Source organism: Ollibium composti (assembly GCF_004801285.1).
Taxonomy (GTDB): Bacteria; Pseudomonadota; Alphaproteobacteria; order Rhizobiales; family Rhizobiaceae; genus Mesorhizobium; species Mesorhizobium composti.
This window is the reverse complement of the sequence record NZ_SSNY01000011.1, coordinates 1-57,671: the sequence shown is the minus strand read 5'-3', so window position 1 is coordinate 57,671 and position 57,671 is coordinate 1. Positions and strand designations below refer to the sequence as shown.

The following is a 57,671-nucleotide window of genomic DNA, read 5'->3' as shown; positions in this document are numbered from 1 at the left end:
TGACGATCGACCCGAGCTCCTTCTCACGCACCACGCTCAGCACCGCGAGCATGGACGGGATCATCAGGAGCAGCATCGGGATGACGGCCGGCGCCATGGCGTCCAGACTGCGGACATTCGGATTGTAGCGGTAGCGCACCTCAAGCTGGAAATCGCCCTGCGCGGCGGCGTCGCCATGGAGCTCGCGGGCTTTCTGCGCGAGCCAGCCCGCATGCATACCCTCGACATAGCCACGTACCGTTTCGGCCCGCGCCGGCATCGCGCCGTCGATCCAGGCGCCGACGGAAATCTCGCGACCACGCGCCAGATCACGCGCAAAGCCCGGCGGGATCTCCAGTGCCAGCGCGATCTCACCGCTTGCCATCCGCCTGTCCATATCGGCGTATCCGGCGAGCGGAGGCTTCTCGGTGAAGAAGCGGGAGCCGGACAGTTGCAAGGCGTAGTCCCGGCTGATGGCCGTGTCGTCATGGTCGAGGATGGCAAAGGTGAGGTTCTCGACATCCATGTTGATGCCGTAGCCGATCACGAACATGAGGATGAGGCTGCCCACGGTGGCGAGCGTCGCGCGGATCGGATCGCGCAGCAGTTCGAGCGTCTCTCTTCGCGTATAGGCATACATGCGGCGCAAATCGAAAAGGTGGCGTGTGCCGCCTCTGGAGGCGCCGGGAGGTTGCTCGAGGGATTCGGCGGCCATGTCGGGGGGCTGCCCGCCGGTTGCCGCATCCTCCAGATAGTCGACGAAGGCCGCCTCCAGCGTCGGCGTGCCGCGGCTGGCCATGATGGCGACCGGCGTGTCGCAGACGAGGACCTTGCCTGCGTGCATCAGGGCGATCCGATCGCAGCGTTCCGCCTCGTTCATGAAGTGGGTGGAGACGAAGACGGTCACGTTCAGGCGTCGCGACAGATCGACGAGGATTCTCCAGAACCCGTCCCGGGCTAAGGGATCGACGCCGGACGTCGGCTCGTCGAGGATGAGGACATCCGGCGCATGGATCATGGCAACCGCCAGCGACAGGCGCTGGCGGTTGCCAAGCGGCAGCGCCTCCGGCCATGCATCCAGAATTCCCGTCAGTTCGAATTGTCGCGCGACCTCGTCGATCCTCGCGCCGATGCTGTCGGCCGGCAGGCCGAACAGACGGGCATGGAGCTCGAGGTTCTGGCGGACTGTCAGTTCCGAGTAGAGCGAGAATCCCTGCGACATGTAACCGACGCGCCGCCTGACCTCGACGTGCCGCGGATCGACTTCGCGACCCAAAAGCATCGCCCGGCCATCGCTTGCGTCCAGAAGACCGGTAAGCATCTTCATGGTGGTCGTCTTGCCGCAACCGTTCGATCCGATGAAGCCGAAAATCTCGCCGCGGCCTATGCGGAAGCTGGCGTCGTCGACGGCCGTGAAGTCGCCGAAGCGCTTGGTCAGGTGCTCGGCCTCGATCGCCGCCTCGCCGTCGGCGTCCGCCGGCCGCGGCGGAATGACGACCTTCCGGTATCCTTCACGTTTTGCGGCTGGCAGCAGGGCAATGAAGGCTGCGTCGAGTTCGACAGTCCCGGTACGTTCCAGCAGTTCGGCCGGAGTGCCGGAAGCGAGCACCCGCCCGCCGTCCATGGCCACGAGCCAGTCGAAGCGGGCGGCCTCCTCCATATAGGCCGTGGCCACGACAACGCTCATGCCTTCGCGGCTGCTCCTTATCCGCTCGATCAATTGCCAGAACTGCCGACGAGAGAGTGGATCGATGCCGGTGGTCGGCTCGTCGAGGATCAGGAGGTCAGGGTCATGGATGAGCGCGCAGCAAAGACCGAGTTTCTGCTTCATGCCCCCTGAAAGGTTGGCAACCGGCCGGCTGGCGAACGGGGCGAGCCCGGTGCTTTCCAGAAGCTCCCGGATGCGGCGCTCGCGTTCACCTGTTTGATGCCCGAAGAGGCGGCCAAAGAAGTCGACATTGTCGAACACGGAAAGCGTCGGATAGAGGTTGCGCCCCAGCCCCTGGGGCATATAGGCGATGCGCGGATAGGCACCCCGCCGATGCGCGGCATTGGCCATGTCGCCGCTAAGGACTTCGACGTGGCCGGCCTGGATCGTCCGGGCGCCTGCGATCAGCGAAAGCAGGCTGGACTTGCCGACGCCGTCCGGGCCGATCAGACCGACCATGCAGCCGGACGGGATGTCGAGGGTGATCGCATCGAGAGCGCGGGTCTTTCCATAGGAAAGGCTGACGCCTTCCAGTCGCGCCACCTGGGCCGCTGCCGCTGCACCATGGTTCATTGCAGCAGCGTTCCCTGCAGGGCGGCAGGCCATTCGGCACCAGGATCGATCCGGACATAGGCGACGCCGGGCAGGCCGGTCTTCACCTGCTGGATGTATTTTCGCAGCAGCTCGGGCGAAATCTGCGCCTTGATGCGGAACATCAGCTTCTGGCGTTCCTCCTCGGTCTCGACCGTCTTCGGCGTGAACTGCGCGACATCGGCGACGAACGTCGCTTTCGCAGGGATGACGTATTGGGGCGCGGCGTCGAGGACGAGCCGGACTTCGGCGCCGATCGCCACGCGTCCGGCCTGCCCGGTCGGCAGGAAGAACCTCATGTAGACATCACCCAGATCGACGAGGTTCAGCACCCTGCCACCGCTGCCCAACACTTCGCCCGGCTCGGCCACCCGGTATTGCACGCGTCCGTCACGTGGCGAGCGGAGTGTCGCGTCGTCTATCTCGGCGTCGATGCTTTCGATTGCTGCTTGCGCCGAATCTACCGCCGCCTGCGCATCCACCACTTCGGCTTTGGCGGCGTTGATGGCCGCTTCGGTGGCAGCCAGTTGCGCTTCGGCCGCTGCGACCGCCGCTGCCGCGCTGCGTTCGGTCGCCCGATCGTTGTCGAGCACCTGTTGAGAGATCGTGTTGCTGGCCGCTAGCTGCTCGGAGCGCTTGAGCGTGCGCTCAGCGGCGTCGAGTTCGGCCTCGCGTTGCGCGACCACGGCCGCAGCGGCAGTCCTTTCCGCTTCCCGCTGGACGATCAGCGTTTTGGCGGTATCGCCGCCGATGCCGGCGCGCCGAAGCTGGGCCTCTGCCTGTCGACGCTGGGCTTCGAGCTGTGTCGTTTCCATGCGGGCAAGCACGTCCCCCGTCTTCACGAAGTCACCTTCGCCGACAAGAATTTCCTTGATTCGCCCCGGCGACTTCGCTGAGACGTCGATCTCGACCGCCTCGATGCGGCCGTTGCCGCTCGCCAGTCCTTCCGGCAACGCGCCGTTGTGGGATTTCTGCCAGGCATAGTATCCGCCGGCGGCGAGCACTGCCAATACGCCGACCGTGAGCCAGATACGCCGACCTGTCGTCATTTCCACGCTCCGTTGTGGCCGCGTGGCGACTGGTCAGATTGCCTGATGACGGGAAGGGCGCCATCGGCGCTGCCGAGACGAAGCGGAAGGTCGATCTCGTGATCAAACCAACCACGCACGTCGAAGGGATTGATCTGTCGAGGGCCCATGGCGACACCGCCCATCGCGCAACTCCGCTGCCTGCAATGTGTCGCCATCAAAACCGGAGCCGTGCGCGGCGACCTTGATCAGCGTCAATCGGCAGCAGCATGCGACGAATATGCGTCGACGACGCGCGCCGGGAAGGATCAAGGGCGTTCTCGGCTGTTCACTTCATTTTTGTTGAACAGAACCACATGCAACGAAAAGCGCATGACGGGCACGCTTTGATCCGCGTCAATGAGGGACCTGACGAGATATCGTTTGCTGAAATCCTTGCTGGATCGAGTTGGACCAGCCAAAGCGAGGCAAACGCGGCGTTTGCAAGCGCCATCGACCAAGCGCCGGCTGGATCGACAAGGACATCTCGCAAGCGGATCCGCCGCCCTTGGACTCTGGCGCCTCCAGGGAGACCCCGAAGGTGAAAGAGTAGAGAGGCGGCGGTATCCGTCCGAATCCGCTCACTCGAAAGGAGACCCCAATGGCCGAGATAGCCACGAAACTACCCGTCAAGAAATCCGCCGCGCCCACGAAATCCGAAGATTGGGCGCCATTCGAGAGTCTGCGCCGCGAGGTGGATCGGCTGTTCGACGATTTCCGTCCGTTCGACTGGCGTCTGCCTTCGAAGGTTCTGGGTTTCGAGGTCCCGCGCATTTCCCGCGCCGAATGGCAGGTCACGCCGGCAATGGATCTCGTCGAAAAGGATGACGTCTATGAAATCACGGCGGAGTTGCCGGGCCTGAGCGAGAAGAACGTCGAAATCAAGCTTTCCAACCATACCCTGACGATCAAAGGTGAGAAGAGCGAGGAAAAGGAAGACAAGCGGAAGGACTACTACCTGTCCGAGCGTCGCTACGGGTCCTTCCAGCGCAGCTTTCAGTTGCCCGAGGGCGTCGACGCCGACAAGATCGATGCACATTTCGCCCACGGCGTGCTGAGCGTGAAACTGCCCAAGACCGCCGAGGCGAAGAAGGGCGAGAAGACAATTGCGGTCAAGGCGGCTTGACCGTTCATGCGATCACCGGCGTGCCGATGACAGCACGCCGGTGATATCGTGTCAGCCATTCCGCGGGTCCTTGCGCTCGCTCAAAGAGCGCACCAACCCGATATGGAACAAAGGCGCCAAGTCGCGCCACCACCGGAAAGGCAGGACAGGAGCAGGCGAAAGATCGAAGAAGCGATATCAAACCTGTGCCTGCCGGACGTCGGTTCCTTCATGAAACATATGGTAGTTTCCTTCCTTTCTCTCCCACGCGCGCGCATGTATCTTTGGTCGAATTCACACGTCTCGGCGGCGGCTCTGCCACGACAAATCTCGACCTTGTGACAACCTTCTTTCGAGGCGATGTGGCGAGGAGCGTTCCGGTGCCTGCCAGAGATATTCCAGGGCTGCAAGGCCGTTTCCTGCAAGCGGTCTTCTCTTCCCGTTTTGAGGGTAATGTCGGCTATTTTCTTGCCGCGAGCGCCGTGGCTGCAATGTTTGTTGTCCGATTGGCTCTGCAAGGCGTCCTGGGCAGTGCCGTGACCTTCATTTTCTTCGTTCCTGCAATCCTTTTGGCAGCGATCGCAGGTGGTATCGGTCCGGGGCTTTTTGCTCTCGTCCTCTCCCTTCTTGGTGCGCTTTACCTTGCGGGTGCCGATGCCTCGTCCTGGGTGCAAAGTTCGGTCTTTGCCGTGGTCGGGCTTGCCATCGCCTGGATGGGGGAAATGCTCCATCATGCGCGGCGCGCCCTCGACAAGACGGAAGAAACGCTCAGGGCTCAACAGGATCATTTGCGCTCGATCTTGGATACGGTGCCCGACGCAACCGTGGTGATAGACGAACAAGGGCTTATCACTTCCTTCAGCGCGGCCGCCGTCCGACAATTCGACTACACGGAAGCCGAGGTGCTCGGCCGCAACGTGAACATCCTGATGCCCGAACCTTATGGCAGCGAGCATGACGGCTATATTCAGCGATATATCGCTACCGGCGAAAAGCGGATCATTGGAATCGACCGCGTCGTGGTTGGCCGTAGGAAGGACGGGTCCACCTTTCCCATGAAACTGGCCGTCGGCGAGATGAGATCGGCTACCGGCCGGTTCTTCACCGGGTTCATCAGGGATCTCACCGAGCGCGAGGAATCCGCGGCACGCCTACAGGAGGTCCAGAACGAACTCGCCAGGCTCGCCCGTCTCAACGAGCTTGGCGAAATGGCTTCGACATTGGCGCACGAATTGAACCAGCCGCTGGCAGCAATCGCAAATTACGCGCAGGGCTGCGTCCGCTTCCTCAATACTCTGGATGACGCCGCCGCCAACCGCATCCGCGACGCTCTTGAGGAGACTGCAAAACAATCGTTGCGGGCGGGCGGCATAATCCGGCACCTGAGGGAATTCGTCACGCGCGGCGAGGCGGACGTTACGCGCGAAACGATGCGCAAGCTGATCGAAGAAGCCGGCGCTCTTGCCCTCGTCGGATCGCGCGAGCAGGGGATCCGCTCGGTATTCGACTTTGCGCCGAAGGGCGCGGATGTCCTGGTCGACCGCGTCCAGATCCAGCAGGTGCTGATCAATCTCATGCGCAATGCGATGGAGGCCATGCGCGAAAGCGAGAACCGCGAACTGGTCGTGCAGACGACCATCGAAGACGGCTATGTCGTGGTCGAGGTGGCGGATACAGGCCCAGGTATCTCCGAGGAGGTGGCGACGCGCCTGTTCCAGCCTTTCGTCACGAGCAAAGCAAGCGGCATGGGGATCGGGCTTTCCATATCCAGACGGATTATCGAAGCGCATGGCGGCGATATCTCGGCCAGTCGAAACGACAGCGGCGGGGCGACGTTCAGGTTCACGCTCCCTCTGGCGGGAAAGGAAGTGTCGGATGCAAATTGACAACTACGTTGTTCACATCGTCGACGACGAGGAGCCTGTCCGTAAATCGCTGGCCTTTCTTCTGACGATGGCGGGCTTTACGGTCCGGGTGCACGATTCCGCAAGCAGCTTCCTTGCGTCGGCAAAGACCGTCGGCAAGGCTTGCCTCATCACCGATCTGAGAATGCCGGATATGAGCGGTGTGGAACTGCTGGAGAAACTGAAGGAGACTGGAACCTCGATTCCCGCCGTCGTCATCACAGGCCATGGGGATGTTCCGATGGCGGTTGCGGCAATGAAGGCGGGTGCCGTCGATTTCATCGAGAAGCCTTTCGAGGACGAAACGCTGGTCGAGGCGATCAAGCGAGCCGCAAGCCAGTTGGAAGAAAGTCCGGCAGCCATGGTGGATACGGCAACGCTGGGTGTAAGGCTCGACAGCCTTTCGGAACGCGAGCGCCAAGTGTTGTCCGCCGTCGTGGCGGGCCTGCCCAACAAGACCATCGGCTTCGATCTCGGCATCAGCCCTCGCACGGTCGAGGTCCATCGCGCCAATATCATGTCGAAGATGCAGGCAAGGAACCTGCCTGAGCTGGTTCGCATGAGCATAGCGATGGGCCTGTCTTCATAAACTCGCTGTCGAAAGCCTGGGTAACGTCCGTTTGATCCACAGCAATGCGCCGATCTGAGGCGACGTGGTCCAGTACGCACGATCTGCGCTGGATCAACTCGGTGGGTGCGGAAGGATGGCTCAAGTGATCGTCGTGACCCCGGACGTGGCTTTCAGGCACTCGCTCACTTTCGTGCTTGAAAGCAGCGGCGTCGCGGTATTGTCTTACGACGCCCTTGGTCCAGCGTTCGGATCACCACAAGCTCAACATGTCGGTTGCGCGGTTGTCGACGATGACGCCATTCATGATTGGCAATACGCGCAGGGCCTGTTCGCGAGCTTCAGGCATCCCGTCATTCTGCTGATTGACCAATACCGCTCGCCGCAGGAAGTGCCCTATGCGAGATGCCTGGCAAAACCGTTTCTCGGCGAACCGCTCCTGCAGGCTGTTCAAGACGCGATCGTCGGCAAGTCCTGACCCCGATACGTAGAAACCCGTACGGATACAACCGAATTTCGATCCTTCGGATTTGGGTGGATTGTTTCGTCATCGGTATCGAGGGACGATCCATGACGAACTTTGAGCAATCGCGCTATTCCCATCAGCTCGGCAGCATCCTGCTCGAGCGCAACGAATCCAACACGCCGTTGGGAAGCGGTCATCCCGCCACATTCTTCCCGGCAGGCTCGGAAATTTACGCCCAGGGCGAGACGTCCGGAAACCTCTACCAGGTGGAGTTCGGCGCCGTCCGCATCTACCGTCTTTTGTCGGATGGCCGACGTCAGATATCGGCATTTCACCTGGCCGGCGAGATGTTCGGTTTCGAAGTCGACAAGAGCCATCACTTCTTCGCCGAGGCAATCTGCGGCACCGGCATTCGCGTCCTCAGCCCTTCGGCTGCCCACGTCGTAGCCGAACTCCTGCCCATGGCGCTTCAAAGCCTCGTGCGTGCGCAGGAGCAACTTCTGGTGCTGGGTCGCCAGAATGCCGTGGAACGCGTCGCGGCTTTCTTCCTTGAGATGTCCGAACGTCAAGGCGGTCTGCGTCAGGTCGAGCTTCCGATGTCACGATTGGATATCGCCGACTATCTCGGTCTGACGATCGAAACCGTGTCGCGGGTCTTTTCGAAGCTGAAAAGCAAGGGAGTCATCCGGTTGCCAAGCCTGCGGAGCGTGGAGATCGTCAAGTTGCAGACGCTCCAGGATATGGCTGCATGAGCAGCTGTCATCAGCAGGCGCGGACAGGCTCTACCGGACTTCCGGAAATCTTCGGGAAAATACATGTGGTACCCGATAGCGACCGCACCCTTTAATCGCGATCTCGAATTGGCGGTTCAAGACCGGGACGGCACTCATGCGCTAGTGTTTCCCTGCCAGCGTATCCTGACCGGATGGATCGCGTCAAAGACCCATGAAAGGCTTGACGTATCACCGACGCATTGGCGGGCATGGAAGTGTACCGGCTCGAAGAAAGAGCTGAGCTAGCAGCGGCTGCGGATCGATTGAGCCACGGACAAGGATCTATCATGAGCCGACATGAGAGAATTCGAGCCTTTGATCCGGGTCAACGCGGTGCTCAGAGAGTTGACCTTCGTTATTCACCTGCCGCTACCTTGGTCGAAACGACCGGACGTGCGGCAAATCGAGCCCAAGGAGGAGCCGCAGCCGTGACCAAAACCACGATCTCGAACTTTTCGCAGGCAGCACAACAGGCGCAACATTGGGCCAATGAAGTCGCCGGCGAGTTGGACTGGGATGTCCCGCGCGCCTATCGGCTGCTGAAGGCGGTCTTGCACGCGCTCCGTGATTGGTTGCCGCCGGAAGAAATGAGCGATCTGGCGGCGCAATTGCCTACCCTGATCCGCGGCGTATTTTTCGAAGGCTGGCGTCCTCTCAACGGCCTTGGCCACGAACGTCGCAAGGACGATTTCATCATAGCCGTGAGACGGGAATTCGGCTTCGAAGCGGAGGTTGATTTCGATCGTGCCATCGGGGCTGTTTTTCATCTTCTCGATCGCCATATCTCGGCCGGAGAGATCGATCAGGTTCGCAACTCGATGAGAAGAGCGCTCCGGCAGCTTTGGCCGGTGGACTGAGTCATGTTTCGCGATCGCCAGGAAGCAGGACGGATGCTCGCGAACGAACTCGCCGGGCTATCGCTTCACGCACCCGTCGTCCTTGCTCTGCCGCGTGGCGGCGTGCCCGTGGCCGCCGAGGTCGCGGCCGTGCTGAATGCGCCTCTCGACCTGGTCATCGTCCGCAAGGTGGGCGCTCCAGGCAATCCTGAACTTGCGGTGGCGGCGATTGTCGACGGCGATCCGCCGGACGTCGTCCTCAACCGAGAAATCGTGGAAGCCTACAATCTCGACGACGCGGCTCTGGCGACGCTGGTGAAACGCGAGCGGCCAGAGCTCCAACGCCGACGAACCCTCTATCGAGGCAGCCGGTCGCCGCTTTCGATTGCCGGAAAAACCGCGGTTCTCGTGGACGATGGCGCGGCAACCGGCACCTCGATGAAGGTGGCCATACGCGCACTCAAACGGCGATCGCCGACAGCAATCGTCGTGGCGCTGCCGATTGCCCCGCCGGAGACCGTGGCAGAACTCAGCCAGGAGGCGGATCGTATCGTGTGCCTGGCGCAGCCGCCGCATTTTCGGGCGCTTGGCTACTACTATCGCAATTTCGAACAGCTCGAGGACGAGGACGTGCTCGCCGCCTTGGGTCGCGGCCGAGAGGGCAGGGACGCCGCGACCAGCAAACGAGGCAAAGCGGCTGTGGAAAATCCCCACACAGCCGACGCGAAAAAGAAGCGATAGAAAGGAGGCGGGCATGTTGATCAGAACCATGACGACGCTAGAATGCACGAAACTGTTGGATAGCAACCGGCTGTGCAGAATCGCCTGCGCCAAAGACAATCAGCCCTACGTCGTGCCTGCCTATTTCGTTCATGCCGAGAACCACCTCTTCATGTTCTCGATGCTTGGCAAGAAGATCGAATTCATGCGGGCGAATCCACGCGTGTCGGTGGTTGTCGAGGAGCACAGCGAACACCGGCAGTGGAAGAGCGTCGTTGTCGACGGCAGGTACGAAGAGCTGCCCGACGAGATAGGTCACAAGCGCGACAGGGACCATGCCTGGTCGATATTGAGCAAATACAACGACTGGTGGGAGCCGGGCGCGCTGAAGCCGCTTCTGCCGCCCGTCTCGAACGAAATGTCGCACGTGTTCTTCCGCGTCTCGATCGACCAGATCTCGGGGCGCGATGCGAAGGAATAACCGTGCCGCGCAAGAGGATTTGACGCCCGTCAAGGAAAGGTTCGGTTTTCGAGCCATGCTGCCTTTGGACCGCCGAAAGGAGCACGGACGATGAAATGGGCGTTGGCGGCAACGGTGTCCCTCCTGTGCGTCTGCTCTGCGGCATCCGGTCAGGAAACGAGCTACGGCCAGGTCGAGTATCTGAACTCCTGCGCCATGTGCCACGGCGAATCCGGCGAAGGCGACGGCCCTCTGGCTCATGACCTCTACAAGGCTCCGGCGGATCTGACGCGATTGTCCGAGCGGAACGGCGGCGAGTTTCCCTACTGGCTGGTGTTCGCCACCATTGACGGCCGGCATACGGCGAACCAGCAAGACTATCGCGACATGCCGGTATGGGGCGAACGGTTTCTGGAAGGCGACGCCAAAAAATACGGACCCAAGGGCGGAGAGGCCGTCACGACCGAACGCATCCTAAGATTGGCCGATTATGTGCAGTCATTGCAGCGGCGTTAGGATCCGAAGCTGCCGGGCCTGATCGGATCGCTGGCATCGGATCCAAGGATCGGCTGAGACGCTCTGGGGTGGTACGGATCGCCAGGGGACCTAGTTTACTTGTTCCGTTCCAGCGACTGATAATCGAGGAGAAGGATCGTGGCCGACGCGTATGACCAGAAGGAACTCGACCTCATCGACCGTTACTGGCAGGCAGCAAATTACCTCTCGGTCGGACAGATCTATCTTCTCGACAACCCGTTGCTGAAGGAGCCGCTTCGGCCGGAGCACGTCAAGCCGCGCCTGCTCGGCCACTGGGGCACCACGCCCGGCCTCAATTTCGTCTATGCGCACCTCAACCGCGTCATCCGCGCCCGCGATCTCGACATGATCTACATCTGCGGCCCCGGCCATGGCGGGCCGGGCATGGTCGCCAACACCTATCTGGAAGGCACCTACAGCGAGATCTATCCGGACGTCTCCTGCGACGAGCCGGGCCTGCGCAGGCTGTTTCGGCAGTTCTCCTTTCCGGGCGGAATCCCCAGCCACGCGGCGCCCGAAACCCCCGGATCGATCCATGAGGGCGGCGAACTTGGTTATGCGCTCGCCCATGCCTATGGCGCGGCGTTCGACAATCCCGACCTGATCGTCGCCTGCGTGATCGGCGACGGCGAGGCCGAGACCGGCGCGCTGGCGGCCTCCTGGCACTCGAACAAGTTCCTCAATCCGGTCCATGACGGCGCCGTCCTGCCGATCCTGCACCTGAACGGATACAAGATCGCCAATCCGACCGTGCTTGGTCGCTTCGAAGGAGAGGAACTGCGGAGCCTGCTGGTCGGCTACGGTCACGAACCGTTCTTCGTCGAGGGCGACGATGCGCAGGACATGCACCGGAAGATGGCCGCGACAGTGGACGCGGCCCTCGACCGCATCGCCGAAATCCAGCATGCGGCAAGGCAATCCGGCACGGTGGAGCAGCGTCCGCGCTGGCCGATGATCGTGCTGAGAAGCCCGAAGGGATGGACGGGACCGAAGGAGGTCGACGGCAAGAAGGTGGAGGGGTTCTGGCGCGCCCATCAGGTACCGATCACGGACCCGCGGGCCGATCCCGGCCACCTGAAGCTGCTGGAAGACTGGATGCGAAGCTACCGGCCGGAGGAGCTTTTCGACGGGGCGGGCGCCCTGCGGGACGAGCTTCGCTCGCTTGCTCCCGCCGGCGCCCGGCGAATGGGCGCCAACCCGCATGCCAATGGCGGGCTACTCAAGCGCGAGTTGCAATTGCCGGACTTCAGGGATTTCGCCGTGGCTGTCCCGCAGCCCGGCGGCACGCTGGCCGAGGCGACCCGGGTAATGGGCGCGTTTCTCGAAGGGGCCGTGCGCCTGAACGCCGATGCGCGAAGCTTCAGGATCATGGGGCCGGACGAGACGGCGTCGAACCGGCTGGACGCCGTGTTCGAGGCGACCGAGCGCGTCTGGATGGAGAAGATCGAGCCTTACGACGTGCATCTGGCCCGGGATGGCAGGGTCATGGAGGTGCTGAGCGAGCATCTGTGCCAGGGCTGGCTCGAAGGCTACCTGCTGACCGGCCGGCACGGCCTGTTCTCCTGCTACGAGGCCTTCATTCACATCGTCGATTCCATGTTCAACCAGCACGCCAAATGGCTGAAGGTATCGCGCGGGCTGGCATGGCGGCGGCCGATCGCGTCGCTCAACTATCTGCTGACGTCGCATGTGTGGAGGCAGGACCACAACGGCTTCAGCCATCAGGACCCCGGCTTCGTCGACCTCGTCGCCAACAAGAAGGCGGACATCGTGCGCATCTACCTGCCGCCGGATGCGAACACGCTGCTGTGGGTGACCGATCATTGCCTGCGGACCTACGACCGCATCAACGTCATCGTCGCCGGCAAGCAGCCGTCGCCACAATGGCTGGCCATCGAGGACGCCGCCGTGCATTGCAAGGCCGGTGTCGGCGTCTGGGAATGGGCCGGCACCGAGAGGGGCGGCGCCGATCCGGACGTGGTGATGGCCTGCGCCGGCGACGTGCCGACGCTGGAGACGCTGGCCGCCGTGGACCTGATGCGGCAGGCGGTTCCCGACCTTGCCATCCGCGTCGTCAACGTCATGGACCTGATGACGCTGCAGCCGAAGGAACGTCATCCGCACGGCCTGTCGGACGCCGAGTTCGACAGGCTGTTCACCAAGAACCGTCCGGTGATCTTCGCCTATCACGGCTATCCCTATCTCATCCATCGGCTGACCTACAAACGGACGAACCACGACAACATCCATGTACGCGGCTTCAACGAGGAGGGGACGACGACCACGCCGTTCGACATGGTGGTGCTCAACGAGCTGGACCGCTTCCATCTCGCGATGGAAGCTATAGACAGGGTGCCGGAGCTGGGCGCGAAAGCGGCCGAAGCCAGGCGGCGGTTCGCCGGCCGGCTCGTCGAGCACACGCGCTATGTGAGGGAGCACGGCGAGGACATGCCCGAAATCCGGGACTGGAGCTGGCCGTACAAGACGGTGGCGCGGGCGGGTGACTGAGTCCGCGACTGGAAGGGATTGCAGGTGATGGCGGGCTCGATCCTGGCCCTGAACGCGGGCTCGTCCAGCCTGAAATTCGGCCTCTTCGAAAGCGGAACGCTGCGCCGGATGGTGTCCGGCGGTTTCGATGGCGTGCACGACATGCCGCGTCTGGCCGCGAAGGACGGAAACGGGGCGCTCGTCGCCGACCGATCGATCCGGCAGCAGAAGCCGCCGGTCGAAACCCTGCTCGGCGCGCTGTTCGAGTGCCTCGCTCCCTGGCTTGCGGACAGGCCGCTGGCGGCGGTCGGGCACCGCATCGTCCATGGCGGCAGCCGCTTCGTCGCCCCCGTCGGCCTGTCCGAAGCGGTCGTTCGCGAACTCGACGCGCTGACGCCTATCGCCCCGCTGCATCAGCCTGCCTGTCTGGAACCGGTGCGCGCGCTGATGCGCTCACATCCCGGCCTGCCGCAGGCCGGCTGCTTCGATACAGCTTTCCATCACACTCTTGCGCCGCCCGTCAGCCGCTACGCCCTGCCGCGCGAATTCGAAGAGCAGGGCATTCGCCGATACGGCTTTCACGGATTGTCCTACGAATTCATCGCCGGGAGGCTGCGGGAGATTTCCCCGGAAACCTTCGGCAAGCGTACCGTCGTCGCGCATCTCGGCAGCGGTTGCAGCCTCTGCGCCATGCGCGAGGGAAAGAGCCTGGACACCTCCATGGGCTTCTCCGCGCTCGACGGCCTGATGATGGCGACGCGGCCGGGCGCCATCGATCCTGGCATCATCCTCTACCTGCAACAGGTTCGCGGCATTTCGGCCAAGGACGTGGAGGACCTGCTTTACCACCGTTCCGGGCTCCTCGGCGTCTCGGGAATGTCGGGAGATGTCCGCGACCTGTTGGCCAGCGAGCATCCGCATGCGGCGGAGGCCCTCGATCTCTTCACCTTCCGGATCGCGCGCGAAATCGCGGCGATGGCCAGCACGCTGCAAGGGCTGGACGCGCTGGTGTTCACGGGAGGCATCGGCGAGCATGCCTGGCAAGTCCGCGCCGCGGTCTGCGAACGGCTCCGGTGGCTGGGCGTAAAGCTGGACAGGGACGCCAATCGTTCCGGCAAGGAGCGGATCTCGGGCCGGCAAGGCACGGTCGAAATCCACGTCATCGCCACGGACGAAGAATTGACCATCGTCCGTCAAGTATCAGCGCTCATTCCCATATGAGCTGTCAGCGCGCCAGGAAAACCGGCAGCGGAGGGTTTTCCAGCATGGAGCGGGTCACGCCGCCGAAGATGCGCTGGCGCAGCCGGGAATGGCCGTAAGCGCCCATGACCAGCACCTCAGCGTCGGTGTCGACGGCATGCCGCCGGAGCACCTCCGCCACGGAATGGTTCTCGCTCGGAAGGCGGTCGACGGTGACGTTGACGCCGTGGCGCGCCAGGAACGTCGCCACGTCGGCGCCAGGTTCCTCGCCATGAAAGCGCTCGCCTTCGACAGGATCGACAATGGCCAGATGCACCTCGTCGGCCGCGGCAAGCAGGTCCAGGGCTTCCCCCACGGCCCGCGTCGCCTCGATCCGCGTGTCCCACGCGACCAGGACGCGCTTGGGATTGAGTGTCGGCTGGGCGCCTTCAGGAACCAGCAGAAGTGGCTTTCCCGACCAGAACAACGCACCTTCAATAACCTTTTGCCGCAGCGTTTCCGAGGCAAGCAATTCAGGTCCGGCAAGCGTAAGGTCGGCATAGCGCGCACGTCGTCCGACCATCTCGTCGGCCCAGCCCACCTCCGCATAGTCGCTGACGACGTCGCCCGAAACAGGGTTCGCAGCCACGAAAGCGGATATTTCTTCGGTGCGGGCCTTCAGACGTCTCTGATCGGCTTGTCGCTCCTGCATCCAGCCATCCGACACGACGACGGCGTATTCGCCGATTGGCGGAGGAGCGGCCAAAGCCATGACAAGCACTGAAAGATGCGCTTCGGCTTGTTGGCACAGGTCTACAGCAAGCTTGAGATCGCCTTGCCAGCCGATTTCCGGCCCGGTGATCGTCAGAATTGTCTTGAACGCCATGATTCCGATCCTCGCATCTCGCTTTTGTCCAGAAGCGATATTCAGTTCTTCTCCCGGCTTCATTGCGTTGGATCAAACCTCCCATCCGCTCACGATTGATCCCGGTCAAGGAAAGCAGGCAGCTTCTGGCGGAATCTGCATGCTCGTCGATCGACATGCCCGAAACAGGAATGTGACCCATGAAACTCCAGGCCTTGCTTCCGCTGGTGACGTACCCCGACCCGGTCGCACCGCATGTCGGATCGAACGCGACTATCGTGTCGGCGCAGTTGGAGGCGGAATTACATGCCCTTGCCGTGAACGCTGACATCCCGCCCGTGTCGAATGCCCTTTCCAAGTTCCTCTTGAACACGCCGGAACTGATCAGGGAGGCGAATGCAAGGAGTCGCAGGAATGGCGAGGACATCCTCCGCGTCGTGACGGACGAGGCGATGTCGGCAGGTGTCAAGCTCGTCACCGATCGGACGGCGACTTCCCTGCCGTTGTTGGGCGATCTCGCTGCAAACCGGGCACGCTATTTCGACTTTGTCCTCATTGGCTGGGAAGCCGCGAATGAAAGCACGCATACGCTGGCCGAGGATGTCATCTTTGGCTCCGGTCGCCCGGTGATCCTACTTCCCGAATTGGTCCAGCCAGCTGCCTTCGACCATGTGGCAATCGCATGGGACGGCAGTCGCGTCGCGGCCAGGGCCGTCGCCGACGCAGCCCCGCTGCTGCGGAAGGCGTCGAGGATCACGGTCCTGACTGTGACCGACGAGAAGGACCTGCCGGAGGACGATCCCGGCGCCCGGCTCGCAGTGGGGTTGCGGGAACGCGGCCTTCCCGCCGAGGCTCACGCCGTGCTGAGCGGCGGCGGCGACGTTGCCGTCACCTTGCAGGAGAACGCCGTTCAACGCAGCGCCGGCCTTCTCGTGATGGGCGGCTACGGTCATACGCGTGTGCGCGATTTCATCCTAGGCGGAGCGACCGATGGCATCCTGCGCGATTTGCGCCTGCCGATCCTGATATCGCACTGATCGCCGCAGCGCCTCGATGACCAGCGAGAAAGCCCGCGCCGACTTCAAGATCGCCCTGCTGGCCGTCGCCCTTGCCGGTCTCGCTGCGGGGATCGGCCTGAGCTTGGCCGGAAAGGCAGAACTTGCCCGGACGGCTTGGGCGGCAGGCGTGACTCCCGTCCTTGTGGCGCTCGTCGTCGAGATCGTCCGGAGCCTGCTGAGACGCGAAGTCGGCCTCGACGTCGTGGCGGCCCTGTCGATGTCGGCCGCGCTGGCCTTCGGCGAAACGCTTGCAGCAGCCGTCGTCGCCTTGATGTATTCGGGGGGCACTTTCCTCGAAAGCTTTGCCGAAGGTCGTGCCCGGCGCGAGATGCACGATCTTCTTTCGCGCGTTCCACGCACCGCGACCCGTCATAGCGACGGCGCGCTGGAAGAAATTCCGCTCGATGAAATCGTGCCCGGCGACCTTCTTCTAATACGACAAGGGGACGTCGCTCCCGTCGACGGGAAGGTCGAGAGTGTGCGCGCGGTGCTTGACCAGTCTGCGATGACTGGAGAATCGATGCCCGTCAGGCTGGCGCGCGGGCAGGAGGTGATGAGCGGCTCGACCAATGCGGGCGAGGCCTTCGATATGCGCGCCAGCCGCCGCGCAGCTGAAAGCACCTATGCCGGGATCGTGCGTCTGGTCGAGGATGCGCAGCGCTCGAAGGCGCCGATGTCGCGGCTGGCAGACCGTTATTCGATCTTGTTCCTCGTCGTCACGGTTACACTGGCGGCAGCGGCATGGTGGATGACGGGTGACCCCATCCGTGCGGTGGCCGTGCTGGTGGTCGCCACGCCGTGCCCACTCATCCTCGCCGTGCCGGTGGCGCTCGTCGCGGGCCTGTCGCGCGCCGCGCACTTCGGCGTGCTGATCAAGGGCGCAAGACCGCTTGAGGCGCTCGCGCAGGCGCGAACGCTGGTCCTGGACAAAACCGGCACCTTAACTGACGGACGGCCGCAAATCGTGTCCATCGAGACCTGTGCCGCCTTGCCGGCGGAAGAGGTGCTCCATCTCGCGGCCGCCGCCGACCAGGCCTCGAAACATCCTATGGCGCAGGCAATCGTCGCGGCTGCACTCACAAAAGGCGTGGTTCTGTCGGTACCGACCGATATCAGGGAAATTCCCGGGGAGGGCGTAGCGGCGCGCATCGGGGGTCGCTCTGTCGTGGTCGGCGGACGCGATTTCGTAATGCGTGGAATCGGTGTGCCGGTTGTTCCGCATAAGGGATCCGAGGAAGGGTCGGCCACTGTTTCCGTTGCCGTTGACGGCCAACTCGTCGGCAATCTGATCTTGGCCGACCCGCTGCGTGCGGAAACGGCCGAGTTCCTTGCCGGCATCCGCCGCCATGGCATCAATCGGATCCTGCTCGCTACGGGCGACCGCCACGCCGTTGCCGAAGCCGTGACCGAAGGCCTCGACCTCGACGGGATTCGTGCCGAGTTGACGCCAGACCAGAAGGTCCTCCTGATTCTAAGCGAACGAAAGAACGGGCCGGTGATGATGGTGGGAGATGGCGTAAACGACGCGCCGGCGCTGGCGGCAGCCGACATCGGCGTGGCCATGGGTGCGCGAGGCGCGGCTGCTTCAGCGGAGGCCGCCGACGTCGTCCTCTTGATCGACGATCTCAGCCGGCTCATCTCGGGGCTGAACGTAGCCAGCCAGTCGCGGTGGATCGCCCTTGAAAGCGTCGTGGCGGGCATAGGCCTTTCGATCGCAGGCATGATTGCGGCCGCTCTCGGTTATCTAACGCCGGTGCAGGGCTCACTGCTTCAGGAGGCGATCGACGTGGCGGTCATCCTGAACGCTCTGCGCGCCTTGCGGATTTCCTCAGACAGGCCGCGGCGTGGGATTGAGCCGCTGCAAACTGCAGCAGTTGGGCATGTTCCATGAAGATCATCCCGACCTGTAGCGTATCTATCACATCCGGGACGGCGTGACCCACGAGAAGGTGGCCGAGGGACGCGGGTTTGATCTGCCTGTTTGAGCTTGCACAAAGACTTCTCGTGAGCGCCGAGCTAGCGGAGCCCTGAAGTCCCGCGGTTGCGGCACTGGATATCGCCAGGAATTGAAATGAGCCCGATGCCAGAGAAGACCCAGCCGGACTGGGACCCGCGATCCGACGCGGTCCTTTCCAATCAGATCAAGGCCTATGACGGGATGCGTCGCCGCTGCCCCGTGGCGCATAGCGATTATCTGGGCTGGTCGCTCTTCCGCCACGAGGACGTGGTGCGGGCGCTGGACGATCACCGCACCTTCAGCAGCGCGGTTTCCAGTCACTTGTCGGTGCCGAGCGGCATGGATCCGCCCGAGCACACGGCCTATCGGCGACTGATCGAGCGCCATTTCGAACAGGGACGGGTCGAGGCTTTCGAGCCGCTGTGCCGCACGATCTCCGTCAGCCTCGTGTCCGGCCTGGAGAGAGGCAGGGAGATCGAGATGATCACACAGTTCGCCCAGCGCTTCGCCGTGCGGATCCAGTGCGCCTTCCTCGGTTGGCCAGATTGCCTGCACGAACCACTGCTTGAGTGGGTTCGCAAGAACCACGCGGCCACGCTGGCTCGGGATACCGGAGCGATGGTGGCGATCGCGCTCGAATTCGACGGCTATATCAACCTGTTGCTGAAAGCGAGGTGTGAAGCCGGTGCGGCCGCACCCGACGACATCACCACGGATCTGTTGCGCGAGAGAATAGACGACAGGCCGCTGAACCACGAAGAAATCGTCAGCATCCTGCGCAACTGGACCGTAGGCGAACTGGGCACCATCACCGCCTGCGTCGGCATCCTGGCCCACTATCTGGCGGAAAATCCGCAGCTCCAGCGTCAACTCCGGGAAAATCCCGAACTGCTGCCCGCGGCGATCGACGAGATTTTGCGGCTGCATGCGCCGCTCATTTCCAACCGGCGGGTGACGACCCGGCCAGTGGAGATCGGTGGACGCAAGATCGCCGCCGGCGAGCGCGTGACGCTGCTGTGGGCATCGGCCAACCGCGACGAAGCGGTCTTCGGCGATCCCGACGAATTCCGTCTGGATCGCGATCCCGAGCAGAACCTTCTTTACGGCCGGGGCATCCACGTCTGCCCGGGTGCACAACTGGCCAGGCTGGAACTGCGCGTCGTCATGGAGGAACTGCTGAAGAGCACCAATGAGATCGCGCATGCGCCCGGTCACCGAACGATGCTTGCCATCTATCCAGCAAGCGGGTTTTCGGTGCTGCCCATGGTTGTGACGTAGCTTCGGGAGACAACGCATGTTTTCAGGCAAGTGCTGTCCTCTCATCCGCGACGATTTTTCGGCAGGAAGGCGGCGCCTCGCCCGCGACCGGGAAAAAGGATGGCCGAAGCATCGCTGCCGATGCGAACTTCAACCACCACGGGCGAGAAGATCGTGACGTCCGCTGGCCCGATACCGCAGCAGCAAGGGTTGACGACGGGCCTTGCAGAACTGTCACCCGCCTATTTCGGGTTGGTGATGGCCACCGGCATCGTCTCGCTGGCAGCTTTCATGATGGAGCACCAGACGCTTGCGGCGGCGCTGTTCTATTTGAACATCGGGCAATATGCCGTACTGTGCGTGTTGTACGGCTTGCGGGCCTGGCGCTACCCGCGGCGCTTCTTCGGGGACATGGTCGCCCACCTGACAGGGCCAGGTTACTTCACCACTGTTGCCGGCACAGGCATCCTAGCCAGTCAGTTCATGGTGCTCGAAGAAAACATCACAATCGGCGGCAGTTTGTGGCTGCTGGCTGTCCTTTTGTGGACATGCCTGACCTACACGATCTTCACCGCCTTCACCGTTCGCCAGGAAAAGCCCACGCTGGACAAGGGCATCACCGGCGGCTGGCTGCTGGCGGTCGTGGCCACGCAGGCAGTGTCGGTTTCGAGCGCATTGCTGGCGGCACGCATCGACCAGCCCTACCGGCTCGAACTCAACCTCGTGGCATTGTCCATGTGGCTGTGGGGCGGCATGCTCTACATCTGGATGATGTCGCTGATCTTTTACCGCTATGCCTTCTTCCGCTTCTCGCCTGGCGATCTGGCGCCGCCTTACTGGATCAACATGGGGGCGATGGCCATCTCCGCGCTGGCCGGTTCGCTGCTGATCCTGAACGCACCGCACGCGCCCTATCTCTCGTCGCTGCTGCCCTTTCTCAAGGGCTTCACGGTCTTTTACTGGGCCACGGGAACCTGGTGGATTCCCATGCTGCTGCTGCTCGGCATATGGCGCTATGGCTACCGGCGCTTCCCGTTCACCTATGACCCGCTCTACTGGGGGGCGGTGTTCCCGCTCGGCATGTATGCCGCCTGCACCTGGCAGATGGATCGCGCCATGGAATTTGGCTTCCTGACTCCTTTGCCTCGCGCCTTCCTCTATATTGCCCTGTTTGCCTGGGCCATCACCTTCTTCGGCATGCTGCGCGCAATGTTCCGCAGTCTTACCGGCATGATGAGTGCGTGAGATGAAATCGTGGGGTCTATCGGTCCTGTCCAGACTACGCAGCAGCCGATGAATTTGCTTGGTTCAACTCTCCGCCGAGGAGGCGAAATTGTCCACATGACCTCTTCTTCTACACTATCCGATCCATTCTATTGCGGCTGCGACACTGAGTTGGTGCCGGATGGTTTGGTTTCCGTCGACGAGGCTCTGCGCCGCGGATTGGCGCTTGTTATGCCGGTTGGCGAGGTAGAGCGCATACCGCTCGACCGGGCTCATGGACGGGTGCTTGCGGAATCGGAGAATGCCGAAACGCCGCTACCGCTGTTCGACAATTCCGCCATGGACGGCTACGCGGTCCGGCTTGCCGACCTCGTCGGCAAGGGGCCGTGGCATCTGCCGGTTGCGGGGCGCCTCGCAGCCGGCGACACGTCCGCCGCGCCTCTGCCTCCCGGGACGGCCTTGCATATCTTTACAGGAGCGGCCGTTCCCCCGGGGTGCAATGCCGTGGTTATGCAGGAAATGACGCGGCTGGAAGGAGATGGTATCTGGCTCTCGCGGCGTCCCGAGCGGGGCAGCAACATCCGGCGCGCCGGCGAGGATCTTGCCGCCGGTACGCAGCTTCTGCCGGCGGGAAGGCGCATCGGCCCTCGCGCGGCGGCGCTGCTCGCCTGCGCAGGCTGTGGCGAGGTCACCGTGCGTCGCCGAGTAAGGGTGGCCTTCTTCAGCACCGGCTCCGAATTGCGGGAGCCAGGAGCTCGGCTGGAGCACGGACAGATTTGGAATTCCAACCGCTATCACCTTCAGGGCTCACTTGATCTGCCCTGGGTGGATGCGGTCGATATGGGTTGCGTGCCCGACAAGCCCGAACAGTTGCGGGAGACGCTGGAACGAGCTTCCCATGCTGCAGACCTCGTGGTTTCCACCGGCGGCGTTTCTGTCGGCGGTGAGGACCATATGCCGGCGGTGCTGCGCGCGGCCGGCGGCAGCATCCACGTAAGGAAAGTAGCCATGAAACCGGGCAAGCCCTTGATGATCGGCCGCATCGGCGCCGCGATCTACCTGGGCTTGCCGGGCAACCCGGTTTCGGCTTTCGTCACCTGGCATGTGATCGGAGCGCGCATTGCAGAGGCGCTGGCCGGGATTTCGGAAAGAACGCCGCGCCGCATCATCGTCCGTGCGGGTTTCGACCGGCCACGGCATCCGGGACGTTGCGAATTTCTCCCGGCATGCCTCGGCAGCTATGACGGTTGCGGTACCAGGACCGCGGACATCGTGACCTCGGAGGTTTCGCACCGGGCAGGATTGCTGGCGAAGGCGGACGGGCTGCTTATGATCCCATCGGAAACCGACCGCGTCCAGCTTGGCGACATGCTGGAGTTCCTACCATTTCACGACGGGTGAGCGACCTAGAGGAAACACATCGATGAGATTGGGTTATGTGACCGTACAGGGCAAAGGCCGCATTGATCTTCTTATGGCCGAAGTCGTCTCACTGCTCGAAACGCAAGGCATCGCCCTGGCGGGGACTGTCCAGACCAATATCGACCGGCAGGATTGCCCACGGTGCGACATGGATCTGCGGCTGCTGCCCAACGGGCCAGTGGTGCGCATCAGCGTCGATCGCGGCCCGGAAGCTCGTGGCTGCCGACTCGATGCCGGCGCGCTGGAACAATCGGTGCTGTGGGTCGAGGGCGCTCTGGAACGCGCCGAAGTGCTGGTGGTCAACAAGTTCGGGAAGCAGGAGTCCGAGGGTAAGGGCATGGCCGGAGTGATCGCCACCGCTCTCGAACTTGGCCGCCCGGTGATTGTTGGAGTGAACGGATTGAATCTGCCGGCATTCCAAAGATTCTCCGACAGCATGGCGGAACAACTGGCGCCAGACGCCGTGCAAATCGCCGAATGGTGCTTCGCTGCATTGGCCGACCGCAAGCAGGACAATCCTTCTGGCCAGCCAAGCGCGCAGCCCGGCTCCGTCTTGCTTTGAACGAGATCGCAGCCCCGACCAAGATCAGGCGCTGCGCCCCGTCTTGGAGCGTTCAATATCCCGAATCGTCGTTCGAGCACTGGCTTGTCGAGCTGATGCTCATTCACCAGCCGCCGGATCAATCTGAATCACATTTCGGAGCGATGGGATGGCGGTCCCCATTCCGCATGAACCGCCAGGCAATCCCGAGAACTATCCACCTGAAGTTTGTCCAAACGCAAAGATAACAACCTTTTTGCGATGACAGATATCCGCAACCTATCGGATTGCGAGAGAGTCGTGAGGCGACGTTGGGGGGCGGTCATCGGATGCGATTCACCATAACTGATCGTGCTCGCACGTACGAATCTCTACGTCATCCTATTCCAACTTTGGTCGGGCTTACGTCACAGTGCCCGGCTGCCGTTGCGCGGTTGTCATCGCCGCACGAAGGAGTTCTTGCATGAGCCACTTCCTCGATCGGCTAATGTTCTTTCGCAAGGAACTCGCGACGTTCTCCGACGGTCACGGCATCGTCACCGGCGAGAACCGCGCTTGGGAAGACGGCTACCGGAAGCGCTGGCAGCACGACAAGATCGTGCGTTCCACCCACGGCGTGAACTGTACGGGCTCCTGCTCCTGGAAGATCTACGTGAAGGGCGGCATCGTCACCTGGGAGACGCAGCAGACTGACTATCCGCGAACCCGTCCCGACTTGCCCAACCACGAGCCGCGCGGCTGCCCGAGAGGGGCGAGCTATTCGTGGTATCTCTATTCCGGCAATCGCGTGAAATACCCGCTTGTGCGGGGGCGCCTGCTCAGGTTGTGGCGTGAGGCGCGCAAGACCAAGGCGCCGGTCGCCGCCTGGGCCTCGATCGTAGAGGACGCGCAAAAGCGCGCTTCCTACACATCCATCCGCGGCCACGGCGGCTTCGTGCGCGCCGACTGGGACGAAGCCAACGAGATTGTCGCGGCCGCCAACGCCTATACGGTGAAGAAGCACGGCCCCGACCGCGTGGCGGGGTTCTCGCCGATTCCGGCCATGTCGATGGTTTCCTACGCCGCCGGTACACGCTATCTTTCGCTGCTGGGGGGCACCTGCCTGTCATTCTACGACTGGTACTGCGACCTGCCGCCGTCCTCGCCGCAGACCTGGGGCGAACAGACCGACGTCGCCGAATCCGCCGACTGGTACAACGCCGGCTTCCTCATCCTGTGGGGTTCGAACGTACCGCAGACGCGCACGCCGGACGCGCATTTCTACACCGAAGCGCGCTACAAGGGCACCAAGAGCGCCGTCGTCTCGCCCGACTATGCGGAGGCGACCAAGTTCGCCGACATCTGGCTTCAGCCGCAGCAGGGCACCGACGCGGCGCTGGCGCTGGCCATGGGCCATGTCATCCTCAAGGAATACCATGTCGAGCGGCAGGTGCCGTATTTCACTGACTACGCGCGCCGCTACACCGATATGCCGATGCTGGTGCGCCTAGTCAAAAAGGGCGACAGCTACGTGCCCGACCGCTTTGTCCGGGCGTCGGATTTCGACGGCGGGCTCGGCGAGAGCGAGAACGCGGAGTGGAAGACCGTCGGGCTGGACGAGGTATCGGGCGAGGTCGTGGCGCCGCACGGCACGGCGGGTTTCCGCTGGGCCAAAGAGCGTGGCCGCTGGAACCTCGAGGAAAAGGACGGCCAGGGCCGCGACATCCAACTGAAGCTCAGCCAGATTGAGGGCGGAGAAGCCGTTCCCGTCGTCTTCCCGGATTTCGGAAGCCGGGCGCATTCGCATTTCGTCAGGACGGAACACGGCGAGGTCCTGGTCCGCAACGTTCCCGCCAGCAGCGTGAAGCTGGCCGACGGCGAGGCGCTTGTCGCGACCGTGTTCGATCTCCTGTGTGCCAACTACGGTATCGACCGCGGCCTCGGCGGCGAAAACGCCGCGAGTTCATATGACGACGACGCTCCCTGCACGCCGGCATGGGCCGAGAAGGTCACCGGCGTGCTGCGCCAAGCGATCATCACGGTGGCGCGCGAGTTCGCCACCAATGCGGAGAAGACCAACGGCCGTTCCATGGTCATCCTCGGCGCGGGGCTGAATCACTGGTACCACATGGACATGAGCTACCGCGCCATCATCAACATGCTGGTGATGTGCGGCGCGATCGGACAGTCGGGCGGCGGCTGGTCGCACTATGTCGGACAGGAAAAGCTGCGGCCGCAGACTGGCTGGCTGCCGCTCGCCTTCGCCCTCGACTGGAACAGGCCGCCACGGCAGATGAACGGCACCTCCTTCTTCTACGCGCATACCGACCAGTGGCGCTACGAGACCCTGTCGGTGTTGGAAATCCTCTCGCCCATAGCGCCGGACGGTGACTGGTCGGGCAGCATGATCGACTACAACGTGCGCGCCGAGCGCATGGGCTGGCTGCCATCGGCGCCGCAGCTCAAGGCCAATCCGCTCGACCTCGCGGCAAAGGCGAAGGCGAAAGGACAGGAGCCGGCCGACTATGTGGTTTCGGCCCTCAAATCGGGCGAACTGGAGCTTGCCTGCCACGATCCCGACCATCCGGACAACTGGCCGCGCAACCTCTTCGTCTGGCGCTCCAATCTTCTGGGCTCGTCCGGCAAGGGGCACGAATATTTTCTCAAGCACCTGCTCGGCACTTATCACGGCGTGCTCGGCAAGGACCTGGGCGAGGAAGGGCACGAAAAGCCGGCGGAGGTCGTCTGGCGCGACGAGGCGCCGAAAGGCAAGCTCGACCTCCTGGTGACGCTCGATTTCCGCATGTCGACGACCTGCGTCTATTCCGACATCGTGCTGCCGACGGCCACCTGGTATGAGAAGAACGACCTCAACACGTCCGACATGCACCCCTTCATCCATCCGCTCTCGGCGGCGGTGGACCCTGTCTGGGGTTCGCGCACGGACTGGGACATCTACAAGGGCATCGCCAGGGCCTTCTCGAAAGTGGCGCCTGAGGTGCTCGGCGTCGAGACGGACGTTGTGCTGACACCCATCCAGCACGACAGCCCCGGCGAACTGGCGCAGCCGCTCGACGTGAAGGACTGGAAGCGGGGCGAGACGGAGCCCGTGCCGGGGCTGACCATGCCGCAGGTCGCAGTGGTGGAGCGCGACTACCCGAACCTCTACAGGAGCTTCACCGCGCTCGGGCCGCTGATGGAGAAACTCGGCAATGGCGGCAAGGGCATCGCCTGGGAGACCGCGCACGAGGTCGAGGCGCTGAAGACGCTGAATGGCGTCGTACCGGAGGAGGGCGCATCGAAAGGGCTCGCCAGGATCGAGACCGACATCGACGCCGCCGAGGTCATCCTGATGCTAGCGCCTGAGACGAACGGCGAAGTGGCGGTGCGCTCGTGGGAGGCGCTGTCGGTGCGAACCGGGCGGGAGCACGCGCATCTCGCCCTGCCGAAGGAGGACGAGAAGATCCGCTTCCGCGACGTCGTCGCCCAGCCGCGCAAGATCATCTCCTCGCCGATCTGGTCGGGGCTCGAAAGCGAACATGTCTGCTACAATGCCGGCTACACCAACGTGCACGAGCTCATCCCCTGGCGCACCTTGACCGGGCGACAGCAGCTTTACCAGGACCATCTATGGATGCGCGCCTTCGGCGAGGGCTTCGCCGTCTGGAAGCCGCCGGTGGATCTCAAAACCGTCCCCGGCGCGCTCAAGACCAATCACGATGGCAGCCCGCATGTCGTGCTGAACTTCATCACGCCGCACCAGAAATGGGGCATCCACTCGACCTATTCCGACAACCTCCTGATGCTGACGCTGAATCGCGGTGGTCCGGTGGTGTGGATTTCCGAGACGGACGCGAAGAACGCCGGCATCCGCGACAATGACTGGATCGAAGCCTTCAACCGCAACGGCGTTCTGGTGGCGCGCGCGGTAGTCTCGCAACGGGTCAACCCCGGTATGTGCCTGATGTATCACGCCCAGGAGAAGATCGTGAACGTGCCTGGCACCCGCATCACCGGCCAGCGCGGCGGCATCCACAACTCCGTCACGCGTACCGTTCTGAAGCCTACTCACATGATCGGCGGCTACGTTCATCAGGCATACGGGTTCAACTACTATGGCACCGTCGGGTCGAACCGCGACGAGTTCGTGATCGTGCGCAAGATGGGCACGGTCGATTGGATGGAAGAAGAGCTGGAGGCCGCAGAATGACGATCCGCGCGCAGATCGCCATGGTGCTGAACCTGGACAAGTGCATCGGCTGCCACACCTGTTCGGTCACCTGCAAGAATGTCTGGACGAGCCGCGAAGGCGTCGAATACGCCTGGTTCAACAATGTCGAGACCAAGCCCGGCGTCGGCTACCCAAAGGACTGGGAGAACCAGAAGCGCTGGAAGGGCGGCTGGAAACGTCGCAAGGACGGCAAGATCGAGCCGCGCCTCGGCGCGAAATGGCGGGTCCTCGCCAAGATCTTCGCCAATCCCGACCTGCCGGAGATCGACGACTATTACGAGCCCTTCACCTTCGATTACGAGCACCTTCAGAGTGCGCCGGAATCGAAGGCCTTCCCGACGGCGCGACCGCGCTCGTTGGTCAGCGGTCAGCGCATGGAAAAGATCGAATGGGGACCGAACTGGGAGGAAATCCTCGGCGGCGAATTCGAGAAGCGGCGCAAGGACTACAATTTCGAGGGCGTACAGAAGGACATCTACGGCCAGTTCGAAAACACCTTCATGATGTATCTCCCGAGGCTGTGCGAGCACTGCCTCAACCCGACCTGCGTGGCGGCGTGCCCGTCGGGCGCGATCTACAAGCGCGAGGAGGACGGTATCGTCCTGATCGACCAGGACAAGTGCCGCGGCTGGCGCATGTGCATCTCCGGCTGCCCCTACAAGAAGATCTACTATAACTGGTCGACGGGGAAGTCGGAGAAGTGCACCTTCTGTTTCCCGCGCATCGAAGCGGGGATGCCGACGGTCTGCTCCGAGACTTGCGTCGGCCGCATCCGCTACCTCGGCGTTCTTCTCTATGATGCAGACGGCATCGAGAAGGCAGCGAGCGTCGTCGACGAAAAAGAACTATATCAGGCTCAGCTCGACCTGTTTCTCGACCCGAACGATCCTGCCGTCATCGAGCAGGCTCGCGCGGACGGCGTGCCCGACAACTGGATCGAGGCGGCAAAGCGGTCGCCGGTGCGCAAGATGGCGGTTGAATGGAAGGTCGCCTTCCCGCTTCATCCAGAATACCGGACGCTGCCCATGGTGTGGTACGTCCCGCCGCTTTCGCCGATCCAATCGGCCGCGGAGGCCGGAAAAATGGGCCTCGATGGCGACATGCCGGACGTGCGCTCCCTGCGTATTCCGCTGCGCTACCTCGCAAACCTGTTGACAGCGGGCAATGAGGAGCCCGTCGTCAAGGCGCTCGAAACCATGCTCGCCATGCGCGCTTACATGCGTGCCAAGACGGTCGACGGCGTGACCGACGAGGCGATCGTGCGCAAGGTCGGCATGAGCGTGGCGCAGATCGAAGAGATGTACCGCGTGATGGCTATCGCCAATTACGAGGACCGCTTCGTCATCCCCACCGCGCATCGCGAGATGAGCGAGGAAGCCTACGGCATGCGCGGCTCATGCGGATTCTCTTTCGGCAATGGCTGCTCAGGCGGCGACAATGACGTGAATCTGTTCGGCGGGCCGAAGAAGCATAACGCCAGGAACCCGATGGAGATTGCCTGATGAAGTCCTTCAAGGCGCTGTCGGCGCTACTTTGCTACCCGACGCCGGCGCTTGTCGAGTCGGTTCCCGACATTCGCGCCGCCCTGCACGAGGAGCGTCTGCTATCCCCAGCGACGCTCGCCGAGCTCGAAGCCCTGCTCGGATGGCTCGCCAGCGCGGATATCTACGAGCTTGAGGAAACCTATGTTCTGCTATTTGACCGCTCGCGCTCGCTCGCGCTGAATTTGTTCGAGCACGTTCACGGCGAATCCCGCGACCGCGGTCAGGCGATGGTGGACCTCAAGGCACTCTACGAAAGCCACGGCCTCCAGTTCAGCTCCAGCGAGCTGCCGGATTTTCTACCGCTGTTCCTGGAGTTCCTATCGATCCTGCCTCTGGACGAGGCCCGATCCCATCTTGCCGACGCGGCTCACATAGTCAGGGAACTTTCCGAGCGGCTGGAAAGGCGCGAGTCCCCTTATGCCGCCCTGCTTGCCGCCGTTGCGGAACTCGCCGGAGACGACGCTGCCGATGTCCAGCTCGTGGAGGACGACAACGTGAAGCCGGACGACCTCACGGCGCTCGACGCAGCTTGGCAAGAGGCCGCCGTGACATTCGGTCCCGGAGAGGCGCTCGACGGCTGTTCGCGCGACCGCCTCGCCATCCGGATGCGCGCCGCCCGTCGCACGCCCGCGGCACCGGCCTGAAGCGTCGAGAGGGAAATCATGTTTTCATATCTCAATTTCGCGGTCTTCGGCATCTATCCCTATCTCTGCCTGACCGTCTTCCTTGTCGGAAGCCTGATCCGCTTCGACCGCGAGCAGTATTCGTGGAAGAGCTACTCCAGCCAGCTCCTGCGCCGGCGGCAGATGATCTGGGGCTCGAACCTCTTCCATGTCGGCATTCTCGTCATTCTGGCCGGCCATACGGCAGGACTTCTAACCCCGATCCAGATCTGGGGGTTTCTTGGCGTCTCGCATACCGCCAAACAGCTCCTCGCCATGACCGTCGGTGGCATCGCGGGCGTTGCCTGCTTCGTCGGGCTGACCATGCTGTTGCATCGGCGGCTATTCGACGCCCGTATCCGCAAGACCTCCAATCCGAGCGATATTGCTGTGCTGGTCATCCTTTACGTTCAGCTTATCCTCGGGCTTTCGACGATCCTCGTCTCGGCGCATCACCTTGATGGCGAGGAGATGGTCAAGCTGATGAACTGGGCGCAAGGGATCGTCACGCTGCGATCCGGCGCGGCTGATTACGTCGCGGGCGTTCATCCCGTTTTTCGGGCGCATCTCGTACTTGGCATGACGATCTTTCTGATCTTCCCGTTCACGCGCCTTGTCCACATCTGGAGCGTCCCCGTGTGGTATTTCGGGCGGCGCGGCTATCAGATTGTCCGCACCAAACGGCCTCCTGAACTGGTTCGCCGCGGAACGAGTGGGACGGTCCCCGCGCGTAGGCGCGGTATGGAAGCGGCGGAGTAGATCATGGCAACCATCGTAGTCGATCATCGCACGCTGGCTGCGGAACAAGTGCAGGCGAAATCACCGAAGGCGGGCACACGCCCCACGGCCAGGCCGGAACCGGCAAGACCTCAGATTGCGGTCGACGGGGTGGTCATCCCCCACGCGGCGATCGCTCGCGAAGTGCAGAACCATCCTGCCGAGAACCCTGCCGAAGCCTGGACGGAAGCTGCCCGTGCGCTGATCGTGCGCGAGTTGCTGGTCCAAGAGGCCCGCCGCCTTGCGATAGAGGCTGAGCCGCTGGAGGATGAGGAAGGCCGTCGCGAGACGGATGAGGAAGCTCTGATCCGAGTTCTGATGGAGAGAGAGATTTCCCTACCGGAGCCGGACGACGCATCGACGCATCGCTACTATGAGAAGAATCTGAGACTGTTTCGCAGCGCGGATTTATTCGAGGCTGCACACATCCTGTTTTCGGTCGACTGGAGCGACAAGGATGCGTTTGCCGCCGCTGTCGAGTCGGCGAAATCGGCGATCGCTCTACTGACGGAGGAGCCATCACGCTTCCCCGATCTGGCGCGCGAACTGTCTGCATGCTCTTCTTCGAGTGAAGGCGGGCATCTCGGCCAGTTCACCCGGGATCAGGTGACGCCAGAGTTTTCCGCCGCGCTCGACCAGCTTCGCACGGGAGAGATATCGGTGGCGCCGGTGGAAACGCCCTATGGCGTACATGTCATCAGGCTTGACCGCCGCGTCAACGGCCAGACGCTACCGTTTGAGGCAGTGCGCAAGCGGATTGCCATGTACCTGAAAAGCTCAGTCTGGCGGCGCGCCGCAGCGCAATACATTTCTTTGCTTGCGGGCCGGGCGACGATTACCGGCTTCGACTTCGGCGGCGCTGAAACGCCGCTGGTGCAGTGAGACACAGATGTTCGGTGAACTGATTTCACGGCTCGACCAACCGGAGGTCGCGGCGGCGGCGCTAGCCGCGCTTGACGACGAGGAGCTGACCTTGACCATCGAGCGCTACGCGGAGGCGAACAAAATCGGCCTCGCCGAATGCGTGGCGGGAATTGTCAGGAGCTTTGTCGATCAGGCCGACGACGAGCCTTGGATGCAGCTTGTCGGCATCATGGCTCGATCGTCGGAAGACCCGACTATAGCGGCCTTTGGCGCGATCCTGCGATACTGTGCCCGCGATCTTCAGTCGGACACCTACACCATCGTGAAGGGCGGCCCGGCCTCTTAGCAGGAAGCCTGCTCCTTTTCGGGAATTAGAGGCATTCCGACCGTTCTCACCTTGGAAGCGCGCCCCTGCCTAGTACTCGTAGATAACGATTTGATCGAACGCTTTCCACTGCCTGCACAGGGCGTTTACGGCAGTGATCATATGTCCTCGGCAAAGCGCTATGTTAATCGGGCACCGCAGCAGCGCTTGTATTTCCGACCGCTTCCACAGGGGCACAGCGCATTGCGTCCGCTCTGACGGCGGCGAGGCGCTTCCTGCCTAGCCAAAATGTCCATTATCCCCGCCGCTGGTCGCCCCTGGCGCAACAGACCCACCATCGCTAGAAAAAATGGCGCGGCATGGGAAAGGAACATGCGATTGGACTCGCAAAAATAGTTTAGCCGCTCGGTACCTTCGTCGTTCACGGGCAGGAAGCGATGTTTGGGACAGCCGCCGTGACAGGCAAAGCGCCACTCGCACTTCAGACAAGCCGCAGGGAGCCTGGCCTTCTTGTCCAGGCCGAACCGTCTTTGCTGCGGCAAGGCCGCCAGCGTTTCAATCGGCGTTTGCGTGATGTTGCCCAGACGGTATTCCGAATAGACGTAGTGATCGCAGGCATAAAGGTCGCCGTTGTGCTCGAGGGCCAAGCCTGTGCCGCAGGTTTCGGCGAAGACACACAAGGAGGCGGGTGCTCCTGCCCAAATCCCGAGTTGTAGGTCGAAGAGTTGGATGAAAATGCGGCCGACGTCATGCCGCACCCAATCATCAAAAATCTTGCACAGGAAGCGCCCATAGTCTGCCGGAGAGACGCTCCAGGGCGCGACGGCGAGATCTTCGTCTCCCGGACTTGGCGGAGAGGCTAGTCCTCCCTGTCGGTCGATACGTTCGACCACCGGGATGAATTGCATGAACTGAACGCCCGCGTCTCGCAGGTAGTGATAGACGTCAAGCGGAAAGCCGACGTTACAATTACTGACCACACATAGAACATTAGTGTCCACTTTGTGACGGGTCAGCAGTTTCCACGCCGACAGGACGCGCTCCGAACTTGGTTGATCGCGCCTGTCACGCCGGTATTGATCGTGCAGGCGCGGCGGCCCATCCATGCTAAGACCGACCAGAAATCCTTCATCATGAAGGAACCGAGCCCATTCCTCGTCCAGCAATGTGCCGTTGGTTTGTAGCGCGTTGCGGATGATGCGTCCGGGCGGACAATGCTTCCGCTGCAAGGTGACTATCGTTCTGAAATAACGCAGACCCAGGATGGTCGGCTCCCCGCCCTGCCAAACGAACTGGACCTCTCTCACGCCTGCACTCGACTGGCTGTCGATATAATCGCGGATGAAGGTTTCGAGCACGTCCGGCGCCATCCGAAACTTGTTCTGATCAGGATAAAGCTTCGTTTTGTCGAGATAGTAGCAATAACTGCAATCAAGATTGCACCTCGGGCCCATGGGCTTGGCCATGACCCAGAATGGAGGAGCCACGCCATCGCCATTACCTCGCACGCCTCTTCCTCCTTCTTCCCACGAACAGGCGGGCGCTCTATATCAACAACATCGCTATCCAACTTTGCGCCTCGACAAGGATTGGCGCGATGCCCTGTCTTTCCTGTTCGAACGAGACAGAGAATCTATCGAAAGCGCAGCGGTACTCGTCGCGCCTTCGATTGTCGGGTGAGCGCTTCACTTCTTAGTGTCCGTCCAGCGACATTCACCTATCCAGGCCGGCGCGGTGCTTCCTTATTCGGGCTGCTGAACGCATCTGAAGCTGAAATATCTTTCGCCGCGGTCGGCAATGCAGTTTTGACGGGGATCAAGGCCAAGCAAGAGGTACCGGAAGAAGCTCACCTAGCGGGCGAGGGCTTCCGCAAGAACCAGTGAGGCACACAACCATGAACGACAGCACATTGAGACAGGACATCATCGACGAGCTCGACTTCGAGCCCAGCATCGACGCGGCCGATATTGGCGTCGCGGTGGAAAACGGCGTCGCCACGCTGACCGGCCACGTTCCGACCTATGCCCAGAAGCTTACGGTCGAACAAGTCGTGCGCCGGGTGAAGGGCGTAAAGGGGATCGCCCAGGAAATCGAAGTCCGGCCTTTCGGCACAAATCGGACCGCCGACGACGAGATCGCAAAGCGCGCCGTCAACACGATCAACTGGAACACATCGATTCCCGACGGCGCCGTTCAGGTGAAGGTGCAGGACGGCTGGGTGACGCTGACAGGCAAGGTCGAGTGGCAGTACCAGAAGACGGCGGCGGCGGATACGGTACGCGATCTCGCCGGCGTCGTCGGCGTCTCGAACCAGATCGAGATCAAGCAGCGTGCCTCCGCGTTCGATGTGAAGAAGCGCATCGAGGACGCGCTGAAGCGCAATGCGGAACTCGAGGCACAGGCGATCAAGGTCAATGTCATGGAGGGCGGCAAGGTCCGGCTGGAGGGAAGGGTGCATGCCTGGTCGGAGCGAAGCGCGGCTGAGCGGGCGGCCTGGTCCGCGCCTGGAGTCAATACCGTCGAGGACCGGCTCACGCTTGGCTGACGCGACAGGCGTTTGGGACTTTATGTGAGGCGGGAAGCCGGCTTTCCGCCTCACATTCATCCTATGTTCTCTGCCATCCGGGAGGAATCCATGAAGGCGATGGTGCTGGAGCAACCACGAATGCCGCTTGTACCGATCGAGCGAGCGGATCCTTTGCCTGGTGAGGGTGAAATCAGAATTCGCGTGGAGGCCTGCGCCGTATGCCGAACCGACCTGCATGTGGTTGACGGTGAATTGGAGCATCCGAAGCTGCCGCTCGTGCCCGGCCACGAGATCGTCGGCGTCATCGACGCGGTTGGCGCGGGCGTCGATCACGTACGGCTCGGCCACCGCGTGGGGGTTCCATGGCTTGGCCATGCGTGTGGCGCCTGCGCCTACTGCCGTGCCGCCGCGGAGAACCTTTGCGATCGGCCGCTCTTCACCGGCTATACGCGCGACGGCGGCTTCGCCACCCATGCGGTGGCGGACGCCAATTTCGCCTTCGATCTCGATAGCGAGGCCGACCCGGTCGCTCTGGCGCCGCTGCTTTGCGCAGGGCTCATCGGCTGGCGCTCGCTAAAGCGGGCAGGGAGCGGCCGGCGCATCGGCCTCTACGGTTTCGGCGCGGCCGCGCACATCATCGCGCAGGTCTGTCTCTGGCAAGGGCGCGAGGTCTATGCCTTCACCCGGCCCGGCGACAGCGCGGCGCAACGCTTCGCCTCGAACCTCGGCGTGTCATGGGTTGGCGGATCGGACGAGGGGCCGCCCGTCGCGCTCGACGCGGCCATCATCTTCGCTCCCGTCGGCTCGTTGGTTCCGGCGGCGCTGCGCGCGGTCCGCAAAGGCGGCCGCGTCGTCTGCGGCGGCATTCACATGAGCGACATCCCGGCGATGCCCTATTCGATTCTCTGGGAGGAGCGAGAGCTTGTGTCCGTCGCGAACCTCACGCGAAAGGACGCGGAGGAGTTCTTCCCGGTCGCCCGCGCCGCAAGTGTTCGAACCCATACCGTCACCTATCCCCTCATTCGCGCCAACGAAGCGCTGGAGGACTTGCGGGAAGGTCGACTCAACGGCGCCGCGGTTCTGGTTCCATGATCAAGGCGGTATTCAACCGGCGCGTTTCCCGAGCGCCCGCACCTCCTCGATCCACTTCCTGCGCTTGGCCTCGCTCGCCCCTTCCACCATCCCGAACAACGTTTCACGGACCGGGCTGACGCCAACGAAGTTCAGGATATTGCGACGCATGCCGGCGACGCCGTGGCCGAGATACCAGAAGCGATAGAACGAGGCCGGCATTCCCATCGTTACCACAACGCGCGCTGAGCGGCCCTTGAGCAGGGTCCTGGCGAATCCGCCCTTGCCTTTTTCAGGATAGGCGAAGGCGACACCCGGCCGCATCACCTGCTCTAAGAAAGCTTTCAACAGAGCGGGCATGGTGCCGAGCCACAGCGGAAACACGAAGACGAGATGTTCCGCATCCTTGATCGACTGGGCGGCGCCTTGCAGCGTGACCGGTAAAGGCCGTTCGGTGAATTCCTCCATCGTGCGCAGGATCGGGAAATCGAGCGTCGCGATGTCCAGGAGCCGGACTTCATAGCCGGCCGAGCGTGCGCCTTCGGCATAGGCATCGGCAAGTGCCCGGCACAGGCGCTTCGGGCTGCCGTCGGGATGGCCGACAATAATTAGTATGCGGCGCGGCATAGCGGTTCTCCAGATGATGGAGCGAGGTTACGCAACCCGCGAACCGAGGCCTTGATTACGATCAAGCCCGACGATGCCTGGCGAGCCGGCGTTCGCGAGGGAAGAACCAGCTCTTGATCGCCTCGGAGGCTGCTAGATAGGCGAGTGTAATCGCGGCCAGGCCAGCCATTACCTTCGCCGGCAACGGCACGAAGCCGAACCAGGTCGCACCCGGCAGATAAGGAATTGCGACAGCCAGCAAGGCGGTCGCCAGCGTCAGCCACGAAAGCAATGCGCTGGGGCGGCTTTTCCAGAATGCCTTGCGGGTACGCACGATCAGCACGATCGCCAGTTCCGTAACGAGGGATTCGACGAACCAGGCCGTCTGGAAAATCTGTGCGGTCGCCCCGGCAAGCAGGAGGAGGAAACCGAAGGTGATGAAGTCGAAAGCCGAGCTGACGAGACCGAAGGCGACCATGAAGCGGCGTACATAGCCGATGTCCCAGCGTCGCGGCGTACGCACCTGATCCGCATCGACATTGTCGGAGGCGATCGCCAGCGACGGCACGTCGGAGAGGAAATTGTTGAGCAAGATCTGTGGGGCGAGCAGCGGCAGAAAAGGCAGGGCGAGCGAGGCGAACGCCATGGAAACCATGTTGCCGAAATTGGCGCTGGTGGTGATGGCGATGTATTTCATCGTGTTGGCGAAGGTGCGGCGGCCGTCGTCGATGCCGCGCAACAGCACGTCGAGGTCGCGTTGCAACAGGATCAGGTCGGCGGCCTCCCTGGCCACGTCCACGGCTCCGTCGACGGAAATGCCGATGTCGGCTTCGTGCAGCGCCGGCGCGTCGTTGATACCGTCGCCGAGATAGCCGACCACATGGCCCCGCCGCCGCAACGCCGCGATGATGCGCTCCTTCTGGTTGGGATCGATCTCGGCGAAGATGTCGGTGCGCGCAGCACGGCCGAACAGCGCCTCCTTCGTCAGTTTCGCCAGCTCGCCGCCGGCAAGGACGTTGCGATGGGGCAGGCCCACGAGTTCGGCCAGATGCGCGGCAACGTAACGATTGTCGCCGGATATGACCTTCACCTTGATGCCGCGCTCGGCCAGCGCCTTCAGCGTCTCGGCCATGCCGGGCTTGGGCGGGTCGAGGAACAGCAGGAACCCGGCGAAGGCTAGACCTGTCTCGTCTTCGCGCTGGTAGACCTGGCCGGGCGCAAAGCGGCGTACTGCCAGGCCGAGTACGCGAAACCCCTGTATGCACCAGCCTTGTACCTTGGAGTCGATGGCTTTCGCCTGCTGGTCGTCCAGCGGCCGGAAACTGGTTCCGGTCAGAACGGACGAACAGACCTGGACGATGTTCTGGACCGCGCCCTTGCAGATCAGCAGGTCTTCGCTGGCGTCCTTCCCCCGCACGATCACCGAAAGCCGTTTGCGGATGAAATCGTAGGGAATCTCGTCGATCTTCTCATACGCGGACAGGTCGTCTTCAGGACCCCTGCTGGCCGCGATTCCCTCGTCAAGGGGATTTGCCATGCCGGACTGCAGCGTCGCGTTGAGCAGCGCCCACAGCCGCACCTGCGACGAATCCGTTCCGCCGGCACCCAGGCAGCCGTCCAGGCGGATGGTTCCTTCCGTCAGCGTCCCGGTCTTGTCGGTGCACAGGAGATCCATGCTGCCGAGGTTCTCGATGGCGTCGAGCCGGCGCACGATGACGCCGCTCGCCGCCATGGTGCGCGCGCCCCGCGCTAGCGTGACACTGATGATCGCCGGCAGCAGCTCGGGGGTCAGCCCGACGGCCAGGGCCAGCGAAAACAGCAGCGAGTCGACGGCTGGGCGGTGCAGCAGAAGATTGGCGAAGAAGACGAGGATGACGATGGCCAGCATGATCTCCGTCATCAGGTAGCCGAAGCGGCGGATGCCTTTCGCGAACTCCGTCTCGGGCACGGAGCGGGCGATCGCTCCGGCGATGGCTGCGAACTCGGTCTGCCCTCCGGTGCGCACGGCAAGCATCGTGGCGGTGCCGCTTCGCACGGACGTGCCGGTGAAGACCGCGTTGCCGCGCTGGCCGATCTGGGCGTCCGGCGCCGAGAGGCCGGGCTCCTTCACGATGGGGAAGGTTTCGCCAGTTAGCGCCGCCTCGCTGACGTTGAAGTCGCGCGCTTCCAAGAGCACGCCGTCCGCCGGAATAAGGTTGCCGGCTGAAAGCCGGACGACGTCGCCCGGCACGATCTCCGCGACGGCGACGGACGCTTCGCGGCCGTCGCGCAGCACGGAGGCCTTGCGGGCAATGCGCGCCGTCAGCGCCTCCATCGCTCTGGAGGCACCGTATTCCTGCGTGAACGAGAGCACGCAACTCGCCAGCACGATGATGCCGATGATCACCGCCTCGCTGCCTTCCCCCACGAACGCCGAGACGACCGCAGCGAAAATCAGGATGAGCACCAACGGGCTGCGGAACTGCCGCGCGAAGGCCGCGAGTGCGGAGCCGCGTCCCATTCGGCTGACCGCGTTCGGGCCGGCTTCGCGAAGCCTGCTTCGAGCTTCGTCGACGGAAAGACCCGACGGCCCGGAACGCAGACTGGCTAGCAGCGTTCCGGCCGGAACCGACCAATACGCTCCGTCCGCCGAGGCCTGTTTTTGTTCCACAAGGGGCACTCCCGCGGCCTGGGGAAAGCGCTATCGGCGGCCGCTCGCCGCGAACGACGGCGCCCGCTGCAACAAACAGGACATAGTGTGCTTCCGTCAGTTTGCCATGAAGCGGTTCCGGCCTGTTTCGTCGAGCAGCGAGCGCGTCACGCCGCCGAATGCCCATTCCCGCAAGCGGCTGTGGCCGTACGCTCCCGACACGATCAGGTCGGCGCCGCACTTGTCCAGCGCCTCGAACAGCGCGAGGTGTTCGTCGGGGCCTTCGATCAGTTCCGGCCGTGCTTCGACGCCATGCGCTCCAAGAAAGGCCATGACGTCCGCGAGGCTTGCGCGTACCCATTGGTCGACCTCGGTGGCGACCGTCACGACCGTCACGGTCTCGGCCGCCTTCAACAGCGGCAGCGAATCGGCGAGGGCGCGACGTGCCTCGCGCGTATCCTTCCAAGCAACGGCGATGTTCCTCGCCTGCACTTGTTCGGTGTCGCGGGCGACGACGACCAGGGGCCGTCCCGCCTGAAGGGCAATGCTCCCGGGATCCGCCTGCCGGTAAGCGTCGCCCGTGGCCGCGCCTTCGACCGCGCCCATCACGATCAGGTCCGCCGCCCGCGCGGCCTCCGCCACGGCGCGCGTCGGATTGTCGAGCGTCTCACGCCATTCGGTCACGACTTTGCCGGCGATCAGCTTGCCGAACTTGTCGTGCACATCCTTAAAGCGGGATTTAATGTCGTCGCGCATTTGCATCCATGCCTCGGCGGCCAGACCGGCACCGGCCGGCCCGGTCACGACGATGGGAGCGTCGGCGGCGCAAAGGCCGATCAGCTTCGCCTGGAAGCGACCTGCAAGATCGGCGGCTGCTTTCACGACCGGGACGACAGGTCCGTCGATGTCGAGGTTCACGAGGATGGATCTATAGCTCATGGGTTTGCCCTTCCGTCGTCACCGCGCCGGTAATTTCACGATGACAGGAAATCTATAGTCGCCGCCAAGTACTGCCTTGATACCGATCAAAAATGCCGTTAGGCGAGCGACCCGCGCGAGAGGAGACTATTGAACCACCAGGACGGGAACGTTCGTATATGCAATGACCTCGTCGGTTTGCCTATTGAGCGTCAATCTGTGTGGGTCTTGCCGACCGTGACTCGCCATAACAATCAGATCGCACCCAGTCAGCTTTGCTGCTTTAAGAACAGCTTTCGCGGGAACGTCATCAATTTCGCGCAGTAACTCTACGTGGATACCGCGCTCGACAGCCTCTTGTTCAATCCAGGCGAACTGTTTTCCCATAGTGTCGTCGACCTGCGGGTCACGACGTGTGAACGCGTTTTCAGGCTCGCCCGCTAACGCTTCGTCCCCAATTTCCCGAGCTTCCGGCTCGAGGACCCTCAGCACGGTCACATTCGCGATCAGCGCCTCTGCCAGCGCCAGCCCATGCTCGACGCCCTTGGTCGCTAATTCGGAGCCATCGGTCGCAATAAGTATGTGCTGGTACAGGCCCCTTTTCGTTCTCGTGAATGAGGCTTTATCGAACGGAGCCATCATTGATTTCGCCAATCAGGGCTTCTCGACACGGGCGACCTGATAGGTGTGCATTGTTCCCTTGCTTCCGATCGATACATATTCACCGGTAATGAAGCGCTCATCCGCCAGGCGAAACCCAAGCTCGTCGTCTTCTTCGCCTTCCGCGTAGTCGAAGTACCACTGACCGCCCTTCTTTCGCCGCAGACGGCCTACGCCAACATTCGAGTCACCGACAAAACGCCTGACCCTACATGCCGCCTGATTGGCCTTCCAGATTGCAGGATCGAGCCTGCCGTCTTTATCGAGTGGGATGAGAAGGTCATATCCTTCGCTTCGTTCGCCCTGAGGATGGCCTCGCTCGCGGGCAAGCAGGAGTTTGACGTGGCGGAAAGTCGGCGGCAAATCGTTCGTCAACATGGCGATATCCCTTTCGAAAACAAGAAATACACGCCGATGCATGCGACCTCGTTGATGAAGGTCAAATACGAGTGCCGCTATGATGAAGATGGCGTCGGAGAGCGATTGGATATGTTCGGCGTTTTTGAAAGAGCCGGCAAACTGTCCCTTCAGCCCCCGGAATTGATGCGGGTTCCTCGCCGTCCGGCGACGATTTCGACAGCGTCTTCCAGCTTGCCTATTGCGGCCGGCTGACCGGTCTCGGTTGCGAACGCAATGGCAGCCTCGACCTTCGGCCCCATCGAACCGGAGGCAAACGCTGCGGCGGAGATGTCGCCGGCCTGCACCCGGTCGAGGGGTCGGGCTTTCGGGGTCCCCCAGTCGAGATAGACCGCGTCGACGTCCGTCAGCATGACGAGCATGTCCGCGCCGAGCTGTCGTGCCAGCAGGGACGAGGCAAGGTCCTTGTCGATGACGGCCTCGACACCGATGATGCCGCCGCTGTCGAGGTTGACGACCGGGATGCCGCCGCCGCCTGCGCAGATGACGATGACGCCGCGCTCTACGAGAAAGGCAAGCACTTCGACTTCCAGGATCTCCAGAGGCTTCGGCGACGGCACCACGCGGCGCCATTTGTCATTGTCGGGCGCGATCGCCCAACCGCGTTGGGCGGCGAGCCGCCGGGCCGTAGCTTCGTCGTAGACCGGGCCGATCGGCTTGGTGGGCGTGGCGAAAGCCGGATCGCGCGGATCGACGCGCACCTGCGTCAGCAGCGTGGCAACCGGCCGATCTTTCACCACGTTTCCAAGTTCCTGCTGGATGACATAGCCGATCATGCCGGCCGTCTCCGCATCGAGCACGTCGAGCGGGAAGGGCATGCCGGGCGTAGCCGCCGCCTGCAGCGCCAGCAGGCCGACCTGCGGCCCGTTACCGTGCGTTATCACCAGCGAATGGCCGGCTTTCACCAGTTCGGCAAGCTCTACGGCCGCCCTGCGGACATTGGCGCGCTGGTTTTCGGCCGTCATCGGCTCGCCGCGCTTCAGCAGTGCATTGCCGCCGAGGGCGACGACGATGCGCATCGTCAATCGCCGATCGTGGCGACGAGGATCGCCTTGATGGTGTGCATGCGGTTCTCCGCCTGATCGAAGACGATGGAGGCTTCCGATTCGAACACCGCGTCCTCGACCTCCATGCAGTCTATCCCGTATTTGCTGGCGACATGGCGGCCTACTTCCGTCTCGGTATCGTGGAAGGCGGGCAGGCAATGCATGAATTTGGTATACGGATTTCCGGTCGCGGCCATCAGCTTGCGCGTGACCCGGTAGGGCGTGAGGAGCTTGATGCGCTCGCCCCAGGCCTCTTCGTCCTCGCCCATGGACAGCCAGACGTCGGTGTAAATGAAGTCGGCCCCTTTGACGCAGGCCTCCACGTCGGCATCCATCCTGAAACGCCCGCCGTTGCGCTCGGCCAACGCTTTGACATGGGTGCAGAAATCCTGCTCGGGCCATAGCCTCCGGGGAGAGGCGATGCGCATGTCGATGCCGACTTTCGCCGCGCCGACGGCGAGCGATTGGGCGACGTTGTCCTTTCCCTCGCCTACGAAAGCGACGGTCATGTCGGACAGGTGCTTGTGGGTGAACTCACGCATGGTCATGAAATCAGCCAGGATCTGCGTCGGATGGTCCAGGTCGGTCAGGCCGTTATAGACCGGAACGCCGGCATAGGCGGCGAGCAGTTCCACCTGGTGCTGGGAGAAGCCGCGATACTCGATCGCGTCGTAGATGCGTCCCAGTACGCGCGCCGTATCCTTCATCGATTCCTTATGGCCGATGTGGCTGCCGGACGGCCCGATATAGGTGACGTGCGCGCCCTGGTCGTAGGCGGCCACTTCGAAGCCTGTGCGTGTGCGGGTGGAATCCTTCTCGAAGATCAGCGCGATGTTCTTGCGCGCTAGACGCGGCACTTCGTTGCCGGCCCGCTTGGCGGTCTTGAGATCGGCCGCCAGCCTGAGAAGATAGCGGATTTCCGCGCCGGAAAAATCGTCCAGCGTCAGGACGTTGCGGCCGTGCAGGTTGACAGGCATATGTTCTCTCCTCGGTCAGAGCGGATCGCGCGCGATCGGGCAGCTCATGCAATGGCCGCCGCCGCGGCCGCGGCTCAGCTCCGCGCCCTCGACGGTGATCACCTCGATGCCGGCGCGGCGCAGCAGCGTGTTGGTGTAGACGTTGCGGTCGTAGCCGATGACGACGCCGGGCTCGACGGCGACGACGTTGTTGCCGTCGTCCCACTGCTCGCGTTCCGACTGGTAGCTGTCGCCGCCGGTGGCGACGACGCGCAGCGCCTTCAGGCCGAGCGCTTCCCTGACGACCTCGGTGAAGGGCTTTTCCTCTTCGACCACGTCGACGGCCGCCTCGCCGTCGCCGGGACGCAGCGAGAAGGCGCGCAGCCGCTCGACCACCGGTGGATACATGGTCGCGAGATCGCGGTCGCAGAAGGTGAAGACGGTATCGAGATGCATGAAGGAGCGGTCGCGCGGCATCAGCGCGGCGATGACACGGGTGGCCTCGCCGGCAGCGAACAGACTGCGAGCCAGCCCGCCAACCGCCTGAGGCGTGGTGCGTTCTCCCATGCCGACCAGCACGATGCCGCCGCCGACCGGCATCACGTCGCCGCCTTCCAGGCTGACGCCGGGACCGGGATTGTCGGGGGAAACGAAGGGCAGGCCGGCGTCGCGAAAGCGCGGATGAAAGCGATAGACGGCTTCGACATTGACCGCCTCCGGCTTTCGTGCCGGCCAGTACATCGCGTTCACCGAGATGGATCGGTAGATCCAGCACGAGCTGTCGCGTGTGAAGAGCTGATTGGGCAGCGGCGACAGCACGAAACCCTGTGGCAGCAGCGTCTTGCCAGTGAGGCCGGTTGGCCGGAACGGCAATTCGGCCCGCGCGATGCCGCCGACCAGGAAAGAGGCAATCTGGTCCGCTGGCATTTCGTCCAGCCAGCCGCGCAGTTCGTCCACCATGTCGTAGCCGACGACCGAAGCGTCGACCCGACGGTCGAGCAGCCAGTCGCGCGCCTCGGCGTCGGCCATGGTCTCGGCCAGCAAGTCGTTGAAGGAATGCACCGTCACATGACGCTCGCGCAACGCGTCGACGAAGACGTCGTGCTCCTGCCGCGCCCGCTTGACCCACAGCACGTCGTCGAACAGCAACGCCTTGCAATTGTCCGGGGTGAGCCGGCGCAGGCTGAGGTCGGGCCGGTGCACGATCACCTCGCGCAGCCGGCCGGTTTCGGAATGGACGCCGAGAGCGGTCATGGCCGATCCTTTCGCGGAAGCCGGCGCGTCAGAGCGCGCTGACGGCGCCGGTCGCCATTGCGTAGGCGGCGTAGAGGCCGACGGCGACGAGGGCGGCCGCGAGGACGGCCTCAACCGGATGGAAGACACGCTCCCGGTTCTCGCGCCGTGCCCAGACGTAGAAGACGATGCCGGGCGCATAGAGGATCGCGCACATGAAGAGGTAGGAGAGGCCCGCGGCATAGACGAGCCAGAGGCCATAGACCGTAGCCAAAAGACCCATCAGCAGCGCGCCGTTGCGGCTCTCGCCCGCCTTATAGCTCTCGCCGGTGATGGCGAGCTTGGCCGCATAGGCTCCGGAGAAGATGTAGGGCACGAGGATGGCGGCGGAGGCGATGTAGAACAGCGCCTGGTAGGTGCTCTGCGCGAACAGCGTGATGATGAGGAACGCCTGCACCAGGAGATTGGTGACCAGCAGCGACGTAGAGGGCACGCCGCGCTCGCTCTCATGGGCGAAGAACTTCGGCATGGTGCCGTCCTTCCCGGCGACGTGCGGCACCTCGGCCGCCAGCAGTGTCCAGGAGAGGAAGGCACCGGCGACCGATACCACCAGCGCCAGGTTGATGAGGATGGCGCCCCAGGGGCCGACGACCGCCTCCAGCACGCCCGCCATGGACGGGTTCTTCAATCCGGCGAGTTCCGGCTGGTTGATGATGCCGAGCGACAAAAGCGACACCAGCGCATAAAGCGCCAGGCAGGTGAGGAAGCCGAGCACGGTCGCGGTCGCGATGTCCTGGCGCCGTTCCGCGCGCGCCGAAAAGACGCTGGCGCCCTCGATGCCGATGAACACCCACAGCGTCACCAGCATGGTGCTCTTGACCTGGTTCATGACCGAGCCGAGGCCGGCGTTGCCGAGCCCGGAGAAGTCGGCGTTGAAGACGTCCACCTTGAAGGCGACGGCGACGATGCCGATGAACAGGACGATGGGCGCGATCTTGGCAACGGTGACGACGAGGTTGACGATCGCCGCCTGGCGCACGCCGGCGAGGATCAGGATGTGGATGAGCCACAAAAGGACCGAGGCGCCGAGCACGGCCTGCCATGTGTTGCCGTCGCCGAACGCCGGATAGAAATAGGACAGCGCCGAAAAGACGATCACCGCGTAGGAGACGTTGCCAACCCACGCGCTGATCCAGTAGCCCCAGGCGCTGTTGAAGCCGATGAACGGCCCGAATCCGGCCTTGGCGTAGGCGTAGGGGCCGGCGTCCAGCCTCGGCTTGCGCACGGCGAGCGACTGGTAGACGAAGACGAGCGCCAGCATGCCGACGGCGGTGATGCCCCAGCCGATCAGGATGGCGAGCGGTCCCGCGCCGGCCGCCATGTTCTGCGGCAGGCTGAACACGCCCGAACCGACCATTGAGCCGATGACCAGCGCGGTCAGCGCGCCGAGACGGAGCTTGCTGTCGGTCTTTTCCGAGACCGACGTTGCGGAAGTGGAAAGGTCTGTAGCGGCCATAGCGGGTCTCCCAGAGTTCGGGCCATTTGCCGGGAGAGTGTGCCGTTGCGGACAGTTTCGCCTTGACGCGCGTCAAATGTTTATCTGGAGGCTGGATTCTTCGTTCAGGGTATGCTCGCTCGAAGTGGATCGCTATGCCGGTGTCGGCAACTCAAGTCGGGCTCATCAATCGAAGCCGTTGGTAGAGAAACCTTGGCAGGGAAGCGGTCGACATGTCGTGGCAGGCGAGGATCCCGAAGTAATCCTACGAACATGCCGGCTAGTTCGCCATCAGCCGGTTGATGGAATGATCCGCAAGCAGGGACAGCGTAACACCACCGAAAATCCACTCCCGCAACCGGCTGTGCCCATATCCGCCGGAGACAATCAGATCAGCGCCAATTTCATTCGCTTCGTTCAGAAGCGCCTCCGGTGCCTGGCGGTCGTTCGCATCGATCACTTTCGACCGCGCCTTCACCCCGTGCCTCACGAGAAAACGAACGACCTCAGCCACGCTCTGGTGAGCGCTGTGCTTGTCGTCGTCCTCGATCGTCGCAACGAGAACCTCTTGCCCAGCGAGAAGAAACGGCATGGCGTCGACCACAGCACGCCTCGCTTCGCGCGTATCTTTCCAGCTCACGAGGACATTGGCGGCAGCCATAGGCTCATGACGTTCATTTGGAAACAGGACAGGACGGCCAGCCGACAGGATCAATTCACCCGGAAAGACTGTGCGAAGGCCGCTTGCAACCCCGTTGTTGGCGCTGGCGACCAGCAGGTCGGCCGCGCGGGCGTGATAGGCAAGCAATTTCGTCGGGTCACCGACCATACCACGCCAAGAACCGTGATTTTTGCCCACGAGATGTTCGAATTCCGACTTCAGCGCCTTCAACTGCTCGTCAATCTCGATGCACTTTTGCTGCATCTTGACCGACGACGCGCTACCGTCGATGTCCTCTGGAATCGATAGGTATGGCTCCGCGGCGCAAAACGCGATCAGTTTAGCCTCGAAGCGCCGGGCAAGACTCCAAGCGAAGGCCAGTCGTGGTGTAGCCCGCGCGTCTATGTCGAGTTGCACCATGATCGTATTATAGACCATCACCAGACCTCCGTTCACATGGTAAGCGTCCTCCCTGACCGATCGCCGCGCCTTGACACACATCAAAGCGCGCGCGCGTCGTCGACCCAAACGGGCAAAGGGTGTTGCCTTGCCCGCAGCGACCGCCGGTAACGGCATCTGGGATAGGCGCCGCCGCTTTCCCTCCTGCGCAAGGAAGTGGACGGCTTACAGATTTGCGGCAGGTCAATGCGAGTTCGTCTTGCTGCGCTAAAAGCCTCCGAAGGCTTCATAGGATTCCGCACAATGCTCAGGTTCCTGCTCGTTGCAGCAACATTGTTTCCAGTGGCGTTGGCCAGGGCGGATGACTTCCCGCAAATCGACTATGGTCGAAAATTGGTCGAGGAGAATTGTTCACGCTGCCACGCTGTGACTTCGACCGACAAGAACAGCCATCCCGACGCGCCGCCGTTCCGGACCCTTTCCAGGCGCTATCCTATCGAAGATCTGGCCGAAGCGCTGGCAGAAGGCATCTCGACCGGGCACCCGGACATGCCCGAGTTCGTCGCTGCGCCGGAACAGGTCGATGCCATTATCGCCTACATCAGGAGCATCAATCCGTGACGCGCGATGACATGATCCGGTCCAAGGCATATTGCGAGCCGTTTCGAAGCATACTGGTCGGCATTCCTTCGGATGGCGTCTGGACACAGACACAAGCCTTGGCTTCGGCCATCGCGCTTGCCCAAACAACTGATAGCACGATTTCGCTTTACGTCTTCGCGCCACACCTGAGCGCGCCGTTTCCTATGTCTGCAGCGACGGCGTCCGTGTGGCTCGCACAGGAGACGGAGCGTCTCGAAAAGTCCACATCGTCCGTAACACACGAGGCCAGCAAGGCGGTCGCCGGCGCGGGGTTGGATGTCGTCGCCGAACATGCGAGCTCGCCTTTCGACTCAAGATCCGGGCGTTTCGTTCAGCTGGCGCGCGTCCATGATCTTGCGATCCTCGACGCAGCCGAGATTTCTGATCCTTCGCAGCGTACGGTGATTGAAGACGTTCTTTTCGACAGCGGTTGTCCTTTGCTTCTGGTTCCGCGCGATGGCGGAGCGGTCAGACCGGAGCGGATCGCCATAGCCTGGGATGGTAGCGCCCGCTCCGCGCGTGCCGTCAAGGATGCATTGCCTTTTCTCGTTCGTGCAGAAACGGTGGTGGCGGTTACGGTAGAGGGTGAAAAGGATCTCTCCCGTATGGCACCGGGAGCCGATCTCGCCATATTCCTTGCGCGGCATGGCATCGAATGCAAGCTCGCCACGCTGGTAGCCGAGGCAGGCGACGTCGCCGAACGCCTCCGTTCTTTCCTAGCCTCGGAAGGTATGGAAATGATCGTCATGGGCGCGTTCGTCCATTCGCGCTTTCGGCAGGCGATTCTGGGAGGAGTTACCCGGTCGCTACTTGAACAGCCCCCGGCTCTCCTGTTCCTGGCCCACTGAAACTTACCTGCACTGGAAAATGCGCTTGCGGCCTTTCGCGGGCTCGATGATCACGCGTAACGGTTGCACTAACGCAGCCAGCGCGGCTTAGGTTTTGTTCAAAAGGTCCAGGGAGACTTTAACGATGCTGGGATCGTTTCGGTCGACCTCAAGCTGAAAGCCGAACTCGCGGCACATCTTCAGCATTCCTGAGTTCTCGGTCAGAACTATGCCGTCGATGCGCTTGAGGCCGTCCGTCTTGCCATAGTCGACCAGATGCCGCAGCAGTGCCCAGCCGAGGCCTTGTCCCTTGAGGTCACTGCGCACCAGCAGCGCGTATTCGGCCGTCTCGTGATCGGGGTCGGCGAAGATCCTGGCGACCCCGCACAGATTTCCGTCGCTATCCAACGCCACGAACGCCATTTCACGCTCGTAGTCGAGCTGCGTCAGGCGGATCAGGAGCTTGTCGGAGAAGTGCTTACTCAGGCTGAAGAAGCGGAGCCGCATGTCCTCCTTGTCCATCCGGTCGAAGAAACCCGGATAAAGGGCCACATCGGCGGGCCGGATCGGCCGCACGTGGTAGGTCCGGTCGCGGACCGTCATGTCCCTTGCCCATTCCGCCGGATAGGTACGGATGATCAGCGCAGGATTGGGGCCAGGCCGTTCGACGGATTCCGGATCTATCTCGAAGCGCGCATCGAGTGCGATCACGCCGTCGCCGTCGGCGAGCAGGGGATTGATGTCAGCAGCGACGATGCACGGGAAATCGACGATCAGTTGCGACAGCGCGTTGAGGGCACGGACGATCGAAGCACGATCCGCCGGCTTGCGGTCGCGGAAACCGGCAAGCAGACGGCCGACCCGCGTCCGGTCGATCAGGCCGCCGGCGAGGACATCGTCCAGGGGCGGCAGCGCGATCGCCGTGTCGTCGATCACCTCCACGGCGACGCCGCCCGTCCCGAACAGGATGATCGGGCCGAAGATGGCATCGTGGCCGATCCCCAGGATCAGCTCTTGCGCCTGGCTGCGCTCGATCATCGGCTGGACGGCAAATCCGTCGATGGACGCATCCGGCGCATGCTGGCGCAGGTTCCCTTCGATGCGGCGTGCGGCATCGCACGCGCTCTTGGCGGTTTCGATGTTCAGGATTACGCCACCGACGTCGGATTTGTGCGATACTGACTTTGAGAGCAGCTTGATGACGATCTTCCGCGAACCCCCCAGAAGACGTTCTGCCGCTTTCTCGACCTCCCCTGCAGACCGGGCTACGATGGTATCCGGCACAGGAATACCGTAGGCTTTCGCTACGGTCTTGGCCTCTGGCTCGGTCAGCGCGCGGCGCCTTTCCGACGCCGCCTGCCGGAAGACGGCAAGAGCGGCAGTACGGTCGACCGGCGCCTCCGCGGCAGCCGCCGGAATGCGTTGCAGTACTTTCTGGGCGCGTGACCATCTGGTCAGGTAGTCGACCGCAGCGGCTGCCGCGGCGGGCGTTTCGTAGCTTGGAATACCTGATGACTGGAGTAGCCGGCGGCCTTCCCGCGCGGTGACTCCGCCCAGCCAGCAGGACAGGATGGGCTTGCCGCCGATGGTGCCGTCTTTCGCCAGCGAGGCGACTGCTGTCGCTGCGTCCGCCGAGGACGCGATGCCGGTGGGACAATTCATGACCAGAACCACGTCGACGGAGGGATCGGCGGCGACAGCGGCGACGGCCGTCCGGTAGCGCTCGGGCGTGGCGTCGCCGATGATGTCGACCGGATTGGCCCGCGACCAGTTCGCCGGCAGCATCCGGTCGAGGGTCGCCGATGTGCCGGCCGAAAGCTCGGCCAGCCTGGCGCCGAAATCCGCCAAACGGTCGACGGCCAACACGCCGGCTCCGCCGCCATTGGTGACGATGCAGACCTGCGCCCGCTCCAGCGGGGCAAAACGAGCGATCGTCTCGGTGGCGTCGAACAATTCGGAAAGGTCGGCAATCCGCAGAATCCCGGCCCGCCGCAGCGCGGCGTCCACCACGCGGTCGGCGCCCGAGAGCGCGCCCGTATGTGTGGCTGCTGCCTTCGCCGCTTCGGCGTGACGCCCCGGCTTTATGGCGATGACGGGTTTGATTCGTGCAGCTGCGCGCGCCGCCGACATGAACTTCCTGGGATTGGGGATGGATTCGAGGTAGAGAACGATGGCGCGGGTCTTGGCGTCGCCGGCGAGGAGATCCAGGCAATCGGCTACGTCGACGTCGGCCATGTCGCCGAGCGAGACGATCTGCGAAAACCCCACACCGTTGTCGGCCGCCCAGTCGATCAGCGAGGCCGCAATCGCGCCCGACTGGGACAGAAGCGCGATGTCACCGGGGGCCGCGGCCATGTGGAAGAAACCGGCGTCGAGCTTAGCGTGCGGCAGCATGAGACCGATGCCGTTCGGCCCGATGATGCGCAGCAGATGCGGCCGTGCTGCATCGAGCATCTTCTGCCTCAAGCCATTCCGTTCTGTTAGGCCGGCAGAGAGGACAACTGCGGCGCGCGTCCCCTTGGCGCCGAGATCACCGATGAGGCCAGGCACTGTCGTGGCCGGTGTCATGATCACGGCAAGATCGGGGACCGCGGGAAGATCCTTCACGGCCGCGTAGCAGGGACGGCCGTTCAATTCGGTGTATTTCGGGTTCACCGCCCAGACGTCGCCAGCGAACCCGCCTTTCAAGATATTGTCGAGCACAACCGTTCCGACCGATCCCGGTTGGCACGATGCGCCTATGACGGCGATCGATTGCGCGGCGAATGCATGGTGCAGGTTTCGGATCGTCACCGTCGTTTCTCCGAATGCACAGTATTGCTTATCATTGCTCTAATTTCATCGCGAGGTTGATGCCAGTCGGACCAAGTTGGATGGAGATTCTGTTCCGCTGATCCGCTCTGCTCCGAGTCTGGGCATGGGCAAGCCTTGCTTGTCTGCGAACGCCGTCTGGAGAATGCACTCGCAGAGCAGGGGGATACCAGATAGCGATGGTGGCCATCGCCACCCATCTTGCCGCATCCTTAAATGACAAACTCGGAGTACTATGAAAACGACTTGAGAAACACGAGGAGAAATCGATGCACGTCCGTTCGCTCAGTACGCTTGAATGTACGAAGTTGTTGAGCGCCGGGCGGATGGGGCGATTGGCCTGCGTCAGCGAGGGGCGTCCTTATGTCGTTCCAATCTATTTCACCTATGCCGACCATCATCTCTACGCGTTCTCGATGCCGGGAAAGAAGATTCAATGGATGCGCGCGAATCCTCACGTTTCGGTCGTCGCCGAGGAACACGGCCCCGGGCGCGAGTGGAAAAGCGTGATCGTAGACGGGCTCTATGAGGAGTTGCCCCGTCAAGACGACCGAGACCATGCATGGTCACTGCTCAGTCGTCATACCGATTGGTGGGAACCGGGCGCCTTGAAGCCTGTCGCGCAGCCGCTATCCTACCACAGCGACCACGTGTTCTATCGTGTCATAATCGAAGAGGTGTCGGGGCGCGAAGCCAGAGAAAGTGCCTAGCGCTCAAATCTTTTACTGGCGCACCGCTCACGCCCCAAAGTAAGGTCTTGCCAAGGAGATAGCTTCAAATGGCAATCCGCCATGCCAATCCGGGAGAAACCATCGACCTAAGTCCGCTGGGGCCTGCTCTGAAGCATGCTCGGACAACCGCAATCGTTAAATCTGATGCGTTCGAGGCCGTCCGCCTCGTCGTCCGCGCTGGAGCGAATATCAAGACCCACCGTGTCGATGGTCCTATTACGTTACATTGTCTGGAGGGGCGGGCATTACTCGGACTTCCGGCCACTTCAGTCGAGCTCCTGGCCGGTCAATGGTTGTACCTCGATAGCGGTGAGCCGCATTCGGTGAAAGGCATCGAGGATAGTGCGCTGCTGCTCACGATTCTTTTTCCCACCCAAACTGGTCGGCGTAATCGCGACAAGGATATGACGGCCGACGATCCAGCAGCAGAAACTCCGGATTCTCTGCTTGATGAGGGACTGTTGGAAACATTCCCGGCCAGCGATCCAGTTTCGGTCAGTAATCCATCGACTGGTATCAAGATCTCTTCGCGCGGCGCCGGCGAGAAAATAAAATCTGGTGGCAACGATGCCTAGAACTGATGCGTTCATCGTCCGCTCTTCCGACCAGGTTCCGAAACATCCTCTCCTCAAGCGGTTTCCTGTGCCGCGAAATTTCGGCGTAACGCCGGGTTCGCGGATCGAGCGTGGACGAACATGGGCGGCGCCGGCGGGCGCAGTGCGCACAAAGGCATTCGAGATCTATCGCTACGATCCGGATGGCGACGATAATCCGCGGCTCGACACGTTCGAGGTCGATCTTGACGCCTGTGGACCGATGGTTCTGGATGCCCTGATCTGGATCAAGAACAACGTCGACCCGACCCTGACTTTTCGTCGCTCCTGCCGTGAGGGTATCTGCGGCTCCTGCGCAATGAACATCGACGGTGCGAACTGGCTGGCCTGCACACGCTATATCGAGGAAACCGGCACGCCTGCGCAAATCTACCCGCTGGCGAACATGCGCATCATCAAGGACCTCGTTCCCGACCTTACCCATGTTCTGGCGCAGTACGAGATGATTGAACCCTGGCTCCAGGCCACGACGCCTGCGCCCGACCGGGAACGATTGCAGGCGCCGGAAGATCGCGCGAAGCTCGACGGTTATTACGAATGTATTCTCTGCTTCTGCTGCACGTCAGGCTGTCCGAGCCACTGGTGGAACGGAGACAGGTTCCTCGGTCCCGCCGCACTTTTGCAGGCATGGCGCTGGCTGACCGACAGCCGCGACGAAGCTGCGGGCGAACGGCTCGATCTTTTGGAAGACCCGTTTCGGCTTTACCGATGCCACACCATCCTCAACTGCACCCGAACCTGCCCGAAAGGCCTTAATCCGGGTAAAGCGATCGCGCAGATCAAGAAGATGATCGTCGATCGGCAAAGCTAGGGCGCGAGCTATGGAACGCATGACGACCAAGCGGGCAAGGCCGCTCTCGCCGAACATTCAGATTTATCGGCCACAGCTCACCTCCGTGCTCTCCATCGCCAACCGGATTACGGGTGTCGCCCTGAGCGTTTTCGCGGTTGTCCTGGTGATCTGGTTGGCAGCGGCGGCCAGCGGCCCAGCCGCGTATTCCCAGCTTCAGACCATCATCGGATCGTGGCCCGGCCAGATTCTGTTCCTGATCGCCACGTTCGCCTTTTTCCTCCACCTTTGCGGAGGGATCCGTCACTTGGTTTGGGACAGTGTGCGAGCATTCGAGTTGAAGCAGATATATGCCTCCGGTTGGGCCGTGGTCCTTCTAAGCGCCGCGCTGACGGTGATTTCCTGGCTCCTCAACCTGTTGATCGCGGGGCACAGCTGATGAGGCGATTTCGCATTCAAACTCCGCTCGGCCGCGCCGTCGGTCTTGGCTCCGCAAAGTCGGGCTTCGGACACTGGTGGACCGAGCGGATAACGGCCGCCGCGCTGGTGCTGCCGGCAATATGGTTCGCAGCTTCGCTCATCGCCCATAGCGGCAGTGACTACGACACATTTCGCCGCTGGCTCCGCGAGCCGATAAACACTGCACTGATGGTCCTCCTACTGGTCACGCTTTTCTGGCATGCAGCCTTGGGACTGCAGGTGGTGATCGAGGATTATGTCCACTCCGTTGCCAAGATCTGGGCGCTGATCGTGATGCGTTTCGCGTGTTTCGCCCTTGCCGCTGTCGGGATCATCGCGGCGCTACGGATCGCCCTAGGGGCGTAGGCATCTATCTGGGCGAGCGCGACAGGCGAAGCGCGATCGAAAAATTCGCAAGGAGTAGAAATGACGAAGGTTGAAAGGCTTCTGACGACGGCACAAGGGCGCCTCGCCGTGATCAATTCCAACGCCCTGTTGATCGATGCGGCCCGGCTGCTGAACGGACCGAAATTCAATCTCGTCATCGTCTGCGACGACGGTGGGAGAATGATCGGGATTATCACAAAAACCGATGTGGTCGGGCATATCAGCCAGTGCACGGGTTGTAGCTGCACGATGGCGGCATCGAATGTGATGACCACAAAGGTGGCCTTCTGCCGTCCCGAAGATTGGCTGAACGATGTATGGTCAACCATCAAGCAGCGGAACCTGAAGAACGTCCCGGTCGTGGATCAAGTCTCGAAACCCATCGGCGTGCTCAATGCCAGAGACGTGCTCCAATCGCTGCTCGATGACGTAGAATACGAGGAGCAACTGCTCCGGGATTACGTGATGTGCGTCGGATACCGCTGACGATCTTCTATTCGAGCAGAGCGGCGCGCGTCACCCATACCGCATGGCGCGAGACCCAAACGAGCGTCCCTAGCCGTTGGAAGCACGTTGGCGGTCATCGCGATCCAGCGAAGCAGCTTCTTCATATTCTGATCTTCGCGACAACCGTTTAAGCCCGCAGAAGATTAGGCAGAAGATTAGGCAGGATAGCATATCTGTATACAGATATGCGGTGCCCGCGGGGGCGCAGGGTCCGGTGAGCCCGGAATGGGAGGAGATTTCGGCATGTTGCGTCAGGTGTGGAACGACACAATGCGTCAATGCCGTTGTGACTCGGAATCCGTCGCGCGCGATTGGGTTGCGTGAACGGGGCGGTATCCGTAAGATCGCCGTACGGAGCGTTGTCGCGTCACCGGCTTGTGAACAAGCAGACGAGTCCTTCGAGAGCATCAAGCGCGTCCTCGCCTGCGTTTATTTTCACATTGCCCACCCTTGAATTGGTCGCCATTTGAACGGGTCCCGAAAGGGCATGTTCAGTTAGCTCTGCCAGGTTACGCACCCGACAATCAGGGGTATCGATCGACCGATGGGCAAGGTCGTCAGTTTCCAACGGCGGAAGTCCGGCAGGGCAGGGGGTATCACCACGATCCTTGCCGCCATGGGTGTCGCCGGAGCAGCCGGGTATTTCGGTCCGGGTTTCCTGGACAAACTGCCGCTGCCGAATGCTGCGCAGCTTGTGGCCACGGGCGGCGCGGAAACGATCGCCGGCCGCGCGTCGGTCATCGACGGCACGGCGAACGGATCCGATTCGACGGCATCGACGCGCCCGAATCGGCGCAGTTTTGCGCAGATGCCGCTGGCCGGATGTATCGGTGTGGAGCGAGAGCGGCGGAGGCTCTGGCCGGATGGCTGGCGGCGGCGTCGCCAACGACCTGCAAATTCGTCGAGCGCGACCTGTACGGCCGTTTCGTGGGCAACTGCACTCGCGCCGATGGCGCCAATGTCCAGAGATGGCTGGTCCGAAGCGGGCACGCTATGGACTGGCCGCGCTATTCGAACGGTGCGTTTTTTCGGGGAGCAGTCTGCCGCCCAGGCGGAAAAGATCGGCATCTGGCAAGGTCAGTTCGAACTGCCGTGGGAGTGGCGGGCGGCCCAGCGTGAACAGACCGACAGTTCGCCGATCGTGTCCCTGGCGCCGTCGGTCGCTTCGCCTGCCGCGGCATCCAGACCGTCGGGTGCTTGCGACATTAAGGGTAACATTTCCCGGAAGGGCGAGCGCATCTACCACGTGCCCAGTCAGAAATACTACGCGCAGACGCGGGTCTCGACCGGCAAGGGCGAGCGATGGTTCTGTTCCGAACAGGAAGCCCGGGCAGCGGGTTGGCGCCGGTCGCAGCAGTGACTGCGTAGCTGCCCGCAAAGTGCAGAGCCAGAAAGCACAACGCCCGCCGCGGGAGGAGGGGCGGCGGGCGTCATATAGATGGTCGACGATCGGGAGGAGGTGAAGGTCGACCGTATCCGTCAGTCTCTGGGAGGAGGTAGATCCTGACGAAATTCAGCGGTTTCAGGTTACATCATCCAGGCACCCGCTCCAGCGTTGATTTCGCATAGCAGCCTTGCACGTTGTGAACGCAGCATTGTCTTATCGATCCGTTCGTCACAGGTGGTGCATTCGGAGCAAATGGCACAAACTGGACAAATGTCAATTCCATTCTTATATTGTCCTTTCAGAGGAATGGAGTTTGCCCGATGGCCAGTCCGAACATGCAGATCGCCCGAAACGCCCGAACCCGCGTCGCGGACCGCGTTACCAGCAAGGTCACCGACGCACTGAAAAGCGACACGGCATTCGAATCCGGTTCGCTGGCGCTGTCGGCCCGCATCGCCGGCGCTGCTGCGGAAGCGGTCCTGGAGCTTCCCGCGGAAGCCCGCCGAACCCTGACACGACGGCAGGCCGAACTGGTGCGTGGCGTCCGGCGACTGGTCGAAACCTTTGGCGACGAGCGCGGCCGCCGCAAGATCGAGCTTATCGTGCCCGAAACGGTCGAGCGATCGGTAGGCGAGGGGCTCGGGCCGATCGTCCCCGAAGAGGAGGGAAAGCACCTCCTCAATGAACTCGCCGTCGCCCGCAAGATCGAGGACTGGGCTGGCACGGTCGCCGGCGCCAGCGAGCTTAACCGAGACTATGGCATCCCGCGATCGACCCTTCACCGATGGCAACATGCGAACGAAGTCATAGGATTGCTGAAGGGGACGAAGAAGCATGTGTTCCCCGTCGAGCAGTTCATCGACGGGCGGCCGGCTCTCGGAATCTCCGCTGTCATTGGTCTTGCCGGCAGCCATCGCACGGCCTGGCTCTGGTTGCGCCAAGCCAATCCTGTACTGGGCGGCCGCAGGCCGATCGATCTTCTGAAGCAGGACCGGATTGAAGAGGTCATTGAAACCGCCCAGGCCTATTTCGATCCGCAATGACGCTCGACCCTGCCATTCTGCAACGGCTCGCGGTCAGGGTCGACGTCACCGACTATGTGAGGATCATCGCGCGCGCTCATGCAGCGACGCCCTTGGGCATGGGCTACGGCCGCTCGCGCTTTTCCAGCCCGAGGAATAGATTTCAGCTGTTGTATCTGGCGCAAGATCCGATGACGGCCTTTGCCGAGACGATCGTCCGGGATCGCTTCGAAAAGGCCGACGAGCGCTTGCTTCTCCGAGAGGAATTCGCCCGATACTCGATCACTGCGGTGCGAAACCCGCTGCCGCTGTTCCTCCTCGATCTGCGAAACGAGGGAGCGAGCCTGCTCGGCGTGTCGACCGATGCCGTCCGCGCCAAGGCGCAGGCCGCCGGCAGGAGACTGAGCCAGTCCCTGTATGACCACACCACCTTCGACGGGATCGTCTACATGTCGCGCATCACCAACAGGCAATGCGTTGCTGTCTACGACCGGGCGGTAGCGCCGAAGCTGGAGGCCGACAGTCCCGCTCTCGATCTGCCACGCCTCGCTGACCTGCCCGGAATTCTGGAATCTCTCCACGTCACCGTTGCTCCCTGAGCCTGATCCGGATAGCAGGAAGGCGGGGTGGGCGAGCGCGAACGGTAGTTGCGGGGCACTATTCGAGCGGAAAGCGTTCCTTTCGTTTGGTCGACTTTTGGATCCTGTGATTATGGGGATTGATCGCGCTATGCCAACAACTCGTCGCAAGTCGTTTTGGTCGAGGTAGAGATTGTGAAGCCACAGACGCGTCCAGTGATTGTTGAAGTCAAACGCAAGCGCGGAATCCACGATCGAAGTCGCTCGATCTGGAGCGGGATCGATTTGACCGCGGTCGCTGCGAAGGTTGACGCTGAGATGGGGGAAGCCTCGAATGGGCTGCCCGTTGACTCCGGTGCGCTCTCCACAGATGTTGACGTCCCCAACCAACCAAAAGTGGAGCAACAGATGCCCGATCCGCAGGAAGCTGAAACCGTCGAGACCCCAGCCGAAGCCCCTGCGGCAGCACAGGCGCCTGAGACGACGCCGAAGAAAAAAGCTCCGAGACCGAGAAAGGCGAAGGCGGCGCCAAAGCCGCGGATCGCAAAGGAAACTGCAAAGCCAGCACCGAAGGTGGCGGAGGCTCCGCCCGCACCGGCCCGTGCGAAGCGCAAGACCTATTCCGAAAAGGAACGTGCCCAGCTACTCGCCAAGATCGAGAAGTCGATTGGCCCGGATGTGTCTGTCAAGAAGGCGACCGGTCAGGCGGGTATATCGGAGCAGACCTACTACCAGTGGAAGAAGGCAGCCGACGCTGCCTCCGCGCCTGCCGATCTGAATGATCTCCTTGCGCTGGAGGAAGAGAACAAGCAATTGAAGAAGCAGCTCGCGGAACGCCTGTGGCAGGAGAACGCCGAACTCAAGAAGAAGCTCGGTCTAAAATAGCTTCCAGCCTATTCCGCGGTCCCGAGCCGGCGGATTCCCTTTGGCGCGGGGATCGCCGCGTCCAGCAGCGTGGCCGCAATATCGGGCAGTTCCGTTCCATCCCGGGCTCGACCGTGGATCGTGGCCTTCGGCTTTGCGGTTGGGCAGTTGCACTGTCGCCAGCCGACGGTCCGGACCACGGGTCGTGCCTGGGGCGTAGTTGTTGATTTCCGCTGAGAGCTGACCCGGGATTTTCGCCGAGAAGTGACCCGCCTTCATGTATGGTTTGGGTCTTAGGTTTTGGTCAAGGGGCGGCTTTCTCCTTCTTGCTCGTTGCGGCCTGTGCTG

Annotated in this window: 54 protein-coding genes (1 of these 54 running past the window's edge); 39 read left to right on the top strand and 15 right to left on the bottom strand. The window is 62.5% G+C overall.

Annotation, left to right across the window (positions count from 1 at the left end; translation table 11 throughout):
* Together rbbA and E6C48_RS17610 are read right to left on the bottom strand one after the other, a co-directional pair.
* A protein-coding gene (gene rbbA / locus E6C48_RS17615; protein WP_230978831.1) for a ribosome-associated ATPase/putative transporter RbbA crosses the window boundary here: on the bottom strand, positions 1-2,260 show its 5' portion. Its footprint begins 491 nt before the window's first position; only the first 2,260 of its 2,751 coding nucleotides appear in the window; its start codon is at positions 2,258-2,260; its stop codon lies beyond the left edge, outside the window.
* Complete coding sequence (locus E6C48_RS17610) at positions 2,257-3,327, bottom strand: HlyD family secretion protein (RefSeq protein ID WP_136359487.1); 1,071 nt, start codon at positions 3,325-3,327, stop codon at positions 2,257-2,259. The genes rbbA and E6C48_RS17610 overlap by 4 nt, the downstream gene beginning before the upstream one ends.
* 147 nt (positions 3,328-3,474) lie before the next feature.
* Between E6C48_RS17610 and E6C48_RS17605 the strand changes: the two genes are divergently transcribed.
* The 12 genes from E6C48_RS17605 (at position 3,475) to E6C48_RS17545 (ending at position 14,422) form a co-directional block, all read left to right on the top strand.
* The gene (locus E6C48_RS17605) at positions 3,475-3,696 is read left to right on the top strand and encodes a hypothetical protein (RefSeq protein ID WP_136359486.1); all 222 of its coding nucleotides are present in this window, start codon (positions 3,475-3,477) and stop codon (positions 3,694-3,696) included.
* Positions 3,697-3,946: 250 nt separating this feature from the next.
* On the top strand, positions 3,947-4,471 hold the full coding sequence (locus E6C48_RS17600; protein WP_136359485.1) for an Hsp20/alpha crystallin family protein: 525 nt from the start codon (positions 3,947-3,949) through the stop codon (positions 4,469-4,471).
* Positions 4,472-4,830: 359 nt separating this feature from the next.
* Positions 4,831-6,336, top strand: a complete 1,506-nt coding sequence (locus E6C48_RS17595) for a PAS domain S-box protein (protein ID WP_330998629.1) — start codon at positions 4,831-4,833, stop codon at positions 6,334-6,336.
* Positions 6,332-6,943, top strand: a complete 612-nt coding sequence (fixJ, locus tag E6C48_RS17590; protein WP_168734578.1) for a response regulator FixJ — start codon at positions 6,332-6,334, stop codon at positions 6,941-6,943. Before E6C48_RS17595 ends, fixJ begins: the two co-directional genes overlap by 5 nt.
* A 124-nt stretch (positions 6,944-7,067) precedes the next feature.
* Entirely contained in the window at positions 7,068-7,400 is a 333-nt protein-coding gene (locus tag E6C48_RS17585; protein WP_136359484.1) for a hypothetical protein, read from the top strand.
* Between the two features lie 92 nt (positions 7,401-7,492).
* Entirely contained in the window at positions 7,493-8,140 is a 648-nt protein-coding gene (locus E6C48_RS17580; RefSeq protein WP_136359483.1) for a helix-turn-helix domain-containing protein, read from the top strand.
* Between the two features lie 449 nt (positions 8,141-8,589).
* Positions 8,590-9,018 (top strand): DUF2267 domain-containing protein, encoded by a 429-nt coding sequence (locus E6C48_RS17570; RefSeq protein WP_230978830.1) that lies wholly within the window; start codon positions 8,590-8,592, stop codon positions 9,016-9,018.
* Between the two features lie 3 nt (positions 9,019-9,021).
* Positions 9,022-9,738 (top strand): phosphoribosyltransferase, encoded by a 717-nt coding sequence (locus E6C48_RS17565; protein WP_136359480.1) that lies wholly within the window; start codon positions 9,022-9,024, stop codon positions 9,736-9,738.
* 13 nt (positions 9,739-9,751) lie between these two features.
* Positions 9,752-10,198: a pyridoxamine 5'-phosphate oxidase family protein gene (locus tag E6C48_RS17560; protein ID WP_136359479.1), complete on the top strand. Its 447-nt coding sequence runs from the start codon at positions 9,752-9,754 to the stop codon at positions 10,196-10,198.
* Positions 10,199-10,288: 90 nt separating this feature from the next.
* The gene (locus E6C48_RS17555; RefSeq protein WP_136359478.1) at positions 10,289-10,693 is read left to right on the top strand and encodes a c-type cytochrome; all 405 of its coding nucleotides are present in this window, start codon (positions 10,289-10,291) and stop codon (positions 10,691-10,693) included.
* Between the two features lie 138 nt (positions 10,694-10,831).
* Positions 10,832-13,222: a phosphoketolase family protein gene (locus E6C48_RS17550; RefSeq protein WP_230978829.1), complete on the top strand. Its 2,391-nt coding sequence runs from the start codon at positions 10,832-10,834 to the stop codon at positions 13,220-13,222.
* A gap of 27 nt (positions 13,223-13,249) precedes the next feature.
* Positions 13,250-14,422, top strand: a complete 1,173-nt coding sequence (locus E6C48_RS17545) for an acetate/propionate family kinase (protein ID WP_136359476.1) — start codon at positions 13,250-13,252, stop codon at positions 14,420-14,422.
* 4 nt (positions 14,423-14,426) lie between these two features.
* On the opposite strand, the gene E6C48_RS17540 is transcribed toward E6C48_RS17545, so the two are convergent.
* Positions 14,427-15,266, bottom strand: a complete 840-nt coding sequence (locus tag E6C48_RS17540) for a universal stress protein (protein ID WP_136359475.1) — start codon at positions 15,264-15,266, stop codon at positions 14,427-14,429.
* A gap of 179 nt (positions 15,267-15,445) precedes the next feature.
* Between E6C48_RS17540 and E6C48_RS17535 the strand changes: the two genes are divergently transcribed.
* The 12 genes from E6C48_RS17535 to E6C48_RS17480 all read left to right on the top strand — a co-directional run bounded on the left by E6C48_RS17535 (position 15,446) and on the right by E6C48_RS17480 (position 31,107).
* Complete coding sequence (locus E6C48_RS17535) at positions 15,446-16,282, top strand: universal stress protein (RefSeq protein ID WP_136359474.1); 837 nt, start codon at positions 15,446-15,448, stop codon at positions 16,280-16,282.
* A gap of 16 nt (positions 16,283-16,298) precedes the next feature.
* Entirely contained in the window at positions 16,299-18,194 is a 1,896-nt protein-coding gene (locus E6C48_RS17530) for a heavy metal translocating P-type ATPase (RefSeq protein WP_136359473.1), read from the top strand.
* A 180-nt stretch (positions 18,195-18,374) separates the two neighbouring features.
* Positions 18,375-19,538, top strand: a complete 1,164-nt coding sequence (locus E6C48_RS17525; protein WP_136359472.1) for a cytochrome P450 — start codon at positions 18,375-18,377, stop codon at positions 19,536-19,538.
* A 99-nt stretch (positions 19,539-19,637) separates the two neighbouring features.
* The gene (locus E6C48_RS17520) at positions 19,638-20,762 is read left to right on the top strand and encodes a tellurite resistance/C4-dicarboxylate transporter family protein (protein ID WP_230978828.1); all 1,125 of its coding nucleotides are present in this window, start codon (positions 19,638-19,640) and stop codon (positions 20,760-20,762) included.
* Between the two features lie 96 nt (positions 20,763-20,858).
* The gene (locus tag E6C48_RS17515) at positions 20,859-22,142 is read left to right on the top strand and encodes a molybdopterin molybdotransferase MoeA (RefSeq protein WP_168734570.1); all 1,284 of its coding nucleotides are present in this window, start codon (positions 20,859-20,861) and stop codon (positions 22,140-22,142) included.
* Between the two features lie 22 nt (positions 22,143-22,164).
* Positions 22,165-22,725 (top strand): DUF2478 domain-containing protein, encoded by a 561-nt coding sequence (locus tag E6C48_RS17510; RefSeq protein ID WP_136359470.1) that lies wholly within the window; start codon positions 22,165-22,167, stop codon positions 22,723-22,725.
* A gap of 442 nt (positions 22,726-23,167) precedes the next feature.
* Positions 23,168-26,893 (top strand): nitrate reductase subunit alpha, encoded by a 3,726-nt coding sequence (locus tag E6C48_RS17505; RefSeq protein ID WP_136359469.1) that lies wholly within the window; start codon positions 23,168-23,170, stop codon positions 26,891-26,893.
* Positions 26,890-28,416 carry a nitrate reductase subunit beta gene (gene narH, locus E6C48_RS17500; RefSeq protein ID WP_136359468.1) on the top strand — a complete coding sequence of 509 codons (1,527 nt, stop codon included), beginning with the start codon at positions 26,890-26,892 and terminating at the stop codon, positions 28,414-28,416. Before E6C48_RS17505 ends, narH begins: the two co-directional genes overlap by 4 nt.
* Positions 28,416-29,102 (top strand): nitrate reductase molybdenum cofactor assembly chaperone, encoded by a 687-nt coding sequence (gene narJ / locus E6C48_RS17495; RefSeq protein ID WP_136359467.1) that lies wholly within the window; start codon positions 28,416-28,418, stop codon positions 29,100-29,102. Before narH ends, narJ begins: the two co-directional genes overlap by 1 nt.
* Before the next feature lie 18 nt (positions 29,103-29,120).
* Entirely contained in the window at positions 29,121-29,879 is a 759-nt protein-coding gene (gene narI / locus E6C48_RS17490; protein WP_136359466.1) for a respiratory nitrate reductase subunit gamma, read from the top strand.
* Between the two features lie 3 nt (positions 29,880-29,882).
* The gene (locus E6C48_RS17485) at positions 29,883-30,779 is read left to right on the top strand and encodes a peptidylprolyl isomerase (protein ID WP_136359465.1); all 897 of its coding nucleotides are present in this window, start codon (positions 29,883-29,885) and stop codon (positions 30,777-30,779) included.
* A 7-nt stretch (positions 30,780-30,786) separates the two neighbouring features.
* Positions 30,787-31,107 carry a hypothetical protein gene (locus E6C48_RS17480; RefSeq protein ID WP_136359464.1) on the top strand — a complete coding sequence of 107 codons (321 nt, stop codon included), beginning with the start codon at positions 30,787-30,789 and terminating at the stop codon, positions 31,105-31,107.
* A 158-nt stretch (positions 31,108-31,265) separates the two neighbouring features.
* Here the strand turns inward: E6C48_RS17480 and E6C48_RS22855 are convergent, their stop codons facing one another.
* Positions 31,266-32,552, bottom strand: a complete 1,287-nt coding sequence (locus E6C48_RS22855; protein ID WP_136359463.1) for an anaerobic sulfatase maturase — start codon at positions 32,550-32,552, stop codon at positions 31,266-31,268.
* A gap of 428 nt (positions 32,553-32,980) precedes the next feature.
* On the opposite strand from E6C48_RS22855, the gene E6C48_RS17470 reads away from it, so the two are divergent.
* Together E6C48_RS17470 and E6C48_RS17465 are read left to right on the top strand one after the other, a co-directional pair.
* Entirely contained in the window at positions 32,981-33,631 is a 651-nt protein-coding gene (locus tag E6C48_RS17470) for a BON domain-containing protein (protein WP_136359462.1), read from the top strand.
* 90 nt (positions 33,632-33,721) lie between these two features.
* A complete protein-coding gene (locus tag E6C48_RS17465) occupies positions 33,722-34,705 on the top strand; it encodes a zinc-dependent alcohol dehydrogenase family protein (protein WP_136359461.1) in 984 nt (327 codons plus the stop codon).
* Between the two features lie 12 nt (positions 34,706-34,717).
* Here the strand turns inward: E6C48_RS17465 and E6C48_RS17460 are convergent, their stop codons facing one another.
* The 10 genes from E6C48_RS17460 to E6C48_RS17415 form a co-directional block, all read right to left on the bottom strand.
* Positions 34,718-35,311, bottom strand: a complete 594-nt coding sequence (locus tag E6C48_RS17460) for an NAD(P)H-dependent oxidoreductase (protein ID WP_136359460.1) — start codon at positions 35,309-35,311, stop codon at positions 34,718-34,720.
* Positions 35,312-35,372: 61 nt separating this feature from the next.
* Entirely contained in the window at positions 35,373-37,940 is a 2,568-nt protein-coding gene (gene mgtA, locus E6C48_RS17455) for a magnesium-translocating P-type ATPase (protein WP_206086523.1), read from the bottom strand.
* Positions 37,941-38,036: 96 nt separating this feature from the next.
* Positions 38,037-38,858 (bottom strand): universal stress protein, encoded by an 822-nt coding sequence (locus E6C48_RS17450; protein ID WP_136359458.1) that lies wholly within the window; start codon positions 38,856-38,858, stop codon positions 38,037-38,039.
* Between the two features lie 126 nt (positions 38,859-38,984).
* The gene (locus E6C48_RS17445; RefSeq protein WP_136359457.1) at positions 38,985-39,491 is read right to left on the bottom strand and encodes a universal stress protein; all 507 of its coding nucleotides are present in this window, start codon (positions 39,489-39,491) and stop codon (positions 38,985-38,987) included.
* Complete coding sequence (locus tag E6C48_RS17440) at positions 39,492-39,875, bottom strand: hypothetical protein (RefSeq protein WP_136359456.1); 384 nt, start codon at positions 39,873-39,875, stop codon at positions 39,492-39,494.
* A 149-nt stretch (positions 39,876-40,024) separates the two neighbouring features.
* A complete protein-coding gene (arcC, locus tag E6C48_RS17435; protein ID WP_136359455.1) occupies positions 40,025-40,933 on the bottom strand; it encodes a carbamate kinase in 909 nt (302 codons plus the stop codon).
* Positions 40,934-40,935: 2 nt separating this feature from the next.
* Positions 40,936-41,937, bottom strand: coding sequence for an ornithine carbamoyltransferase (gene argF / locus E6C48_RS17430; RefSeq protein WP_136359454.1), 1,002 nt, complete (start codon positions 41,935-41,937; stop codon positions 40,936-40,938).
* Between the two features lie 15 nt (positions 41,938-41,952).
* A complete protein-coding gene (locus E6C48_RS17425) occupies positions 41,953-43,170 on the bottom strand; it encodes an arginine deiminase (RefSeq protein ID WP_136359453.1) in 1,218 nt (405 codons plus the stop codon).
* 28 nt (positions 43,171-43,198) lie between these two features.
* Positions 43,199-44,665, bottom strand: a complete 1,467-nt coding sequence (gene arcD, locus E6C48_RS17420; protein ID WP_136359452.1) for an arginine-ornithine antiporter — start codon at positions 44,663-44,665, stop codon at positions 43,199-43,201.
* A 259-nt stretch (positions 44,666-44,924) separates the two neighbouring features.
* Positions 44,925-45,743 carry a universal stress protein gene (locus E6C48_RS17415; protein WP_136359607.1) on the bottom strand — a complete coding sequence of 273 codons (819 nt, stop codon included), beginning with the start codon at positions 45,741-45,743 and terminating at the stop codon, positions 44,925-44,927.
* 264 nt (positions 45,744-46,007) lie between these two features.
* Here E6C48_RS17415 and E6C48_RS17410 point away from each other — a divergent pair, with 264 nt between their 5' ends.
* Positions 46,008-46,325, top strand: coding sequence for a c-type cytochrome (locus E6C48_RS17410; protein ID WP_136359451.1), 318 nt, complete (start codon positions 46,008-46,010; stop codon positions 46,323-46,325).
* The gene (locus E6C48_RS17405; RefSeq protein ID WP_230978827.1) at positions 46,322-47,194 is read left to right on the top strand and encodes a universal stress protein; all 873 of its coding nucleotides are present in this window, start codon (positions 46,322-46,324) and stop codon (positions 47,192-47,194) included. The genes E6C48_RS17410 and E6C48_RS17405 overlap by 4 nt, the downstream gene beginning before the upstream one ends.
* 87 nt (positions 47,195-47,281) lie before the next feature.
* On the opposite strand, the gene E6C48_RS17400 is transcribed toward E6C48_RS17405, so the two are convergent.
* Complete coding sequence (locus tag E6C48_RS17400; RefSeq protein ID WP_136359450.1) at positions 47,282-49,966, bottom strand: bifunctional acetate--CoA ligase family protein/GNAT family N-acetyltransferase; 2,685 nt, start codon at positions 49,964-49,966, stop codon at positions 47,282-47,284.
* Positions 49,967-50,253: 287 nt separating this feature from the next.
* Here E6C48_RS17400 and E6C48_RS17395 point away from each other — a divergent pair, with 287 nt between their 5' ends.
* The 11 genes from E6C48_RS17395 to E6C48_RS17350 all read left to right on the top strand — a co-directional run bounded on the left by E6C48_RS17395 (position 50,254) and on the right by E6C48_RS17350 (position 57,344).
* Complete coding sequence (locus E6C48_RS17395) at positions 50,254-50,694, top strand: pyridoxamine 5'-phosphate oxidase family protein (RefSeq protein ID WP_136359449.1); 441 nt, start codon at positions 50,254-50,256, stop codon at positions 50,692-50,694.
* Between the two features lie 68 nt (positions 50,695-50,762).
* Positions 50,763-51,290, top strand: a complete 528-nt coding sequence (locus tag E6C48_RS22850; RefSeq protein ID WP_230978826.1) for a cupin domain-containing protein — start codon at positions 50,763-50,765, stop codon at positions 51,288-51,290.
* Positions 51,283-52,140, top strand: a complete 858-nt coding sequence (locus E6C48_RS17385) for a succinate dehydrogenase iron-sulfur subunit (protein WP_136359448.1) — start codon at positions 51,283-51,285, stop codon at positions 52,138-52,140. Before E6C48_RS22850 ends, E6C48_RS17385 begins: the two co-directional genes overlap by 8 nt.
* Before the next feature lie 10 nt (positions 52,141-52,150).
* Positions 52,151-52,558: a succinate dehydrogenase, cytochrome b556 subunit gene (gene sdhC, locus E6C48_RS17380; RefSeq protein ID WP_206086522.1), complete on the top strand. Its 408-nt coding sequence runs from the start codon at positions 52,151-52,153 to the stop codon at positions 52,556-52,558.
* Positions 52,558-52,944, top strand: coding sequence for a succinate dehydrogenase, hydrophobic membrane anchor protein (gene sdhD, locus E6C48_RS17375; RefSeq protein ID WP_136359447.1), 387 nt, complete (start codon positions 52,558-52,560; stop codon positions 52,942-52,944). Before sdhC ends, sdhD begins: the two co-directional genes overlap by 1 nt.
* 60 nt (positions 52,945-53,004) lie before the next feature.
* A complete protein-coding gene (locus E6C48_RS17370; protein WP_136359446.1) occupies positions 53,005-53,451 on the top strand; it encodes a CBS domain-containing protein in 447 nt (148 codons plus the stop codon).
* Positions 53,452-53,922: 471 nt separating this feature from the next.
* The gene (locus tag E6C48_RS17365) at positions 53,923-54,591 is read left to right on the top strand and encodes a thermonuclease family protein (RefSeq protein WP_230978825.1); all 669 of its coding nucleotides are present in this window, start codon (positions 53,923-53,925) and stop codon (positions 54,589-54,591) included.
* Entirely contained in the window at positions 54,491-54,832 is a 342-nt protein-coding gene (locus tag E6C48_RS23230; protein ID WP_456238544.1) for a sunset domain-containing protein, read from the top strand. The genes E6C48_RS17365 and E6C48_RS23230 overlap by 101 nt, the downstream gene beginning before the upstream one ends.
* A 347-nt stretch (positions 54,833-55,179) precedes the next feature.
* Positions 55,180-55,902 carry an antitoxin Xre/MbcA/ParS-like domain-containing protein gene (locus tag E6C48_RS17360; RefSeq protein ID WP_136359445.1) on the top strand — a complete coding sequence of 241 codons (723 nt, stop codon included), beginning with the start codon at positions 55,180-55,182 and terminating at the stop codon, positions 55,900-55,902.
* A complete protein-coding gene (locus E6C48_RS17355) occupies positions 55,899-56,480 on the top strand; it encodes an RES family NAD+ phosphorylase (RefSeq protein ID WP_136359444.1) in 582 nt (193 codons plus the stop codon). Before E6C48_RS17360 ends, E6C48_RS17355 begins: the two co-directional genes overlap by 4 nt.
* A 174-nt stretch (positions 56,481-56,654) precedes the next feature.
* Complete coding sequence (locus tag E6C48_RS17350) at positions 56,655-57,344, top strand: transposase (protein WP_230978824.1); 690 nt, start codon at positions 56,655-56,657, stop codon at positions 57,342-57,344.
* The last annotated feature ends 327 nt before the right edge of the window (positions 57,345-57,671 follow it).

Coding starts and splice junctions, on each gene's coding strand:
- E6C48_RS17600 (WP_136359485.1), top strand. CDS start 3,947: ATGGCCGAGATAGCCACGAAACTACCCGTCAAGAAATCCGCCGCGCCC.
- E6C48_RS17385 (WP_136359448.1), top strand. CDS start 51,283: ATGCCTAGAACTGATGCGTTCATCGTCCGCTCTTCCGACCAGGTTCCG.
- E6C48_RS17370 (WP_136359446.1), top strand. CDS start 53,005: ATGACGAAGGTTGAAAGGCTTCTGACGACGGCACAAGGGCGCCTCGCC.
- narH (WP_136359468.1), top strand. CDS start 26,890: ATGACGATCCGCGCGCAGATCGCCATGGTGCTGAACCTGGACAAGTGC.
- E6C48_RS17415 (WP_136359607.1), bottom strand. CDS start 45,743: ATGGTCTATAATACGATCATGGTGCAACTCGACATAGACGCGCGGGCT.
- narI (WP_136359466.1), top strand. CDS start 29,121: ATGTTTTCATATCTCAATTTCGCGGTCTTCGGCATCTATCCCTATCTC.
- E6C48_RS17470 (WP_136359462.1), top strand. CDS start 32,981: ATGAACGACAGCACATTGAGACAGGACATCATCGACGAGCTCGACTTC.
- E6C48_RS17610 (WP_136359487.1), bottom strand. CDS start 3,327: ATGACGACAGGTCGGCGTATCTGGCTCACGGTCGGCGTATTGGCAGTG.
- E6C48_RS17540 (WP_136359475.1), bottom strand. CDS start 15,266: ATGGCGTTCAAGACAATTCTGACGATCACCGGGCCGGAAATCGGCTGG.
- narJ (WP_136359467.1), top strand. CDS start 28,416: ATGAAGTCCTTCAAGGCGCTGTCGGCGCTACTTTGCTACCCGACGCCG.
- E6C48_RS17560 (WP_136359479.1), top strand. CDS start 9,752: ATGTTGATCAGAACCATGACGACGCTAGAATGCACGAAACTGTTGGAT.
- E6C48_RS17460 (WP_136359460.1), bottom strand. CDS start 35,311: ATGCCGCGCCGCATACTAATTATTGTCGGCCATCCCGACGGCAGCCCG.
- argF (WP_136359454.1), bottom strand. CDS start 41,937: ATGCCTGTCAACCTGCACGGCCGCAACGTCCTGACGCTGGACGATTTT.
- E6C48_RS17565 (WP_136359480.1), top strand. CDS start 9,022: ATGTTTCGCGATCGCCAGGAAGCAGGACGGATGCTCGCGAACGAACTC.
- E6C48_RS17605 (WP_136359486.1), top strand. CDS start 3,475: ATGGCGACACCGCCCATCGCGCAACTCCGCTGCCTGCAATGTGTCGCC.
- E6C48_RS17535 (WP_136359474.1), top strand. CDS start 15,446: ATGAAACTCCAGGCCTTGCTTCCGCTGGTGACGTACCCCGACCCGGTC.
- E6C48_RS17580 (WP_136359483.1), top strand. CDS start 7,493: ATGACGAACTTTGAGCAATCGCGCTATTCCCATCAGCTCGGCAGCATC.
- E6C48_RS17530 (WP_136359473.1), top strand. CDS start 16,299: ATGACCAGCGAGAAAGCCCGCGCCGACTTCAAGATCGCCCTGCTGGCC.
- E6C48_RS17515 (WP_168734570.1), top strand. CDS start 20,859: ATGACCTCTTCTTCTACACTATCCGATCCATTCTATTGCGGCTGCGAC.
- E6C48_RS22855 (WP_136359463.1), bottom strand. CDS start 32,552: ATGGCCAAGCCCATGGGCCCGAGGTGCAATCTTGATTGCAGTTATTGC.
- E6C48_RS17410 (WP_136359451.1), top strand. CDS start 46,008: ATGCTCAGGTTCCTGCTCGTTGCAGCAACATTGTTTCCAGTGGCGTTG.
- E6C48_RS17440 (WP_136359456.1), bottom strand. CDS start 39,875: ATGTTGACGAACGATTTGCCGCCGACTTTCCGCCACGTCAAACTCCTG.
- E6C48_RS22850 (WP_230978826.1), top strand. CDS start 50,763: ATGGCAATCCGCCATGCCAATCCGGGAGAAACCATCGACCTAAGTCCG.
- arcD (WP_136359452.1), bottom strand. CDS start 44,665: ATGGCCGCTACAGACCTTTCCACTTCCGCAACGTCGGTCTCGGAAAAG.
- sdhD (WP_136359447.1), top strand. CDS start 52,558: ATGAGGCGATTTCGCATTCAAACTCCGCTCGGCCGCGCCGTCGGTCTT.
- E6C48_RS17360 (WP_136359445.1), top strand. CDS start 55,180: ATGGCCAGTCCGAACATGCAGATCGCCCGAAACGCCCGAACCCGCGTC.
- E6C48_RS17355 (WP_136359444.1), top strand. CDS start 55,899: ATGACGCTCGACCCTGCCATTCTGCAACGGCTCGCGGTCAGGGTCGAC.
- E6C48_RS17525 (WP_136359472.1), top strand. CDS start 18,375: ATGAGCCCGATGCCAGAGAAGACCCAGCCGGACTGGGACCCGCGATCC.
- E6C48_RS17425 (WP_136359453.1), bottom strand. CDS start 43,170: ATGACCGCTCTCGGCGTCCATTCCGAAACCGGCCGGCTGCGCGAGGTG.
- E6C48_RS17505 (WP_136359469.1), top strand. CDS start 23,168: ATGAGCCACTTCCTCGATCGGCTAATGTTCTTTCGCAAGGAACTCGCG.
- E6C48_RS17480 (WP_136359464.1), top strand. CDS start 30,787: ATGTTCGGTGAACTGATTTCACGGCTCGACCAACCGGAGGTCGCGGCG.
- E6C48_RS17545 (WP_136359476.1), top strand. CDS start 13,250: ATGGCGGGCTCGATCCTGGCCCTGAACGCGGGCTCGTCCAGCCTGAAA.
- arcC (WP_136359455.1), bottom strand. CDS start 40,933: ATGCGCATCGTCGTCGCCCTCGGCGGCAATGCACTGCTGAAGCGCGGC.
- E6C48_RS17465 (WP_136359461.1), top strand. CDS start 33,722: ATGAAGGCGATGGTGCTGGAGCAACCACGAATGCCGCTTGTACCGATC.
- E6C48_RS17520 (WP_230978828.1), top strand. CDS start 19,638: ATGGCCGAAGCATCGCTGCCGATGCGAACTTCAACCACCACGGGCGAG.
- E6C48_RS17450 (WP_136359458.1), bottom strand. CDS start 38,858: ATGAGCTATAGATCCATCCTCGTGAACCTCGACATCGACGGACCTGTC.
- E6C48_RS17395 (WP_136359449.1), top strand. CDS start 50,254: ATGCACGTCCGTTCGCTCAGTACGCTTGAATGTACGAAGTTGTTGAGC.
- E6C48_RS17510 (WP_136359470.1), top strand. CDS start 22,165: ATGAGATTGGGTTATGTGACCGTACAGGGCAAAGGCCGCATTGATCTT.
- sdhC (WP_206086522.1), top strand. CDS start 52,151: ATGGAACGCATGACGACCAAGCGGGCAAGGCCGCTCTCGCCGAACATT.
- E6C48_RS17555 (WP_136359478.1), top strand. CDS start 10,289: ATGAAATGGGCGTTGGCGGCAACGGTGTCCCTCCTGTGCGTCTGCTCT.
- E6C48_RS17485 (WP_136359465.1), top strand. CDS start 29,883: ATGGCAACCATCGTAGTCGATCATCGCACGCTGGCTGCGGAACAAGTG.